Below are 57,671 nucleotides of genomic sequence, written 5' to 3' on the forward strand. Positions count from 1 at the left end.
CAGCGGGTCTCTTGATTCCTTAGATTCAAGCCAACCATAGGCTACTGATAAATTGGAAGTGAATTTGTCACTCCACTCATGCGAAAAACCTAATAAAAGAGAATAAGCAGGTAATGTTTCAAGTTTTCCATCAATGTTGATAACGGCATTGGCATCGCTACCCGCAAAGGCCATGATGTTTTCACCCGAGCCATTACCATAAGAAAAATTCCAGGTAAAGTAATCGCTCTTACCGATGTATTGTCTGCCACCGACAACGAAGTCGTTTTGAAGTGCACTGGCATCGGGTCCTTCGGCTCCACCATCCCAATGCAATTGAGCAAAGCTGGCCCCCATAATCAATAGCCCAGTTTTCCAACTATAGTCGGCTCTAAAAGCCAATAAGGGCAATTGAAGTGATGACTTTCCACCCACCATATCCGGATTCTCAATCCCCAAAAAGTCTAAATTTTCAATACCGGCAGCAACCTTCCAATGTTCGTTAATCTTTTTTTGATAGCGAACGAGCGTTGTACGTCCTCCAAACAAGGCATCTCCGGCAGCAAAGTCAATAAGAGTGACCAAGGACTCCAGATATGATAAAGTCGTCCATGTTTGTCCCACGATAAAATCTCCGGCAACAACGTAGGCATGTCGTAACCTAAGCTGATTTCCGGCAGACCAAAAATCTCCCTCAATGAATAATCGTAAAGGAACTTTACCTGATGTTCGGCGAACATCGAAATTAAAACGGGTTTCTCTGGCCATAAAATTGATATACCCATCGTCTGCGTATTCCGGTGTACCCTTTACAGGGATGGTCGACATGAGAAACTGGGTTTTATCTGTGGTTCCGTTAAAATCATAAAGAATATCTACTTTTAAGTAACCTCCTATTTTCATGCGAAAATCACTTCCAAACATCGGCCACGATCCCTTGAAATCATCGTTAACAAGGTCACTTCCCGTTATTACAGGGTTTGGTTCGCGCATGTCTTCCTTGGGTATGACTAATATTTGATCCCCCAAGGTATCACTTTGGGCTGCTTTTACCTGTTGTAGATGTGTAGAGGATGAATCACTTTCTATTTGGTCGATATACTTTTCCAATTCATTGATCCTTTGCGTATATTCCTTTAACATCTTTATTTCGGCCTTTATGGAATCCAGATCCTGGGCATGAAGCTGGCCTTTGCTCGCAACAAGAATGAATAAAATGATGAGGAGTTTAATTTTTTTTATTAACATAAGATTACATCAGTTTTAAATGGTTGTTGATTAAATTCTAATGAGCATCTAAGGATGGGCTCATCTTTTTGAAAAATACATCCAGAGATGATTTAACTATTTTAAGATTGATTTGGATCAAACAACCGTGGTTCAATTTCTATTTCATCGATTTTCCCTTTTTCTTGAACAGGGAAACGAATCGGTTTGCCTGGAAAAACTTTTAATACTTCAGAGTCTTTTACTACAATCACCCCATTTACCAAGACATAAGGAATACCGGTTGATCGTATAGCTCCCATTCCTGGTTCATAGGTAGTGTTCTCTGTAACCGTTTCAGGATTGAAAATGACAATATCCGCAACCATCCCTTTTTGCATACGTCCTTTTGTTTTAAAATGAGGGATACCGTCAAAATTTGTCTCTGGGTCCATGACGCCACCGTTCAAGATGACCATGTCAAATTCCTGATTGGAATCTGCCCCTTTTTCGGTTGTTGTTTCATTACAGCTACTGAAAATAAGCGCCGAAATAAAGAGTGTTTTTTCATTTTATTATAGTTCGATTAATTAGTATTCTTTTTTATTAAGCGCTTTTCCCGCTCCGGAATCGTCATCTAAATGTATCTCTAAAAGCTCTGGATTTAAACCAATGGTGTGTTCATTCAACCATTTATTTTGATCAATGGGGACAAACCTTCCTTTTGATTCTATCGGGAAACGAATTTCTTGTCCGGCCTTTACAGGAAGTACTTCATTGTTTTTTACTACGGTAACGCCATTCACAATAACATAAGGAATACCGGTAGTAGGGGTGCCATGCTCGCCTACTTTAAAAGTGGAATTTTCTTTTATCGTGTTTGGGTTAAAAATGGTAATATCCGCCACTTTCCCTATTTGAATTCTACCGCGTTGCTTCATCGCTTCAAGACCAGAATCGCCTAAGTGTTTCGCTACCCAATAACTGGCTTGGGAAATCGTAAACATCAATGGTATGCCTTGTTCACGTCCTAATCTAAAACAAGTGCCATGAGAACCTGAAGTGCGAGGATGTCCACGGTATTCAGACCAATCCGCATCCCATGGCAGCAATTTGCCGTCAGCACCTACACCTGCCATCGCATCACTTGCAATGGTCATGTGCGGAATTGCCAACCAATTATTCATCCATTCTTTTCGATATGGAAATTCAACTACAACCGATCTCCCCGGTTCTTTTTTCATCAATGCGGCATAAGTTTCGTTGGTAAGGTAGGCATCATCAATGGGGTCATAAATCGTTTCTTCGTATTTGTAACCGCGTTTCTCTACCCATTCAGAAGGTCTTAAGAAAGCAGCAGCGATCGCTGTTGATCCGGCAGCATAAGGATAGTATTCAGACCACATATTCAACCCTTTATCTCTGGCCATTTGTAATTTTTCTTCAATTTCCCACCAGCCATAATCATTGTTATGCGCCATTAATAATGGAGCACCCAATAACATCGCATTGGTAAACATCTCGTCAAAAGCGATAGGTGCTTCAGTAGGAGTTTCTGATAAAAGATGATACCTCGTATGAACAGAGGTAAGACGTCCGTAATTCGCACCAACCCTTTGCCCTTCAAAAAGCTCATAACTGCTTATTCCATTGGCCATATAGGCAATAGGTGCAGCAACACCTATGGCCCCTTGACGCAGATCTTCATCCATTAAAGCCATCACTTTATTCATTTCCTCCACGGTGGATTTCGTATCTGCCCAACCTTGAACACCATCTGTTAACGCTTTCGCAGCATACGTAGGAATAGTTGAGTAATCGACCGGCCCATTGAGTTCAGCATCAGGATCATGAACAGCCATTCTATTAAATAACAAGCTGGCAGATGTACCATAGTTGACTTGCCAACCCGATTTTGCTCTGTCACCGTACCAAGCCTTTACATTATATGAGCCGGCTTCCAGATCCATACCTGTTGTTACGCCATCCCTGAGTGCCATCTTGCTTGCAAAGACATCCGTTGCATGGTAGTGTGTATCAATAAATCCTGGAGCTACCACATGCCCTGTAGCATCGATCGTTTCCTTTCCTTTTATTTTTTCCTTGGTGATGACGACGATTAGACCATCTTTGATGCCGACATTAGCTACATCATCAAACATCGTTTCCGGATCTATCACTCGACCATGTAATATGACGATATCATATTCCGGTGTTGATTGAGCTATTTCTTTTTTCTTTTCTTGAGCATCTGCAATTGCAATGCTGAATGCAATAAATAATAAGCTTAGAATTTTTTTCATGTTGTTTGTTTGGTTTCAATAAATAATACTGATTGATAATCAACTACTCGAAGCTATTTAAAGTCTACTGCAGCAAATAAATGGAGTAATATGGAAGGTGAGATTTTTTCTTTTCATCTTTTGATTATTGTTTGCTTGTTAAAATGTGTACTGATAAAATTTCGTACCGGATATCGTTTAGAGCATTAAGTAATCCGAGTAATGCCGATTGGTCCGGGAAATATCCAATAAGATTTATTACATCTTCTTCACTTTCCTGACGTATCTGCATATCGTCAACAATATGCAGGAGGGTAGCGTTGATTTTACCCTTTAATAAAATGTGGTAAATCGCTTCTTTTTGATAGCTAAAACTCTTCTGAATTTCATAGCAAGGACTCTTTTGAAAAGATGTTTGATCATTTGACATGACTAAATTTATAAACACTAAATCGACTAAGGTCTACGACTTTAGTCACAAAAAAGTAAGATTATTAGAGTGATATAGCTCTATCCATTATTTTCTTCAGCATAGAAGTGCGATTAGAGACCTTGAGTTTTTTGTATATATTGGTTAAATGACTCTTTACTGTTCCGATAGAAATATGGAGTTGATCAGCGATTTCTTTATTTCTATGACCATTGGCGATGAGTTTAACTAATTCTAACTCACGCAGCGTTAATTCCGGGGCATCAGATTCATCTTTTGAGACTGATTTCGGAGTTGATAAATTCAGTCCTAATCGGACTAAAATACGTTGTGATTTTGTAGATAATTCCAATTGACGGAATAGGGCCGGCATAACCTGAAATGCTTCTAAAACAGCCCTTTTTAGCCCTTTCTCCTCAGCAAGTAATATTGCTTTTTCCAATGATGTTTGCGTCTGCTTTTGTTTGCCGAGCCGGAGCAGTGCCATCGCCTTAAGAAGTTCGATATCGATGTCGTGATACCTGTTGTTGACTTCATCTAGAAAAGACTCTACCTCTGAAAGAACATGAAGTGCCTCCTCGACTTGTAAAATTGAACCATGGCTGATGATGATCCTTATTTTGGTAAGTTCAGGTACATCGATCAAAAACATATATGATGCAGCGCTTTGTTTTACCCAATTCGTTTCTGCCCAAGCTAGTTTCTCTTTACCTTTTCCATTGAGTAAAGCAACTCTTGCCTTAGCAGATTGATAATAAATTTGAAACCTGCTATCCTTTAGTTTACCAATCTTTTCTTTCATTTCTTTTAGAAGCATTTTAGAAGCGTTTTCGTTTCCCTCAAGTGTTCTAAAAAGAATTAAGCCGGCCAGCGTATCAAAATACACCCTATAATTAAATACTCCTTGAAACGCTTTGGCTTCAATTAAGGAATGTATAACTTCATACTCATTGAAAAATTGAAAGGCAACATTGCCTTGAAAATAAGAACCCCATCCTTTCGCATAGAGTAAATCAGAATCTTGAACAAGAAAAAGCAACTTTTTTGAGTCATTAATTGCTAATTCTAAATTTCCAGAAAGTAAGTGAATAAGCACTTTACCGTGTATGGAGCGCACATGCATTTTTGAGGAAGGCTCAAATTTTTCTTGAATGGCCTCAAGTGTCCTCAATGCCAATTCAGTTAAGCCAAGCATATGTCTGCTAGTTGCCAATATTAATTCCCTGCGTCCGCCAAACATGTAAGTTTCATCATGGCACAAGGCTTTAGATCGTTCGAGCGATTCTACTGCTTTTTTGGGGTCAGGTTTGAAATAGGTAAGGAAGTACCCTAGATGAAACAGATAAAGGGAAATGTTCTCGTCACTTAAATTTTCTAAGCCGATTGATTCTAGCGTTTTTAGGATGGAAGAAATTTCCTCTATGTTCCAAGTTTCCTCGCAAATCAGTAATTCCGTGAGTAATATATCAACATTGGCTTTTCGAATTTGCCACGGAATATCGCTGTACCATCGTTGCACAACCCACCATTTTCCTTCATCTAGAAAAGGTGTTCTATGTTCACTAATCAAAGCGAAAACCAAGTCAAAATTTCCTGCCTTTATCGCATATTGAATGGCTTCATCGACCAGGCCTTTCCCTGAATACCATGAGCAAATATGAAGGTATAGTGGTTTAATAAGGTCCGGTTCTGTTCTTTTTAATTGCTGCTTAAGAATATCTCCTATCAAATGGTGGAATCTGTTCCAGTTTCCTTCATTTGTAGTTTGAATGAGAAAAAAATTCAATTCTTTTAGTTTGGAGAGGAAAACATCACCCTCACATGAATCGGGAAAGGCGAAACTACAAATGAAATTAATGAGCTCAGCATTAAATTGATCGCAATGCGCAATAAGTTGCATTTGTCTAAAAAAGCCCGAATCAAGGCCTACGCTAATTAAAGACATAATACGATCAAGGTCATTGATTAAAAATTTCGAACCTGAATTTTCGTCTTTTAAAACCGAAAAATCACTTGCCAATAGTATCATTCTAATTACAAGAATCCAACCCTCCGTTTTAGTGCTAAGTTCTTTGATTTTTTCCTCACTAAATTCTACACGCTGTTCTAGGGCAATGAGCTGCGCGATTTCATCTTCATCAAATTTGAGCGTTCGCATCCGAAATTCAATCATTTTTTGATAGAGTCGGAGTTCTTTAAATTGAAAAGGGGGGTCCCATCGAGTAATAATTATGATCTGTAGATTAACTAAGTTTTCTCTTAATAAGGTCTCAACCAATTGATGAATATCCGGGTTATGGATCAAATAATAGTCATCAAAAATCAAGCTCGTTTGTTTCTGAAACTCGTTAACGATATTTATAATGCTATTAATAATTCCTTCCCAAGAAAGAAAATGAAGTTCCTTTTCGAGTTCTTTTAATTTTTCTATTTCGACAGACTCTGAACGCTTAAGCATTTCGATGAAATAAGAAATGAAAGTTGCCGAGTCATTCATGCTCTTATCTATAGATAGCCAAGCATAATTATTTTGGCAATGCTCAAGCCATTGACTCACAACAATACTCTTCCCATAGCCGGCAGGAGCTGAGAGCAATATAAATGGCAAGTGACTGTGCTTTTCCAACTTCTCCAAAAGTCTCTTCCTTTTGAGAAGATCTTTTGTGATTACTTGTCGATTTAGTTTAGTGTTGAGCATTAAAATATTAATGTAATATCAAATTAATAATATTTGCTTTAGTAATTCATTAATTCAAAGTTAATTAACTAAAAAAATACCAATTTAAGGATCCTAACTTATAGGTTTTGGATCTTGATCTTATTCGCTCCTAATTCAAACATTAATTGATATAAACCAAAGAAAGTCCGGTTCATATAAATAAAATGGCGGGAGCCTCTGTTGTCATAAATTTTGCGAACTTATTTCATAGGTTAAAATTAAGATTATTTCTTAACTTTCTGTGATGACTAAGTTAGCATGCCTACACCGTGTTATTTACATAAAAAAACTGCGAAGCTAGCTTCGCAGTTTTTTGATTGAATTTGCCATATAAATCTGTATACCTGTTTTAGGATGACTTACTTACAAAGTATTCTTATATACTTTTCCATCTTTCATGATAAGATCAAGATTGTTTTCAGGATCGTGAAATAGTGTAAGGTCTTTTGTTGGGTCACCTTTTACAAGGAGTATGTCAGCCAAAGCACCTTTTTCAATGACGCCTAATTTTCCAGGGTACGGATTGCGTGGGCCACTAAAATAAAGTACTTCAGCGTTTCCTGAAGTAGCTTGTTTCAGGATTTCTGGAGCTGTCCACCATGGCAACCGATTACTTAACTCAAAAGATTGTGCCTTTTTTTGCTCGGCATTATCAACATAGTCAGTACCAATGGTGATTTTAGCATTGTATTTTTTTGCCAGTTTAAATAAGTTGTCTATTCCATCTTTAGCTTTATCATGTTTCATTTTGCTTTCTTCACTCCAGTTGTCAGGTGCATCTGAAAAATATACTCCAGTTTGTGTACTTAAGAAAGCGCCTTTTTCAACAAGTAACTTCATGGTTTCTTCTGTCATTAAATTTGCATGTTCAATAGACATTGCACCAGCTTCTAATGCTAAACGAACCCCTTTGTCATTATACGAATGCACGGCTAAATAAGTATTCCATCTTTTTGCTTCATCAGCAGCAGCTTTTATTTCATCAAAAGAAAATTCGCCAATATCTAAAGGGTCATACATGCCGCTAACGGCACCACTTGTGAACATTTTTATAAAAGCTGAACCCTTTCGCATTTGAAGTCTAGCAGCACTTAATACTTCCGGTACACCATCCGCAATCACTGTAATGCCGTTAAATTCTCCATCGTAATAAACTGGACCTCCTAATTGACGTGGTCTTTGCGCTTGTGGTCTTAGATCTGCATGCCCACCGGTCATACAAATTCCTGCTCCAGCAGCCCAAATACGTGGTCCAATAGCATGTCCTTGATCAATGGCTAATTTTATTCCCAATACTTCTCCTCCTGTATCTCTTACAGAAGTAAACCCTCGCATCAATGTGTTTTTTGCCTCAGCTAAAGCGATAGCCGCCAAATAATCTGGCTGTTGATAAAACATACTGATGAAATTCATATTTAACGACAAGTGTACATGGGCGTCAATAAGACCCGGCATCAGCGTTCTTCCTCCTCCGTCAATAATGCTTACATTATCGGTTTGCATCACCATTAAAGGTTCTTTAGAAATTTGTTTGATCAAGTTTCCTTCCACCAAAACATCTGCTTTGATCAGTTTATCAGATGTTCCATCAAAAACTTTTACGTTAGTAAAAAGTGTAATCTGTTTAGGTTTTTCTTGGGCAAATACCATTAAGCTGAACAAGCAAAGTATTACCAATAATAATTGTTTGTTGAATTTCATAGTTGATTAATTTTAAAGTTAGTATTCTAATTTTTAGAATTTGATTTAACAATAAGAATTTAGTTTAAACTGTTAAGTTCGATATTATTTTAATATAAATAAATGTCAAAATATAATTTATACCGCAACTGACCTTAACGGATTCTCTTCCCGCATTGGTCCCTGGCTTGTCTTATTTACTTTTTCTTGTAGTCCAAGATTTTTTCTGCCGACATTGCATATCCCACATTTATTTCGGATGTACCATCTACCAAATACAGCAATTTCGTTAAACTTTTTGTTTGCAGCGTACCTTCCACCCACACCGGAGCAAAGGAGGCATTCATTTCGAAGCCTTTGTCAAATTTTATATAAACCATTTGATTTAGTGGTGGTGGCGGTGTGTGGATGCAGGCCCCTACCCAGGGCACCAAAAGAAATTCAACTCCATTTTTTCCTTCAAAGTCCAGCGGCAATAAATAACCTAACATTCTAATGTTTAATCCGTTTAATGAGTCGACTACTGCTTCCCCACTCTTTTTCCGAAGCTCCGTAATGGCTGTATGCTGGACAAGCATGCCCTCAATATCAACTCCTTCAGCGGTGAGTTTTTTTTCTTTTTCTTCAAGTGTTTTCAGACTTTCAGCGCCCACACTTCCCGGTTTTCTTTCTTGAAGCATCCGCATTCTCACGATATATCTTAAATCATCAATTTGATCCTCCGTCAATTCTTCAAAAGGATCATCAATTTTAACTTCACCCGGAACTAGATCATCCCATGTAATTACTTTAACCTCCTGGGCAAAAATGCCGGTATAAACGTTTAAAAACAGAAAAGTGAAAATTAAATTACGCATATTTTTTTATTAAGTTTTTTATTGTGGAAGCAAATCACATTTTAACTGTCATTCCATCCAAAAGTGAGTATTTATATATTTTATAACCGGGAATTATCCCAATTAATATTCCCAAAATTATGACCGTTCCGATAATGTAAATTTCCTGTAATGATATCCCAGAGGGATTTAAATAAATGCCGTACTGTGTTTCGAGGTTGGGTTTAGCTATCTGCAACAAGAGAAAAACAAAAGCTATACCCAGCGCTATTCCCCACATGGTAATTACAATAGATTCGATGGAAATTAAACCGAATATTTTTAACGGGCTGGCACCAACCGAACGTAGAATTGCCATTTCGCGCCTTCTTTCGTTAATGCCGGTGAGCAATGCCACAAGCATACCTATTAATCCGGCAATGGCGACAAAACCAGAGACTATCAGCAGTGCTGTTTCAATTTTTCCCATCATGTTCCAAAGTCTTTGCAAGGCAATCCCCGGCATAACTGCAGTTAAGGGCTCACGCTTATTTGTATTGATTTGGCGCTGTATGGTTAATACGTCCGTTCTGTTTTTTAATCCCACCAAAAAAGCAGTAATGTATTCGGGTTTTAGATTCAGGTCCTCTACCTCTTCAGCCGAAAAGTTCATGTATTTGTCTGGCATTCCATCTACCCAGTCAATATGAATGGCTTCGATTCCTTCCAGGCTCACATGAATAGTTTGGTCAACAGGTGTACCGGTGCGTTGCAGGATGCCTGTTACGTGAAATGGTTTGTCGCCATGGTCGCGAAATGCAATATCTCCAGAACCGTGGTTGATTACAATTTCATCACCGATTTTATATGCATGAGCGGCTGCAACATCTGCCCCCAGAACGGCATCAAAAGTTTCATGAAACGCCTTACCATCCTGAAATTGCAAATGCTGTTTATTGGCAAATTTATAATGTTTGAAATAATCTTCATTAGTACCAATTACGCTAAATCCATCATGCGAATCGCCCAGTGAAATCGGAATCGTCCAGGCTATTAATTGATTGGCAGCTATATCTTCGTAGCTATGCCAGCTAATATTGTTCGAAGCCATTCCGATATGAAATACAGTTGACAAAAGAAGTTGCTCGTCTCCCGTGCGCGCGCCAACAACCAAATCGGTGCCCGAAATGGTATTGGAGAAACTATTTTCAAGGCCAATCCTTATCCGTTCAACACCCAATAAAAGAGTGATACTGATAGCGATAGAAAATATGGTAAGCGCCACCGTAAACTTACGGTTCAACAGACTTTTTAACGCGAGCTTTAAGATAAACATACTACGGCCTCCTTTCCTTTTTTCTCAACAATCGGCACATCATCCGTAAAATCACGGATGGAAATACTTTGTTGGAATTTTTGATGGATGCGACTGTCGTGACTTACATACAACAACGTGCTGTTGTTTTTTTTGCACTCCTCTAAAAGCAGGTCGAGGAAGCGCATGGCGTTGTTTTCATCAAGTGCTGAAGTGGGTTCATCGGCCAGTATAATTTCGGGCGAACCAATTAAAGCCCGGGCTGCCGCCACCCGCTGTTGTTGCCCAACACTCAGTTCGGTCACTTTTTTTTCGTGAATCTCTTTTTGCTGAAGGCCTAATTCAGACAGTAAACGGATGGCTTCTTCCTTTGGACTTATTCCTTTTGCCCGAATTTTATTCTTTTTGACTTCAGAAAAATGTATAGGAAGAAGTACATTCTCGATCACCGAAAGATAGGGGATGAGATTAAACATCTGGAAAATAACACCCATGTGATTTGCCCTGATGGCATCGCGTTTTGAAGATGACACATCATCCAAATTTTCGCCTAATATTTTAATTTCACCACTGCTAAGGGGCAAAACACCGGCTATTAAATTCAAAATTGTGGTTTTTCCACTTCCGCTGTCACCTTTAATTAAAAGATGTTCACTTTTCAAAACTTCAAGTTCCGGAATTATAATAAAAGGAACCTTTGATTTGTCCCAATTAAACTTTAAGTTCTGTATTTGTATGATAGAATTATTCATGATGACTATAGAATTCAAAGGAATTGTTTTAATAAAATCCTTTTTCAAAAATTGAGGAGATAACATAACAACTCCTATTTCGAAACCCGCCCCAGGACTGCCATCTAGACAGCCTCCGTAAGTAATAGCTGGAATAATGTAGCTATTGGGTTCCCAACGTAATCCTACTTTGTATTCCGGTTTCGAATTGGCCTTGCCCTTGGTTCGAGAAGCTTCTGACTCATTTATTATTTTAAATTCGTTCGATCATTAATTTCCATTTGGTACATCACTTTATTTACAGGCACTGGTTAGGGCTGCCATTAAAATAGCTGAATTCCGAATTGAAAACGGTTATTAATAAATTTTCCCCCGTTGAAATTTTCCTTGGCTGAGTATATCCATTCCACACCAATATTTACATATTTATTAAACCTGTAAAAAGTATTAATAAAAGTGTAGGTGCTTGATTTTATATGTGGATTAGGATTATTGGGAATTTTATCAGCCATAAACATTCCATATGCGAAATTACTCCTAAATTTTTCATTCCATTCATGGCGGTATGCACCAAAACCACCATATTCGGTTTGCAATTCAGTTCTAGTTCCATCGAAATATCCGGCATAACTATCCGCTCCCAATAGATAATTAGAGGCTCCTGAGCCGTACAGGCCTGAAAGTGTAAGCTTGTTAGCATCATTTGGGTTAACGATGAGCGTTGCGTTGCTTAAATAACCAGTTGCAAGATTTTCAGAATCATCTGTTTCATCAGCAAAAGACATGGGGCGAATCATTCCCATGATGCTAAAATGAAATATAGATGAAGGGTCAATGCTCAGTGATGCAATAAAATCAGGATATTTATTCAACGGAATCATATTAACTCCTTTCAGATCTGAATTTCTGGGTTCCTCCAGAGAAACCGACAATGCAAGTGTTTTCGAGAGTGGGGTGCTAAACCGAATTTGTCCATGGCGTACAAAGGGGAGTCCACTTATTGTAGGTTCAACCAAACCTTCAGGAATTGCCTCCAAATCCATTACGAGACTCCAGTACTGCCCCATTAACAGTTTTTGACCCTTTTTATTAGTCAGTTGTAAATAAGCATGTCGCAAATTAAATCCCGATTCTCCCGTGAAGTTCATCTCGACATAACCTCGCATATGTATATCCTTTACGGTAAACCTTCCGTCAAAATATAAGCGCGATGCTTTGGCGCCCATATAGGTCTGACCTTTATAAATATTTTCAGTAGAGAATGTGCCGGGAAGAAGGATTTCGTTTTTTACATTATATCTGGTATCGTATAATGCAACGGCCTTAATAAATCCTCCAATGGCCAGAGAAACATCTGTGCCGGGGAGTCTAATGGCACCCGGGAATTCACCTTTTCTAATAGCCGCTTCGTTTAAATCTCCAATGTTATCGCGTATTGGTGTAATGGTATCAAGCTTTTGCGCATTTAGATTTGCAAAAGCAAACAAACAGGCGAGCAAGGCAGTTAATCGGAAGATGAGGCTGCCAGCCTTTGTTATTATTAATGAAGACTGAGTATGTCCTCCCTGTGTTAGAGGGATTGACATATTCAGTCTTCTTTTATTCCAGATCGATTTCATTCTTTAGAACGACTTAATTATAAAGTATTCTTATATACTTTTCCATCTTTCATGACAAGCTTCATTCCTGGGATATCATCACCAGCACGTCCAGGTGCATCAAACCATTTTTCATTCGCGCCAATAAGTGTTAAGTCTTCTAATGGATTTCCGTCTACAATAAGAAGATCTGCATAGGCTCCGGCTTTTACTACGCCTAAACTTCCTTCAAAATACGGGTCTAGAACTTCTCCTGTAAGTTTTACTATTTCACCATTTACAGAAGTCAGCGATTTTAATGTATATAAATTACCAAAAAGCTGTCCACTTAAATAAATGGAATAGTCAGCTTGCGTTATGCCGTTGTTAAGATCGCCAATCGCATCAGTATTGAACCCCATTTTTGGTCGATATTTCTTTACATTTTCAACAAAGTCTTTAGTCGCAATTTTCGCAGACTCATATTTTTTCTTAGACATTGGACTTGTGCGTATATAATCCAGTTGATCAATGAGAGGAGAGTAAGAAGTCATGTTTGTGGTCATATATGCTCCCTTTTCTACCAATTTTTTGGCAACATCTTCATCAAACGCTAAGCAATGCTCTATGGTCTTTACGCCATTATCTAAGCACCTCATAATTGCTGTCTTGGAGTAGGCATGAGACTGTACATAAGAGCCATAAGCCTCTGCTACTTCAACAGCAGCTTTTATGTCTTCTGCAGAGAACGCATTTAATTGCCAAGGGTCAAATTGTGAAGCAATTCCTCCACTAGACATAATTTTAATTTGAGTTGCTCCTTGCATATAGTTTTGGCGAGCTGCTGTTCTAATCGCTTCCGGACTATCAGCTGTATAACTCATGCCATTGCGAGCGGCTGAAGAATGGCCCCCAAAAAAAGTTTCGTTAGGCGTTGTATAATTTCTAAAATCTGCGTGAGAACCGGTTGGGCCAATTATAGCACCAGAGGGATAAATTCTTGGGCCATTTACTAAACCTGCATCTATACATTTCTTTAGCCCAGAACCCATTCCTCCTGCATCTCTCCAGGTAGTAAATCCTGACATTAAAGCAGCTTCAGCTTTTACTGCTCCTCTAATCGCTAATTCATCATAACCTTTATTATTTTCAATATCCGCCAGAGTGGAGCCATTCAAGTATAAATGGCCGTGCCCCTCAATTAAACCAGGCATTACGGTACCACCTTTACCGTCTATGACAGTTGCACCTGCAGGTGCTTTAATTCCATTTTTAACCTCTTTAATTAAGTTGTTTTCAATTAATACATCTGCTTTTACAAGCTTATCACTTGTTCCATCCCAAACATTTACATTGGTGATTAATTTGTAATTGGGTGCTTTTTTTTCTTGTGCAAATACATTAGTATTCAAAAATACTAATGCTACAATAAGACACAGTGTCGTGTACATTCTTTTCATAATAAATTGTTTTTTTTGGTTAAAGTTAAAATAGTGAATGATTTCATTGTTTTTTGTTTATTAATTAGTTTTATAAAATTATTGTATGGTGAATTATAGCTTAATTTTTTACAATAGTAATTCTAGTTTCTTTAAATATTAATTCGTGCACGTGCTCCAAAAATGGTTGTAAAGTTGTCGTTGGTATTTAATGCCGGATTTAGTATGAATTGTATATTTGGTGTGAATTCAAAATGATGTGTAACCTGTAATTTGTAGAATATTTCAGATAGGTACTGATCTTTCAAGCCAGGGCCAAATATGTTTTTATTTGGTTGGTTCCAGTTTAATCCTAATCCAAACACGTTTGATCCTGTTATATTATAACCAATACCTGTACTGACTGAGGCTGTAAAAAGACTACCGCCATCATTTGCCCAGCCCCCTCTAAGGAATGGAAATAATTTATGACCTACTTCCCAACTCATAGAGCCTGCAACCCCCCAACCCTTAGGAGTTTTTGCTGACTCGTCTACTTGCCAAAAGGTTACATGTAAGTTTTGTAAAATAGGCATTTGGGAATTCGTTGTAAAACCAACTTCAAAAGTTTTGAGGGTTTCAAATTTAGTGAAGAAAGTATCAAATCCTTTATAAAATTCTGTGGCACTACCATTAACATCAATTAAACCTCCTATCACATAAATATTTTCAGTTAACCATGCGCTAACCATAAAACCCAATGAACCATCAGGGTATAAACCACCGAAAGTATTGGTACCTGTTGCAAATGACAGGTTGTTAAAACTACTCCAAGGGCTAGCCATTGCAAATATGTCAGCCCAGTCAGTCACATCCACAAATCCCGCGTAAGCAATAATATTAGCCTTAGCAAATGTTTGTCTCCAATATAGATTACCAACACGCCACCCGTCATCATTATAAACAGATTGCACAAGACCAATATAACCTACTCCTTCCGGCCCCCATTCACGTAATGGTAGGTCGGTGTATTTATGTCTGTTTTCAACTTTAAATACTAAACCGCCCTCATTTGGAGTACCTCTACCAACTAAATTATACTTACCATAAATACGAAGCACACCACTAGCACTAACATTATCTCCAATGGCTTTGGTAGCTCCCATTATTTGGGAGTTATAATCAGCATTCATAATAAAACCAGTTTTATTATAAAACCTTTTTTTCGCTTGGTCTAAACTGTCTAACCCGGCCCCTATATAAAACAATCCTTTTGAGGTGTTGTCTTGTTTCATCTGCTGACTTACAGAGTTTGGACCTGAAAGATCTCTTATCAGAATAGTGTCTTTCTTTATATCTTGCCCATAGACAGAATAACTAAGTACAACTGCAGAAAACAATAATACTAAACCTATTTTTTCGCTTTTCATACTTTTAAATTTATTTTATAATATTTTCATACATTTTCCTTTAAAAATTTTTACATTTTTAAAAAGGATTTGTTTAATAGCTTTTGCCTCTTGAGCCGATACATTTTTGCCAAACAAAATAGGATTTATAAAAAGAGTTCTATAGTTTTCATTGAATATTAGTTGATTTTATGAATTTTTATTTATGTATTTGAAAGAATTTCATATCGAATTTCGTTCAAACTGATCAATAACCCAACTAACGAAGATTGGTCTGCAGGCAACCGACAAGTGTGATAATTTTTTTATCAGTTTCCTGTTTTAACTGCATATTGTCGATGAAATTGATGAGTGCAGTATTTGATTTCCCCAGTCAATCTAATTTGATAGATATATTAATTCTGGATGTCATATATATCACTCTAAGTCAATTGGTTGTTGATTTTGTAAATATAGTGGGATAATTGAAAAGACGAATACTACTTAAGTAGTAATAAAGGAGTACTACAGAATAAAGATATCCTCATTTAAAATTTTATTGACCATGGTGGTACGATTTGGGACATCGAGTTTACGGTAAATATTATACAGATGTTTCTTAACGGTTAAGATAGAGATATTAAGTTGATCAGCAACTTCTTTATTCCTCAGACCTCTCGAAATAAGTCTTATAATTTCCTGCTCACGCATTGACAATTCTAAAGAATTTACAACAGCTCCATTTGTTGACCTTTGAGCTGTAAAATCGATGTTTATGGAGTTTAAAATGCGATAGGGAGTTGTGTGCTCCAGAATACTAAATAAAGTGGGCATCACCAAAGCAGCTTCTAAAACAGGCCTGGCCATCTCCTTTTTATCTGCGATGAAAAGTGCTTTCTCTAACCATTTGGCAGCGATTTTTTTTCTCCTTAAACGCATGAATCCCATCGCCTTGAGAAGGAAAACATCTATCAGCTGATAGTGGTTATGAACACTTTCCAACAGGGCTTCCACCTCATTTAAAACAGAAATCACTTCCTCAACCTGGACCCGTGAACTATGACTTACCAAGATTCTTAACTTTGTCATTTCAGGTACATCGATCAAGAATAAATACGAAGAAGGATGTTGCTTCACCCAATCGGTTTTAGCCCAGCTCAGCTCTTTGTCTCCTTGCCCTTGATGCCAGTTGACTCTTGCTTGTACTGAGTGGTAGTAGTTTTGGAACTTTGTGTCTTTTAGTTTTGTTGCCGCCATGTTCATTTGCGATAAATATGACTCAGCAGCCTTTTCGTCTCCTTTAAGAGAGCTGAAGATAATTAACCCTGCCAGGGTATCAAAATACACCCTCAAATTAATCATATCCTCAAATGATAGAGCTCCTTTTAATAGGCGCATAACCTCATATTCATGGTAAGATTGAAAGGCAACATTGCCTTGAAAATACAAACTCCAAGCTTTTGGTAATAGTAAATCGGAATCGCGAACAAGAAACTGTAATTTTTTTGCTTCATTATTTACTGATTCCAAATTGCCGGAAAGTAAGTGAACAAACGCTTTTCCTTGTGTAGCGCGTATGTATTTATTTGAGGAAGGCTCGGATTTTTCTCTCATCTCCTCAAGCGACCTCAATGCCATTTCGGTTTGACCCAGCATTTGTCTGCTGCAGGCCAAGATCAAATCCCTGCGTGAGCCAAACATAAAATTGTCATCATGGCACAATGCAATTGATCGTTGGAGCGATTCTACCGCTTTTTTGGGCTCAGGTTTGACAAACGTGAAAAAGTACCCTAAATGAAACAGATACTGGGAGATGTTCTCATCGCTTGAATTTTCAATACCGATTGTTTTTAAAGTTTCGAGAATGGAAAAAAAATCTTCGATGTTCCAGGTTTCTTCGCAAACTAATAATTCTGTGAGCAATATATCAACATTGGTGTTTCGAATTTGCCTTGGAATTTTATAAAGCCAGCGTTGAACAACCCACCATTGGCCCTTATCCAATACGCTTGCCCTATGCTTTATGATCGCCTCGCACGCCAATGCATAATTCTCTGCTTTCATTGCGTAGCGTATTGCTTTATCAACAAAACCTTGAGTTGAGAACCATTTACTGATGTGGATGTAAAGCGCTATCATAAGATTGGGCTCATTTTTTCTCAGATCCCGCGTTAGAATTTGCCCAACCAAATGGTGGAATCTATACCAGCTTCCTTCACTTTCAGTAGGAATAATGAAAAAATCTAAATCCTTTAATTTAGCTAGGAAAATATCTGACTTGCATGAGTCAGGAAAAGCAAAAGCACAAATTGAGTCGATCAACGCTGCATTAAATTGTTCACAGAGTGCACAAAGTTGTATTTGCCTTAAAAAGTTTGGCTCAAAATTTTCGCTGATATGAGATATCAATCGGTCGAGATCTTTTGTCAGAATCCCTGTACTTTCCTCTTTTGTACCTATTTCCGAAATAGATTTTGCCATGATGATCATTTTAATGGCGAGGATCCAACCTTCAGTTTTGCTTGAAAGCTCCTTGATTTCGACAGCGCTGAACCTACTGTCTTTCTCAATGGCAAGAAGTTCGGCAATCTCATGTTCTTTAAATCTGAGGTCTCGCATCCTGATTTCCATTAATTTATGGTATAGCCCTAGTTCCCTTAACAAAAAGGGAGGATCGAAACGGGTAATGATGATCATCTGCAGATGATTCATATTTTCACTGATCAGGGCTTCCATGAGTGCATGTATTTCCGGGTTTGTGATCAAATGGTAGTCGTCTAGAATTAAAGAAGTTTGTAACTCAAGTTGATTGAGTGTATTGATCACAGTATCGATAATCGCCTGCCATGATAAAAAAGTATAATCTTGCTCTATTTTTTTTAGTTTTTGTAGATCTAAAGCTTCAAATTTCTTGAGCATTTCGACGAAATACGAAATAAATGTCTGTGAATCATTCATACTTTCCTCCAGAGAAAGCCAGGCATATTGTTTCGGATGGTTTTCAAGCCATTGACTTACAAGGACACTTTTACCGAAACCAGCCGGTGCTGAGACCAAAATAAAGGGTAAAAAACTTTTCTCCGTAAATTTTTGGATCAAATGAGGTCTTGGCAACAGCTCCTGCGAAATTTTTGGTCGATTTAGTTTGGTATATAACACTTGTTTTAGATCTTTTTAGAAAGATGAAAAATAATTGGAAATTTACTAAAAATTTAAATAGGGCTTTGAACTGTGTTTAAAAGCAATGTGTACCTGTCTACCACGTACTTAGCAGGTATATAAATGTACTTGTATAGAAAATTATGCGCGCGGGCGATCAACAATTATTCAAAATAAAACCTGGAGGCTGCATTAAAATTGTATAACCAGATATTTCGGGCCATTTAATCTTTTCCATAACATCAGTCAATTTATTATTAAAAAATGGAAAGGAGTAAATACTTGAACAATGTCAAATTAAATTTTGACCTCATTTTTCTTCTGTAGTCAATCCCGAATTAATTTGAGGGAATAGCTTTTTCAAGCTTCATTATAATAGCCAATTTTCTGTATTAATTGCCGATAAAGAGCTAAATTTATAGGGATATAGCTCTAATCCCTTAAACAATTAAACAAACAGACATCCTAAAATTTATCTGTTTTAAGATCAATCATGATAAAAAAGAAGACTTTTGGAACTTTTGCAGGCGTGTTTACGCCGACAACCTTGACAATCTTAGGGGTGATCATGTATATCAGACAACCCTGGGTAGTGGGTAATGCCGGAGTATTTGGCGCTTTGGCAATTGTTTTATTGTCTGTGGCCATCACTTTTACAACGGCCCTCAGTTTGTCTTCGATTACAACGAATGTAAGAATCGGGAGTGGCGGAGCGTTTAGTCTTATAGCGCAATCCCTTGGATTAGAAATTGGAGGGGCAATAGGCGTTCCTTTCTATTTTGCACAGGCCATTGCCGTTGCCATGTATATCTTTGGGTTTAGAGAGGGATTACAGACACTTGTACCAGGGGTTGATCCTTTTTTTCTCGATATATGTATTTTTTCTGTGGTGATGACCATTGCCTTTATCAGCACAAGTTTTGCATTTAAGATACAGTATGTGATTTTGGGCGTCATCGTTTTATCCTTGGGATCCATTTACGGAGCCCTCTTTGTCAACGATTTAAATTTCAATATTGAATGGTTTGGTATATACCCTGGATCTGTTGAAAATAATTTTAGCGGTTCTTCCTTCTGGAAAGTTTTTGCGGTTTTTTTTCCTGCAGTTACCGGGGTAATGGCTGGGGCGAACATGTCAGGAGACTTGACCAATCCTAGAAAAAGTATTCCGGTGGGTACGCTGTCATCGGTCATCATTACCACCATGATTTATGTCAGCCTGATATTTGTGGCTGCCATCATAGCTACCCCAAATGAGCTGGCAAGTAATTATAATATTTTTATAGACAAATCCTTGTACGGGCCAATTGTTCTCGCTGGTTTACTCGGAGCTACGCTATCGTCTGCCTTGGGTTCATTTGTTGGAGCACCTCGAATATTGTTGGCATTAGGTGAAAAAAATATTTTACCAAAAAGTCAAATGCTCGCTAAACTTTCTAAAAAAGGGGAGCCGGTAAATTCAATGCTAATTACCGCGATAATTGTAATGATTGGGATTTCACTTCGCGATTTGAATACAATAGCACCCATTCTTACCATGTTTTTTATGATGACCTATGCGATGGTAAATGTAGTAGCACTTGTTGAACAATCATTGGGACTACCTAGTTATAGACCAACCTTGAAAATACCGATTATCGTACCTGCCATTGGTGCTTTGGGCTCTATCGCGATCATGTTCGTCATGAATGTTATCGTCGCTATTTTTTCCTTGGCATTTATTATTCTTTTTTATTTGTACTTGGTCAAAATGAACATTAAATCGGCAGCCGGAGATTCCAGAAGCGGTTTGTTTACGGCTTTGGCAGAGTGGGCGACAAAAAAGACAAATAGCCTGCGCCAGGAAAAGGAAGTAAGGTCTTGGAGACCGGATCTGCTGATGCCCGTAAAAATGCCAAAAGAGTTGAGAAGTTCCTTTAAATTGATTCATTCCATCATTTATCCGAAAGGTTCAATTAAAATTTTAGCCATCCGCAATGAAAATGAAATCGAGCAAAGAAACCTTGAAATCTTTTTTAAAAATGCCGTAAATAAATTTAAAGAAAGTGAGCTATCCGTCTCCTATACAGTGATCGATAATGCAGATTTTAATACGACGGTCAATGTGAGTATGCAATCCTTAAATGCAGCGTTTTTTAAACCAAACATTATTTTTGTAAGTATCGATACCCTTAGCTCCAATTTGGCATATTACAACCAGCTCATATGGGATGCCAGAAAGAATAATTTTGGATTGATCGCTTATATCCCATTTTCTACGGCGAGCTTGGCCATAGAAAAAAGTATCAATTTGTGGATGACAAATATACCTGCAGATTGGAAGAAAACATTCAGTATAAAAAACAATGACCTCGCTACGCTGGTTTCTCTTTTGATAAGGCGAAATTGGAAAGGAACAATAGATGTTCATTTATTGAACAATGATTCTGATATATGTTTTTCTGATAAGGATATTGACGATTTGCGGACCATGGTTAGATTTCCGAAGAGTACCACAATTTCTATTAATCGAGGGGATTTACTAAAAAATGTAAATGAAGAGCGAAACACGGATGTGAATATTTTTAGTATTGAGCCGGACATGTCTGTGGAAGAAATGGTCGATATTGTAAATCAATCCAGAATATCAGCCATTTTTTGTGCCGATTCTGAATTTGAAAATGCCCTGGTATAGAAGGAAGATCTGAATTCATTTCTTTATAAATATTCTGTTATTTTTACTGGATAATTAGTTTTTTACCCAATTTGCGCTAACCATCGTCTTTAGAAAATATGACTAGGAAAAAATCAACACAAATCATTAGACTTTTATTGCTTTTTGGAACAATTGTTTCTTTGTACTTTGTACCATGGCCCATATTAAAAGCTAGGCTAACACCCTTACCCAATTCAGTTCAGGAACAAGTAAATAAAGCTACAGATTATGGTTTTGAAGGGATCATCGTATACATAGATAAAAAAGGGGTAGGACCAACATATTTTACTGCGGGCTTCCACAACAGTGAAAAGAAAAGTCCTGCCAATCCTAATTCATTATTCAAAATTGCAAGTATCGACAAACTTTATACCGCAGTTGCCATATCTAAATTAGTCAATGCCGGCCATTTGTCTTTGGATAAAACACTTGATGATTATTTTCCTGAACTCGCAGGCAGAATAGAAAATTCTGATAAAATAACACTGAGAATGTTGGTCATGCACAGAAGCGGCATTCCCAATTTTACAGACACACCTGATTATTGGAACGATCCGGCTAAGAATGAACAAGAGGCACTTGATAAAATTCTTGATATGCCCGCTAAATTCGACCCGGATGATAAGTATGAATATTCCAATACCAATTATTTATTGATTTCAAAACTCATCGAAAGGGTTACAGGCGGAAGTAAATTTAATTACATCAAGGGAAATATTTTAGATCCAATCGGACTTAAAAACACCTTTGCTTCCATTCATGATGTCGATATAAACAATGTAATGAGCGGTTATTATGTAGGTGTAAAAGAGGATATCAAAACAGCAGACTATGGATCTATGCTGGCAACCGCAGAGGATGTAGGCATTTTTTTGAGGGCATTGAATGAGGGTTCCTTGTTTGAAGGGGAGGAACAGAAGATCTATTCTTCTATTTACGTGTATGACCATACGGGATTGATCCCAGGTTACCAAAGCATAGCCAAATACCATAAAGACATAGATGCCGTTGTCATTCAGTTTACAAACACCACTGATTTTAATGGATATAACTGGAGTTTGTCAGAAATCATGTACAATCGAATAGTAAAAATGATCAGTAATAAGACATAGCGAAAAATCTGTTTTCTTGAAAAACAGGGAGGTTCAATTTCAACCTTTTTAGCAGTTCTCAATATTATTTTATTTGCCACAAAATCATTCGAACTGACGCACAAAAGAATTTGATTTAAAATGCACAACGTTTTGCTTACTTCTATCGCATACCTATTTCAGAGAGAACACATCGAACATACCCTTAATTTTAGTGAGCGAATGAATACTTATAGCAGCGAAAACTCTATGCGTTAAAAATGAAGCAACAAAAACTACCATACGATTATATCATAGCCGGATCGGGATGTGCAGGCCTGAGCCTCTTATACAGAATACTAAAAGACCCTGTTTTAAGTGCCAAAAACATCTTAGTGCTCGATAAGAGCGATAAGAATGCAAACGACAGAACCTGGTGTTTTTGGGAAAAGGGAAGGGGAGTGTTTGAACCGGTTGTTTCCCACGAATGGAAAATTCTGGAATTTTTGACAACTGATTTTGAGAGGCAATACAAGTTGAAAAATTACAGTTATAAAATGATTCAAGGAATTGATTTTTATGACTACGTTTTGTCTTTCGCTCAAAATTTTAAAAATGTATCGTTTAAACAAGAAAATATTCTAAATATCCAGGGGCAATCCGATACCGCTTTTGTCGCGACTGAAAAAGCCAAATATGTAGCGGAATATGTTTTTAATTCTACCGGCTTGTTTAACCCGGAGATCAATACAAAAAATTCGCTTTTACAGCATTTTGAAGGCTGGGTGATAAAAACGGAAAGACCTGTTTTTGATGATAAGACCGGAACTTTGATGGACTTTAGGCTTAGCCAAGAAAATGGGATTACTTTTATGTACATACTTCCGACATCTTCTTCGGAGGCCCTTGTAGAATATACTTTATTCAGTGAAAAATTACTCGATAAAGCAATGTACAAAGCAGCCTTGGAAAACTATATCAAAGCATATCTCAAGATTGAAAAGTATGAAATCATGCATAAAGAATTTGGCGTTATACCCATGTCATTGGCAAAGTTTTCAAGAAACCCTGATGCAAGTCATAGGATCGTAAATATGGGCACCGCCGGAGGTTTTACCAAAGCGAGCAGTGGGTATACCTTTCAATTTATTCAAAAACACACTGACCTTATTTTAAAAAATTTGCGAGAAGGGTACCCGCCAAACCCAAAGGCAACTTTTCGAGAGGCTATGTTTGATTGGTATGACCGAACCATGTTGGAAGTAATTATTTCAGGAAGCATGGAAGGGAGGGAAATTTTCTCTACCCTATTCAAGAAATGTTCGATAGAAAATATTCTCGCCTTTTTAGGAAATGAAAGTACTTTGGTTGAGGAGATAAAAATCATGAAAAGTTTACCGATCAAACCATTTCTTGTGGCCGGATATAAGCAACTCTTTCATGATTAGCATGATGGATTCAAGACATCCAAACCTTGCGATTTTTGATAATATGTCGGGTCTAAATCAAGAATAAGAATGTACTTATAGCGCTGGTTATCTATTGATTGCATTCAAAATTCAGTTGAAATGATTAATTTAGTCGAAAATCAAAGTCCATTTCAAGCGATTAAACAGATGGTACTTTTAGGAAATAATTTCGACTAACTTAATACCACGTCAAATGAGAACTTTTAAGAATTACTTGTTAAAAAGAAATACTTTTAGCATTGCACTAATGACTTTAACAGCCTTATTTTTCTGTCAATCTTGTAAAAGTGAGAAAAAGGAAAAGCAAATTGAAACTGCTGTTTCAGAACCAAAAAATGTGATAGAAATTATAACGGAAAAAATGGATTTTCAGATGGTGGATACGATTCCTTCGGGCTGGAATACCTTTCGCTATAAAAACGTATCGCCTCAAACACATTTTTTCCTTGTGGATAAATATCCGGAAGGGAAGACCTCAGAGGATGCAGAAAATGCAGTAGCTCCGGTATTTGATAGTGCTATGAAATTAATTATGGAAGGGAAATCTGAAGAAGGTTTTGCTGAATTTGCAAAACTACCGGAGTGGTTCAGTGAAGTGGTTTTCGTTGGAGGTTCGGGCCTACTATCGCCCAATCAAGTGGCAGAAACAACGCTTCATTTAAAACCCGGAAAATATATACTTGAGTGTTATGTCAAAATGAGCAATGGGATATTCCACACTTCCATGGGAATGACAAAGGATATCGTTGTAACGGAAGCAGATTCGGGTAATAAAGAACCGACTTCGGATATTGATATCGTTGTTTCGAGTACCGATGGAATTGTTTTTGATGAGGCTATTCGGGCTGGAGAGCACACCTTTTCTGTGTACTACAAAGATCAAATTGTACATGAAAATTTTGTCGGTCACGACATTAATCTTGTGAAGCTGGATGAAAATGCTAATCTTGAAGAATTAGAAAGTTGGATGAATTGGGCAGATCCCAAGGGCTTAATTGAACCTGCACCAAAAGCTTTCACTTTTTTGGGGGGTGTAAATGATATGCCGGCGGGAAATAAAGGCTATTTCACTGCGACATTGATACCTGGTAGGTATGCATTGATATCCGAGGTGCCAAATACCATGAAGAAAAACTTACTGAAAACATTTGAAGTACTTGAATAGCATGATAAACCCCTTGTAAGGTTCAAAAAAAATGAATGATCTGCAATGCGCAGGCAATGAACCCTCATATGAACCTTTTTAAGGCGAGAATGGTATAGCTTCTTCAGACCAAATAAATGACAAATAATAATGAAGATTTTTAGGCAACTACGTCATCATCTCCTTTCATTCGACAAAACAGGAAAACCTTTTTTGTCTCCGGGGAGGTATCTTAAATATGCCATTGGAGAAATTGTGTTGGTTGTTATTGGAATTTTGATCGCCTTGCAGATAAATAACTGGAACGAATCGAGAAAAGATAAAATTCTGGAGATGAAGATATTGAATGAAATCAATACCAATCTCAAAAGTACAATCGCATCTTTAAATAGAACAATTGAATTAGAGGAAACATATGTAGATTACAATTTTTTGATACTCGATTATATTGATCATCAAAAGCAATATGACCAAAAACTTGATGAAGCTTTTGGGATGTATTTTTGGACGGTTTCCTCACATCCCGTTTCGGCAGGATACGATTACCTTAAAACAAGAGGACTTGAGTTAATAGCCAACGATAGTTTAAGAATCGAAATTAGTTTGATTTTTGAGAATGAACTGCCTGTCATACAATCAGAAAATGAAAAATGGGCAAATAATTTGCAGCAGAATGTGTCATACCCTTATCACGTTGAGCATTTTATCAAGTATTATGACGATAGCAACACGGAAGGCATTGAGTATGCTAAACCAATGGATTATGACTCTTTAATGAAAGATCCTAAATTTAAAAGTATCAATACGGAGATCATTTCCAACCGAAAATGGAACATCAGTACACTAAAAAATATCATTATAAAAATCCAACAATTAATGCGGAAGATTGAGGAAGAGATCACAACATGAGGATGATGTTTGTTTAAAATGAATCACGCAATGATCTGTATAAGGATAATAGATATAACTTTAAAACCTTTTCAGAGGGGGCAGTTGATTTCAAGTTTGTTTATGGCAACATGGTGCTTATGGGTTTAAACTAAAATCGTATGATGACTTATATTCTTAAAAACAAAAACCTGGAAATTCATATTGATCATCCTTTGGAAAATTACAATTTTTCACGATTTGATTGGACGGGTAAAATTGTGGAAGTCAAGTTTCAAGGCATTTCATTGTCTAGTGTCGAAAGAACCGATTGTCAAAATGAGCATGATTTTGGAAAAGGATATTATAATGAATTTGGAATTGATACAGCCTTGGGTTTTGATGAGACAGACATAGGGGGATGGTATCACAAAATAGGCGTGGGCTTGTTAAAAAAAGTAGATGCGCACTACCAGTTTCACAAGTATTACGAGGTCGATCCGGCCGAATTTGAAATGATTACCCGATCGAATAAGGTTGTAATGAGTTGCACATCAAAAGCAGTTCATGGATATGCATATGTTTTAAAAAAGGAAATTGAATTACTTGATAGTAGTTTTACAGTAAATTATTTTTTGCAAAATACAGGTGAAAAAGAGATTGTAACAACGGAATACATGCACAACTTTATGGCCATCAATAAAGATTTAATAGGGACAAATTACCTGTTAAAATTTCCATTTCAATTAAAACCTGAGTTTTTTGGAGAAATGGTTAACCCTGAAGGAAAAGTTGAATTGGGCGAAAATGAAATTAAATTTAAAAGTACCCCCAACGAACAATTCTTTTATGGTAACCTAACTGGAGGGAAAAATGTAAAAGCAAAATGGGAACTGATCAACCTGGAAAGTAAGATTGGTATCAGCGAAACCGGAAATTTTCAGACAAATAAGATCAATCTTTGGGGATGGAGGCATGTGATTAGTCCGGAGTTGTTTTTTAACATAGCTATCCAACCGGGAGAATCAACCCAATGGTCTAGAACTTTTAACATGTACAAAGTAAATTGAAATGAGAACCGCAATGACATAGCTTGGCTCATTTATTCTGAGTATGCGGGGTAAATCATTTTTTTACAGGCTTTTGGCGAATTTTTCTTTTGTGCAACTGCATTCTATCTTCCCTTATTTAAATTTAAAATTCATTATTTTAGTGCTGATATAGGCCGTCTTAGGTCATTTATAACTTCCATACTCATGAAAAGAAAATTAAAAAGGATTGCCATATTTTTTTAATGCTGATTTCAATCATTGCTCAAGACTCAAGAAACAAGGCTTCCGAAGACATTGATCCAATGATGGGCAATTGGAAAATTGATTTAAGACCAACGCCTGAATCAGATGGATATGATCAATCCTTCCATATGAAAATGATAGGTGAATATACTTTTACCGGAACTTTTTAAAGTAGTGAAATAAAGGATGCCTTGATCAATAAGAATTGGGATAAAATTTACTTTGCTTTTTCAACATCTGATCAGAGTAATGAATATTATCATGCCGGATATTTAGAAAATGATAAGCTTTTCGGAATAATAGATTGTCCAAATCGAAACCTTGCTGCTCCCTGGACAGGAATAAAAGAATAAAATGAATTTGAGGCAATGGACATTATTAATTATGTTGAAATCGATTGATCTGAGTTTGAGATTGTCAAAAAGGAAGACTGAAAAGATCATGTAATTTAAATTGGTACACAACGAATCATAACCAAAACCCTTGTGCTTTACCCCGAGTACTCGGGGCAAATCGCTAACCAATGATATGATCGAGCCGAGATTTATATAGTAAATTTAATGTCCGATGGACATTTAGGCGAGATCCCCGCTTGCGGACAATCTAAATGCTTAAATTAGATTTATGATAAAGTTTTTTAGAAAAATTAGATACGACCTTATGGAAAAAAAACCGCCTGCCGGAAGGGCAGGTAAAACTGGAAAGCCTGCCTGGCAGGTAGGCAGGTACTTGAAATATGCTATTGGAGAAATTGTACTTGTGGTTATTGGAATTCTTATTGCCCTTCAGATTAATAATTGGAATGAAACCAGGAAGGATCATATTGCCGAATCAAATATTCTTCAAGATATCCAGGGGTCTATTTCAACAGACATTCAACAATTAAATTTGCGAATTGAATTGGCTAAAAATGATGTTCAAAGTGCGAATATCATTCTGAAACATTTAGAAAAAAATCTTCCATACAATGACTCTCTCAATAAACACTTTGTAATTATAACATCAACGGCGGGTAAAGCTTTCACCCCACAGATTTCAGCATATAAGGTGTTAGAATCTAAAGGCATTGATCTAATAAGTAATAACCAATTGAAAAAAGATATATTAAACCTGTATAATATTGACTATAATATGCTGGTTTATGAATACGAGAATTTTCATAAAAATATCCACGATTATGGTAGACCAATTGCCAGATCTCTGTTTAATACTACTAGTAATAATTCAGACCAATTGCCGGAATTACAACCAGTTGATTATAAGTCTTTAAGGTCTAACGTTGAACTAATTAACACATTAAAAATAATTATCAGCAACGACAGAAGAATCCATGAGATGTTAATAGACCTCATTGATAAATGTCAAGAAATACAAAATGTAATAGATGCTGAATTGAAAAAATAACAAAAGCCTACCAGCCACAGGCAGGCAAAAAACTTTCAGCTCCCGTGCTAAATGAAATTCGACGAAGTCAAATCGAAGATTCAGCGTAGCTAAATCAAATTCAGCATAGCTAAATCGCAGTTTCGACGAAGTGAATCTTTCCTGGGGAACCCAACCGATCTACTTAACCCTATATAGTGTCAAAAAATTACAAGTTCCCTGTGATCGAACTTATAAATGCTTATTTTCGTTCACTGTCAAGTGTTGTACCTCACGATGACCAACCTGAAAAGAATATAAAATTCTTTTACCACCGAACTCAGGTTAGTGGTATGGTGAGACTTTTTGCTTGAGAGATCAAACCATGAGAAGAAAAAAATTTTCTGAAATTAGAAGTGATGGAATATCTTAAACAAATCGGACAACTTAATCCTGTTTATGTGTTTTGGTCATCACTGGGCCTCTTTGTGATCATCTTCTTTCGGTATCTCATCTTCTCCTGGGTATACCATCTTTTTTTCCATCGTTGGCTCAGGGACAAGTTTCGGCATCGATTTTTAAGTATTTCAAAATTGAAAAGCAAACAAATTAAAAAGGAGATCTATAGTTCTGCAATGAGTGCCGCCATCTTTACTATCCTTGGGATGGGAGTAATCATCTTGTGGCAGCGCGGACACACAGCAATTTATACCAACTTTGACACCTATCCTATCTGGTATTTGGTCTTGAGTGTAATACTGGTGCTGATCATCCAGGATACCCTTTATTACTGGCTTCATCGTTGGATGCACTTACCTAGATTTTACAGATGGATACACAGGGCACATCACATGAGTTTACAAACTTCAGCCTTTACCTCATTTTCCTTCCATCCTTTTGAATCTTTATTGCAAGCCATAGTCTTACCTGTATTGGTCTTGTGGTTGCCTTTACACATTGGGGTCATACTGGCGATCCTGCTGTTTATGACCATTGCATCAACCATTAACCATGGGGGAGTGGAAATTTATTCCGCCAAATGGGCGCATAATAGCTCAGCAAAATGGTTAATCGGAGCGGCGCATCACGACGACCATCACAAAAAATTCAACTATAACTATGGGCTCTATTTCACCTTCTGGGATACTTGGATGAATACGGAGACCCCTGATTTTAAGGAGCGTTTTGAGAAATTGACTACAAAACATAAATCTGTCTAAATATGGTCAACACTGTAACCTCCTCCGCTCCCGCGCAAGTGTATCAAGTGGTTTTAAGCACATCTTCTATTTTTTAAAAAAGATCAAATAAACTTTTTTACCTCTATGATATATTTGTAAATCAATATTTTAGTGAGGATAGAACACTTTGTGCTCAATTAAAATAATTCGTTTTCAATTCTACATTTTGGCAAATGATTGTATATTTGATAGTATCAAATGATAGTATCATAAATGAACCCACCATATGAAATAACATCATCAATTTTAAAACTTATAACTTCAATTTCTGAAAAAATAGGAGAAGTAAATGCTAATTTATTAAATAGACCTTCGCCTAAATTGAGAAAACAAAATAGAATAAAAACCATTCATTCCTCATTGAAAATTGAGGGAAATACACTCACGGAAGAACAAATCACAGCACTACTTGAAAAGAAAAGAGTAATTGGACCAAAAAAGGACGTTATCGAAGTTCTAAATGCAATTAAAATTTATGAGAACTTAGAAGATTACGATCCTACGAATGAAAAATCGTTTTTAAAAGCACACCTAAATTTAATGGAAGGTCTAATTGAAAACGCTGGAAAATATAGAAATCAAGGCGTAGGAATTGTAACAGGTTCAAAAGTAGAACATTTAGCACCACCTTTTGAAAATGTCCCTTATCTAATGAAAGACCTTTTTAGGTATTTGCAAAAATCGGATGAAATTGAATTAATTAAAAGTTGTGTTTTTCATTATGAAATGGAGTTTATACATCCATTTTTAGATGGAAACGGAAGAATGGGTCGATTATGGCAAACTTTAGTATTAATGGAAAAATATCCAATATTTGAATTTTTACCTTTCGAGACTTTAATTAGCAACGACCAAGAGAAATATTACAACGCATTGGCAGAAAGTGATAAATCAGGACAATCCACAAAGTTCATTGAATATATGCTTAATGTAATTGATATTTCGATAAGCGAATTATTGGACTTTAACAATCGAACATTGACCGAAAAAGATAGACTGGAGTATTTTATCTCTTTGAACAACACCGAATTTACAAGAAAAGATTATATGGACATTTTTAAGGATATTTCCTCTGCAACAGCTAGCAGAGATTTAAAAAAGGGAGTAGAATTAAAACTGTTTGAAAAATTAGGAGAAAAAAACAGAACCATTTATCGGAAAAAATAACTGGGCACAACATCGGCTTTAGCAAATGCGAACTGATCGCTAATATTTGAAGATATTGCAAACAAATAAATTTAAGGTAGGCGAACAAGAAAGCGGTTTCAAAATCTCGTACTTGCCATAACCAAGACCGTTTTGTATCATAACAAATAACACTCAAACGAGATGAAAATAACTTCATTAACTTCTGTTTTTTTTGCATTAGTAATAACGATCACCTTTTCGTGCAATGAAAAACAGGATAAGACGAAAGACGTATTAGTAGTAGTGGCTCATACAGATGATGAAACAGGATTTGGGTCTGTATTAGCAAAATTTTCGCGACTAGGTTATAAAGTTCATTTGGTAATTAGTGTTGATGGTCGTTATAGTACAAATTTGGAAAACAAAAATCCGGACTCATTAGCCCTGGCCAATAAAAATCAAGCCATTTGTTCTTGTGAAAAACTAGGAATTTCAGAACCTATTTTTTGTGATTTGATTAGCCTTGATAGAAAACACGGACAGAAAGATGGAGTTCGAGCAGCCATTGAATCAGGTGTACAATTGAGAGAAAAACTTAAAGAAACTATTCTTCAAATTCAACCTGACTTAATTATCACTTATGGACCCGATGGAGAATATGGGCATCCTGAACATATTATTGTTGGTAGTATTATAACAGAATTGTTGTTGAGAGAGAAATGGGTTGATAAATATCCTTTGTATTATTTTGGATGGCCTAAAACCCTTGAGCAAAATAATGATGGATGGATAAGGTATGCTGATGACCAATATTTTAATGTAATTATAAACTATACAGACGAAGACGAACAAAAAGCAATGGAATCTTTGAATTGTTATGAGCGTATGCCAATAAATGAACGAGAAGAAATTATTGAAAATGAAAAGAATAGAAAGAATGAAATGTATTTTAGAAAGTTTGTGGTAGCTAAAGGTCAAAAACAAGATTTTTTTAGTACTGAATAATCGGAAAAGGACGACCGTACAACACATGTATAAGCTATGGCTTGGTCAGTCTTCACTAAGAAAATCCTGCGGATTTTTCCGAAACAAATCATGGCAGAGACCGTTATGCTTCAGCTTGAATATCTAATAGATTGACTAAAATAATTTAAAATGACAAACACAAAAGAAAATGTAGTTTGGATAACAGGGGCTTCGTCTGGTATTGGCAAAGCTATGGCCTTTGAGTGGGTAAGATTGGGATATAAAGTGGTGCTATCTGCCAGACGCATAGAATTATTAGATGAGATTGCTCTTGAGATAGAGAATGCGGGTGGTGAAGCATTGGTAGTTCCGGTTGATATTATGGAAGAAAAGTCAATAGAAAATGCTGTTCAAAACATAATAGACAATTGGGAGCGTTTAGATATTGCTATAGCCAATGCCGGTTTTGGTGTTTTTGGAAGTATAGATAAGTTGAATGCAAAAGATTGGAATAGGCAATTACAAGGTAACGTCACCGGATTAGCATTGACGGTAAAATACGCCCTGCCACATTTAAAGCAAAACCAAGGTCGAATAGGTTTGGTGGGTAGTGTTGGAGCTTATCTTCCCAATCCTAATGTCGGAGCCTATGGCGCCTCAAAGGCTGCTGTACACTCAATTGGTCTGACCTTGCAGGTTGAATTAAAGGGCACTGGAGTGAGTTGTACGACCATTCATCCTGGATTTGTGGTGTCCGAGATTGCCAGGATTGATAATGAAGGCGTGTGGCATCCTGAACGGCCAGACCCACGTCCGGCAAATTTAATGTGGCCTACGGATAAAGCTGCGAAAGTTATGGCGAAGGCTATAATTAAGCGGAAAAGAAATTATATTTTCACAAACCACGGGAGAGTTTTTGTTTGGTTACAAAATTGGTTTCCTGGCTTGCTGAGAACGATTGTTTCAAAAGGTGCAAAGCCAAAATAAAAAAGAATAAGAACCTCCGCTCCCGTGCAAAATCAAATTCGACGAAGTCAAATCGCAAGATTCGACGAAGTCAAATCGAAGATTCAGCGCAGCTAAATGAAATTCAAGCGCAGCTAAATGAAATTCAAGCGCAGCTAATGTATTGCGTGGTTTTAAACATATCAACTATAAAAAAAAGATATTAGACTTTTTTACCTCTATGATGTTCTAGTAAATAACTAATTTAGTCAGGATATTACACGCTATGCCTTATTAAAAATAACGGATTGTTTAACCATTTATAGGATGAAGTATTATGGCAAATAAGAAAACCGTTCTTGCAATTATTACACTGATAATACTTATTTTCAATATTAATTTAGTTAATGCGCAACTTGATACAAAATACCCCAACTACAAGGAACTTGAGTACAAAGGATTGAAATATGGTTTTTATAAACCTATAGATTACGATACGAACAAATCCTATCCGCTTGTAATGGTTCTTAATGGTTTTACTGATACAATCCCCCATGATTTAGTTTATTACAAAGAGACATTTCAAAAAAATAATCCATGTTTCGTTTTGACACCAATTTGCCACGGAAATCCATTTGAAGGTGGTGGATGGTATGATCTATTTAATGACACCTTGCTAAGGGATGGTAAATTGGCAATCGAAATTCTTGAAAATACAGTACACAACTTTAACATTGATACCAATCGACTTTACATTCATGGAGGTTCGATGGGAGGGCATGGTACGTTTGGAATTTTGTCAAAATTTCCTGAAACATTTGCAGCGGCCTACATTATTTGCGGAGGGGCCAAAGTAGAAATTGCTAAAAAGTTAATCAATATTCCATTATGGATTTTTCACGGTGAGCTGGATGATGTGGTTCCGATACATCTGTCAAGGAATATTTATAATGAAATAATTAAGCAAGGAGGGAGTAAGGTACGATATACCGTTTACCAAGGTGTAAAACATAACAGCTGGGAAAATGCATCGGAAGAAAAAACATTGGAGACATGGTTGTTTAAACAGGAGAAAGGCAAAAATGACGAAATACCACATACAACTGAAGGTTTGACTGTCGAAAAACATCAATCGGACTATATAGGAAATAATAATATACTAAAATGGGAATTACCTCTTAAACAGTCCAACCAAGGCAATGACATCTGGTATTATATAATTTTGAGAAATAATGAAGTATTGGTTGAAGTAGATGGGAATATAAACCATTACATAGACCCGGTGATTTTGGATAATGAATCTTATAGCTATAAATTAATTGCCGTTAATTATTATTTCAAAAAGTCAAAACCTACAAAATCAGTTGGAATCAAAAAATAACAAGGTGTAGCATTTTGTATAAGTAATGGCAGGCATCAAGGTAGGTAACCCGCTCAAACTGCGTAGTGGTTTGACAAAAAAGTGCCACAAAATCTACAACTATTCATACAATTTACCGTTGGTAGCCATTAAAAAAATAAAAATATGTCCTGCTCCCGTGCAAGTGTATCAAGTGGTTTTAAACACATCAACTATAAAAAAAAGATATTAAACTTTTTTACCTCTATGATATATTTGTAAATAACTATTTTAGTCGGGATATCACACTTAAGCACCAATTTATAAAATGAGTCGAACAAACATATTCTTATCAACGATAGCTTTAATAGGACTTTTTAGCTGCAATTCAATCAAAAAAGAAAAGGAAGTTCCCCGGGAGATTTCATTAGATTCGTTATATCTGGAGTATTTCAATGAACAGCTTGGCTTTGACCCGGTTGGAGCTACCAGATTAGGCTATAATGAATACAACCATTTGTTTGCTAATAATATCAGTGAGCCGTATTTATTAGAAAAAGCAAATTCTTATCGAGAATGGGAAGCTCGTCTAAAGTTGCTCGACACCTCAAATCTTGACTCAAATGATAAGAATGAAATAGCAATTTTAAAATACCTTATTAAGATCGAACAGGAAGGGCTGAAATTAGGGATTCAACCAGGCACCATTTTTACCTATCATCCGCTACATTCCTATCATAGAAGTACGCATCACGAATTTGTGAAACTTGCCAAAGGAAATGGCGCACAACCATTTAATTCAAAACAAGACTACGATGATTTTTTAAAACGCTTAAAAAGTTTTAAGGAATGGTTGGTGACGGCCCAAGAAATTCAGGAAGAAGCGGTGAATACAGATCGAACGTTACCTGAAAAGATTGTGAAAGTAATGATTCCACAATTTGACGATTGGACCAGTGAAGATCCAAAGATTAATCCTTTTTACTTTTCGTTAGCTGTAATGCCGAATGCTATAACAAATCAGGACAGCATAGAAATTGTTCAAAAATATAATGGATTCATCAAATCAGAATTAATTCCGCAGTTTAAATTCATGCAGTCTTATTTAGAGGATGTGTATTTGCCAAAATCGAAAACAGAAGATGGAATCTATGCCATATCTGGTGGAAATGAAATCTATGCATATTTGGTAAAATATTGGTCGACCACAGATATTACGCCCCAAGAGGTTTATGAAATAGGCTTGCAAGAAGTTGCTCGAATTCGCAAAGAAATGGACTCTATCAAGGATGCCACAGAGTTTAACGGGTCTTTAAGTGAATTTTTTCAATTTGTAAATACGGATCAACAATTTTTTCCTTTTACCACAAAACAAGAAATCATCGCGAAACATTATGAGACCCTGGAAAAGATTCAACCCTTACTTGGTTTGAACTTCGGTGTAAAGCCCAAAACACCTTTTGAGGTTAGGCCTGTTCCAGAAGATTTGGCCAACGCAGCAACCTCCAACTACGATAGTCCATCCATGGATGGTACAAGACCTGGAATTTTCTATGAAGCCATTCCCGATGTACGGAAGTTTAACAATATAGCGATGGAAATGATGTTTCTTCATGAAGCTATCCCTGGACATCATTTTCAAATCGCCTTAAACCTTGAATCAGACGAAATACCTTTATATAGGAAAATTGCTGACTTCGGAGCCTTTACGGAAGGATGGGGTCTTTATTGTGAAAGCTTGGGCAAAGAACTTGGTCTTTATAAAGACCCTTACCAATATCTGGGTAGGTTACAAGGAGAAATGCTTCGTGCAGCAAGATTAGTGGTTGATCCTGGGCTGCACTATAAAGGTTGGACAAGAGAACAGGCCATTCAATATTTTTTAGATAATATGCCTATTTCCGAGCAAAGTGCTACAGTTCATATAGAAAGGTACATGGTTCGCCCGGGACAGGCAATTTCATATAAAATTGGAGAACTTAAGATAAAAGAACTTAGAAAAAGAGCCGAACAACAACTGGGTAATAAATTTATCTTAAAAGACTTTCACGATTTAATCCTAACAGGAGGCAATGTTCCTTTAAGCATACTAGAAGATAAAGTTGATGAGTGGATTAAAAAAACTGGTGCTAACATCGAATAAAAAAATAGCGATTGTAAGGCTTAAATGAAAGCTAAATAAAGACCTAAAGGTCAGTGATAAACTGAATAGTTCGTCTTAACACGCGCTACTTTTCAAATACAAGACCCTTAGACGTCATACTGAAAAACGAAACTCATAATAAAACGGGATAGCCGAAAACCGACCAAAGTAGGCATGAAACAAAATGAAAATATGAAAAAACTAAGCGACCGACGAACTTTAATGACTCTACTTTTCGTATTAGCTGTAGGTTTCCAAAGTTGTGAAAAAAAACAAAAGGTGGAAACGAAAGAAGTGAACAAGGAAGTGATTGTTGAATCCGGGAAACCTGAATATTTCCTATTACGGCCTGATGTAGAAAAAGCTTACGGATATTCTCATGCTGTAAAAATTGGAAATAGCATTAAAATCTCTGGAGCGGTGAGTATGGATGGCGAGGGGAATCCAACTGCAGTGGGAGATATAGAACAGCAGATGAAAAACTGTTACGCTGATCTGGAAAAAATATTAAAGCACTATGGTTGCACATTTGACGATGTTGTAAAAGAAGATATTTTTACAACTGATATGGCACAAATGCTTGAAAAATCAGCTTACCGAGCTGAAATTTATAAAAACGGATTTCCTACGGGTTCCTGGCTTGAAGTAAAGGGATTAGCATTACCTGAATTTATGGTTGAAATCGAACTAGAGGCACATAAATCTGAATAGAAGCCCCCGCTCCCGCACGATGCTAAAGTGTGGTTTTAAGCATATCAACTATTGAAAATAGGGTTAAATAAACTTCTTAATGTCTAGTTGTGATGCAAATAAATAATTATTTCAGTGCTGATATAACGCGTTTTAAGTAATTAAATAAAATGAGAAAGATTTTATTCATCTTACACTTTTTTTTATGCTTGAATTGCATTTGTCAAGTTCAGCTAAGTGATTCTCTTTTAAAAGAGGACTTCGACATATTAAAAAATATGGTTTGTGAAGTTTCCCCAAATCTAAATTCTAAAGAAAGGGAAACACTGTACAATTATCTGAATGAGCGGAGTTTAGAACTTGCCGGAAAAACGATGAGTGCGATTGAGTTTTTCAAATTTTTAATGGACACAAAAGCAAACACAAAATTAGATGAACATGGCACGATATCACTCCCCAGCGATATCATGAAAGAAATGCTCGATGATAAAAGCGTTCTTTTCCCATTTCCAGTTATGATAATTGACGATAAACTAATTGTAAACCATGAGAGGGCTCAAATTCCATATGGATCTGTTATTACTGAAATCAACGGGATGCCAGTTGTAGCCATAATCGACAGTATGCTTAAAGAAAAATCAACATATGGGTTACGACGCTTGGAGATCTCCTTTGATGTATTTTTTCTTGTAAAATATGGAGCTCCCGAATCATTTAAAGTCACTTATGAATTACCAAATTCTGGCGAAACCCAATTTATTGAATTAGACCCTATCGATATTAAGACTAGAGAAAACTTTTATGGCACTACCATATATCCAATAAATCCTTGGCAATTAAAAAATCTAATAAACACGGATTATTTTAAAGACTCCGATGCATATTATATCCAATTAAATTCGTTTGATTGGAATGAAAATGTTACTAATGTATATGATGCTTTTGATAAAAAGTTTTCGGACATATTCAAAACTATAAAAAAACAGAAATCAAAGAATTTAATCATAGACTTAAGGTATAATGGAGGGGGCAACATCTTGATTCCAGCCTTATTCTATTCTTATATTGCACAAAATGATTTTTATGAAGAAATACATTTTAGTGTCCCGGATTTTGATTTGCCGTATAAAAATTACATTAAAAAGATTGGTGACAGAGAGGTAAATCAAGACCAAGTGGATGAGTTTATAATAAATTTTCAAAAACCTTTTACTAAAAGTAATGGCTATTATGAATTCAATTACGTTAATAATGAACTGCGCAAGCCTAAAAAAAATAACTTTAATGGAAATGTTTATTTAATCATTGGCGGAAGAAATATTTCTGGAGCCTCATATTTTACAGCGATCTTTAAAAATTATAACAGAGGACGCATGGTAGGGGAACAAATTGGAGGTTCACATCACGAAATAACAGCTGGAAAACAAATTGAATATGAATTGCCAAATACTAAGATTAGGGTTTCATTGCCAATTGGCGTTATTAAATTCTCTCAAGAATTGGAAAACAATATTCCTGAACAGAAAATAAATCCTGATATTTTGGTGTCAGAAAAGATAAAATACCAATACTTTCTAAAAAAAGAAGATTGGGACCTACAAGAGGTTTTTCTCTTAATTAAGCAATTCAATTAATTTCTAAAACCTTAGCTCTACAAAATTACAAATGAATATCTTGTAATTCATCCCGAGTATACATAACAAACCGATAACACAATAATTAAATGGAATTTAAACGAAATACTTTGCTTTATTTTCTTGTGGCATTTCTAATTTTAGGCTGTAAGAACAATGACAAAAACAAACCCGACCAAGCATCTAAAATTGTTGAAGCTTATATTTTAGTTAAGGATTGGCCTAAATTACCCGATAATTTCATCTTGGGAAGTCCCACTGGATTAGGACTTGATAGCAAAGGAAATATAATTGCCTTTCACCGGTCCGGTAGAGTTTGGGAAACAAATCCCATTTCGCATCTTCCGCTTATTACAGAAAATACTATATCAACAATAGATTCAAAAACTGGCGAAATTTTAAATGCTTGGGGAAATGATTTGTTTATCATGCCACACGGACTAGAAGTTGATCAACACGATAATATTTGGGTTACAGATTGTGGACTTCACCAGGTTTTTAAATTTGATGCTGATGGAAATTTATTGTTGACATTGGGCGAAGCAAAAGTTCCAGGCAATGATGCAGGTCATTTTAATCTCCCAACAGATGTAGCTGTTTCTGCCGATGGTTCTTTTTATGTAAGCGATGGATATGGGAACAGTCGGGTAGTTAAATTTTCAAAGGATGGAACATACCTATTTGAGTGGGGCAAATTTGGAAATAAGGAAGGAGAATTTAATATTCCACACGGAATAGATTTGGATAAGAACGGAAATGTTTATGTAGCAGATCGTGAAAACAATAGAATTCAAAAATTTGACGGTGAAGGAAATTTTAATGCTGTTTGGCATAACGAAATAACAGAACAACTCTATTCAGTAATGATCGATAATAAGAGAAACCATGTGTTTGGAATAGATTATATGACCGTAAATGATACGGTAGTAAAAGGCTCAGACATTTTTAGATTTGATTTGGAACTAAATCTTCAATTGCAATTCGGAAGAACAGGATTTTACGATGGTCCAATCTCGAGATATCACGATATACAAATTGATAATGAAGGAAATATATATGTCGGAGATATTTTAGGTAACCAGATTCAAAAATTCAGATTAAAGACCAGCAAGTAAAAAGCCGGTAAAATAGCGACGCAGGAAGTTGCTTTATTGAGTTAGGACGAGGAAAATTCTTTCGTTTGATTTAAAAAACATATAAAGAAAATTCCCGTTTACCTTTAATTTACCAAAGAGTCTCACTTCAAGAAGTCTCAAAGAACAGGGGTTAAACTTTTTCTTTCTCTATCACTCATAAAAATCCAGACTTAAAACTTAAAAAATAAGTCTATAGTTTAAGTATAGATGAAGTATGGATAGTGTATGGATAAAGTATGGATAGTGTATGAAAACCAATCATAAAAATTCAAAAAGCGCAAACAATTGTTTATCAATCATTTACGCTTTTTTGAAGTGGAGCTAACGGTAGTGACAAGCCACTTTTCGGACCTTTTTAAGCTTGATCAAAAACGTCTGTATACGTATTAAATAAAGGGTTTGTATCTTCTATAAAATCTAAATAAATCTATCCAAATCCATCAAAAAATAAAAATTATGGGGATATTATGGGGTTGATTTTATACCTTTGTTTTAGGGGGTTTGTAGACCGGTTTGTACCAGAACCCTCCCCAAGGTTATGGCAACACTCAATTACATCGTAAAAGGCAAGAAATACTATTCCAATATTCTAGTCCGATTTAAAGACGGTACGAGAAATGATCTCACTGCATCAACAGAAATAAAAGTCGATCCTAAAAAATGGAGCAGTACTCGTCAACGGATAAAACAAATCGCCGGCGACACTTCAAAAGATGAAATCAATGTACAACTAGGTAAACTGGAAGAATTCATTTTGAACCAGTTTAATAACGACCATATGAAAGGGGTCTTTATCGATACCAATTGGCTTAAAAAGAAAATTGCCAAGTTTTTTAATCGTCCCATCGATGATTTAGCCATTGACCAGATCTATTTTGTTCCCTATGTACAAGGGTTTATTAAAATAGCCCCCACACGACTGGTGAAAGGGAAAAATCAGCCCGTGTCCCAAGGAACAATCAAAAAATATAAAAGTACACTGGTCAAGCTTCAGGATTATGAGCGAAAATACAAAACGAAAATTCGATTCACAGATCTCGATCTTCACTTCTACGACAAATTTGTGAATATGCTGAGTGTTGAACAAAAAATCAATATGGGTACGGTTGGGCATTATATCAAAACCGTCAAAACCATGGCGCGTGAGGCCAAACTTTTAGGTCTTCCGGTCCATGAACATATCAACCATCCGAAATTTTTTGGCCCCACTTCTCAAGCTTTGAGTATTTACTTAAAAGATGACGAGATCAATACCATCTTCAGTCACAACTTCAAACTGAACGAAAGACTAGACAATGCCCGCGATCTTTTTATCATTGGTCTCAGAACAGGTTTGCGGATCTCCGATTTTCTTCGCTTGAAAGAAACAAATATAAAAGAGGGTTTTATCGAAATTGAAACTCAGAAAACCGGTCAAACAGTAGTTATCCCTATGCACCCCCAGGTCAAAGAAATTCTGGAAAAGAGAAATGGTTTTCCCGAGAGTATCTCTGATCAAAAATTCAATTTGTACATCAAAGAAGTCTGTCAAGAAGCCAAATTAAATGCCATGACAGAGGGAAGTAAGATCAACCCAAAAACGAATCGGAAAGAAAAAGGGATTTATCCCAAATATGAGCTGGTCACTTCTCACATCTGCCGAAGAAGTTTTGCCAGTAATCTGTATGGAAAATTGCCCAACCTGGTCATCATGGGCATAACAGGTCACCAAACTGAAGCACAATTCCTGAAATACATCAAGATCACTCCCAAAGAAAATGCAAAAAAATTACAGGAATTCTGGCAAAAGCAATTGGAAGAAAATCAGGTTGAAAAGCTGAATATGAAAGTTGTAAAATAACCTGATCATCACTTGTCCTCATGATCTCATTGTTTTTTTGTCAAGCTAAAGACATACTTTTTATTAAATTAGTCAGTTTATATACTGACAAATAATTTGTTCATGTCATACTATAGACTTACTTTTACTTGTTAAATGTCAGCTTATACCCTTACATTATGAACCAGAACAAACTTCAACGTGAACAACTAGACCGCAAGTTGAAAGCCTTCGAAAAAGCGGTGCTCATTACGCCTCCGCCCACCGGTTGGCTCAAAGCGATCCGTGTTTCTTTGGGGATGTCCCTTCAACAGCTCGCCAATAAATTGTCCATCACCAAACAAAGTGTGCAAGACATTGAAAAACGAGAAAAAGAAGGATCCATTACTTTGAGAACACTCAAAGACGCGGCCAATGCATTAGACATGAAACTCGTTTATGCCTTAGTGCCCAAAGACGGCTCCCTTGATGATCTGATCAACAGAAAAGCCAAGGAATTAGCTGCCAACATCGTTGCCAGAACCTCGAATACCATGAAATTGGAAGACCAGGAAAACTCAGAAAAACGCATAATAAAGGCAATCGAAGAGCGTACTGCTGACATCAAAAATGAAATGCCTAAAACGCTATGGGATTAAACCTGGATTACATCGACGGACAAACACCTATCGATGAGGATGAAAAAGAAGGCCTGCGCATCGAAACCATTTCCACCAAAGGCGAACTCGATGAATTTGAACAACTCAATATCGAAGAAGCCATGCAATGGATGGTTGGGAAAAAGTTTGTCCCATCTACCATCTTTACTGAAAAATTCATTTGCGACATCCACCGACGTATGTTTGGAAAAGTATGGACATGGGCAGGTAAATTCAGAGATACCAACAAGAACCTGGGAGTTGATAAACACTTGATTCCTGTCCAACTAAAAATGCTTTGTGATGATACCTTGTATTGGATAGACCACACATCCTATCCTCCCGATGAAATCGCTATCCGCTTTAAACACCGCTTAGTTAGTATTCACTGTTTTCCCAATGGAAATGGAAGACATAGCCGACTAATGGCGGATATCATCATTGAAAAATTATTTAATAAAACTGTATTTTCATGGGGCACAAAAGACCTGTCACAATCCGGACAAGCAAGAGCCCTCTATCTCAAAGCCGTCAAACAGGCTGATTTGGGAAATTATATCCCGCTGATAGAATTCGCCCGTTCCTGATCCTTTTTATTCAAAAACAAATCGCCAAAGAAAATGCAAAAAAATTGCAGGAATTTTGGCAAAAACAACAAGAACAGAATAATTTTGAGCAACTTAACATGAAAATTGTTAAATAATTCTTTTTTATTTTAATCGTTTTGTGTTTATTTTGTTATGTCGGAATACGACAAACCTCCTCTGTTTTTTTATGAATTAATTTTTTGCAGTAATGACGCAATATTCTATGTCTTTTATTGCCAAAATACATCATCTTTTTGAGCTGTGTTTGGAGGTAAGTGAATTGGAATATAATTCCAATAAAAAAATTGAAAAAGAATTAAAAAAACCTCATTTCAGTATGGCAGAACTCAATGAATTAAACACCGGGTTCGAAAAACAACTGGAAAAATTAAAGTCCGATTTTAACCTTCTTCTATTCTATGTTTTCAAAGAGAGTAGAAATGAAAATTTCTACTTTACCGATTGTCCTTTTCAGGTATATCAGAACTTTTACAAAAAAAGAAAACGACATTTTCTGAGGTATAATTTCGACGCCCGGGAAAAAGATTTTATCTGTTTGGAATTGTCCAAATTTGAAAATCCTAATTTCAAAAAAGGACTTTCTTTCGCCTACAAAGATCTCAATGAATACATGCTCAATTTCAAACAAACAAAGATCAATTTTAATGCGTTGAGAAGACAGGCAAATAAATTTGAACCCATCATAAGCTTCAATAAAAAATTCTTACGACTCAATTATGCAAGATTATTCTGTCCTACAGAAGCATGGACGTTTACCCTTCAGCGAAAAATGGAGTTTTTAACCCAAAAATTAGCCTGTCTTGAAGAGCTTCAGATCAAACCTGAAACAATAAGTGAAACACCTTCAAACTTATTTACCACCAACCAAAGTGTATTGTTGTTAGATCAACTCGGTGTTTTTGCGAGTCCGTATTTCGAAAACATTGCCAAAAGCAAACAGGCTGAAATCCTGAGCAGATTATTGGGAAAGAATGCTAAAAACATCAAAAGCGCCATCGAAAAACTGGACAAATCTGCTTTTGATGTCGGACAAGGTTTTACGCGTGATATGGCTAAAATACAAGCTGTTTTCAACCAATTGGAGTACCCTGTGGAGTAAGGTTTGTAGCCGCTCCAATACATCTGTTTTGAACTGATCGAAATACATTCGCATTGTTAAACTTTTAAATCAAAAAAGATGTCAGAAAACACAGTTACACAAGTCCACAACATCTCTCCTTTAGAACTGAAAGAATATATTCTCGAGGATTTCCGTGAAGAATTAAAACTGCTTGCCAAAAATTTTCAACCGGTCAAACCAACCGAATACATTACCCGACAGGAAGCGAGAAAACTCCTAAAAGTTTCTTTGGCTACTTTGTCTGAATGGAACAAAAAAGGCATCATCAAACCTTATCGCCTGGGGAACCTAATTCGCTACAAACGCGCTGAACTCGACCAGGCGCTGATCAAAATTAACCACTAATTATTTTTCCGAAAATCCTCATTGAATTGGGGGGGATTCATGAGGATTTTCACTTTTTCTTTTTCTATGGAAAACATCAATTATATCAAACACCTCAACGGGGTTTTCTACCTTTTCAGCAAAGATGCCCGACTTAATCCAAGTCATATCAGTATGTACATCGCACTTTTTAGACTCTGGAATATCAACCGCTTTCCAAAAGTCTTTTTTATCCATCGCGCGGAGGTCATGCAACTCTCCAGAATTGGATCTCAAACCACCTATCACAAATGTATCCGAGAATTGGATTTTTGGTCTTATCTCAAATACCTTCCCTCGCACAACCATTTCCATGGAAGCAGGGTCAAAATGTTCAATTTTGAAGAAGTGGAAAATTTTGGAAATGATCCCGACATGGCTCAAAATTGGACAAGTGATGAACATGAGGCAGACTTGATGCATGCCAAAAATCGGACAAGAGCCGAACAAGAGCTGGTATCTTTAATAAACAAGAATAAACAGATTAAACAGTATAAAACAGAGGAAACAGCCATTCCAAAAAATGAAGAAGAAGTCATCACTTTTTTTAAAAAAGAAAACCGGCCCGACATCGAAGCCAAAAAATTTTTTCATTACTACAAAGGCATCGATTGGATGATCGGGAAAGCCAAAATTACCAACTGGAAGGCCACGGCAAAAACCTGGATGCTCCGCTCCTCAGAAAATGAAACCAAAAAACAGCTTGGACAAAAATTGGATAACCTCCACACCAGCAAAAAGAAAAACTTTAACGATCCGCTTTGACAATGAATTTACCTGTTCATATACTCACAGAAGGTGCACAGACCTTTCAGCTGGCAAAACTCAAAGAGAATCGCCTTACCTATGATTTCGACCAAATATGGGCTTATTTTGAGTGCAAAGGAAAATTGTTGTTCCATGAAAACTTTAAACTCCACAAAACCGACAAAGACCTGCTGCTCAAACTCTGCGCTTATTTTCTGAATGACCATCAACTTTGTAAACAATTCAACATAGATCCAAACAAAGGAATCCTCCTTACCGGACCTGTGGGTTGTGGAAAGACCAGCTTTATGAAATTACTTTCCACCATCACACCCAAAAAGAAAACTTTCGACCTCATCCCTGCCAGAAATATCACCTTTGAATTTTCTAACCAGGGCTTTTCTGTCATCGAAAAATATGGCAATTACAAAAGCCTTTGTTTTGACGACCTCGGTGTTGAACCCAACGGCAGACATTTTGGTGCAGAATGCAATGTGATGGGCGAAGTTCTTCTATCCCGCTACGATCTTTTTGTCAACCACAAAGTAAAAACCCATGCCACCACCAACCTCAACGCCCAGGAACTCGAAAATCGCTATGGCAATAGGGTGAGATCGAGAATGAGGGAAATGATGAACCTCATCCCATTTGGATCATCTAGCAGCGACAAGAGAAAATGATTATATCATACGAAAGAAGATTTACATGATTAACACTTTAGTTTGGGCTCAGTTTGAACAAGGGAAAAGTAAATTCTAAATATTTGTAAGTTGTTTTCTGCTGGATGGAGCCTTCAAATTTACTTGACAAAAACTTTACAAGTTGTAATTCGTCTAATCTTCAAAGCTTTTAAGAAGTACAAATCTTTAATTTAGCTTTTGAAAAAGATTTAAAAGGTCATTAAAAAATAGAAAAAATGTTTAAAAATATTCCGTTTTATTCTCTCTTTAGGGTTTGCCCTAATCTTTTATCTTTAATCGCGATATTTCTGCTTATATCCTGTCATCAGGAGAAAAAATCTATTACAGAAAATGGTTGGGAATTTCAGTCTGGAAATATTATTGATGATTTTGAGAACGACTCCATCAGTAAAGTCGTCAAACCCATTAGTGCACGGGTAAAGTTAATCCCAGTCCAATCTGAAAGAGGCAATCAAGGAATTCAAATATTTTTTAAGGCGGATGAAAAGTTTTCAGGAATTAATCTTGAACCTGACAAACCTTGGAATTTAGAGCCAAATAAAAATTATTGCCTTGTCTTTGATGCAAAAAGCGATACTGATGAATCTGCCTTTATCACAGTAGAAGTGTTTAATCATCTTGGACAGAAAACTACAAGAATTGGAAGTATCTATCCTAAAGATTTTAACACCTATTATTTTGAGATTACTACCCAAACGGAAGATGTTGAAAGTGGATTAAGAGATACCCCAAAAGCATGGAAAACTGATGCCATACATTTAAAGGTAAGCGGCTTGCTAAATAAAACCGATTTTACACAGATAAGTAAAATCAGTATCCTAAGATCACAAGGTTTAAAAGATAAAACAGTAACCATAGACAATATTAGATTTATTGAAAGCCCAGAACGTGATCCACATTTTTTAAAGGGAATTGTAGATAAATATGGTCAAAATGCAAAAGAGGATTTCCCGATCAAAGTAAGCTCAGATGATGAGTTAAAAGCATTGGCGGATCAAGAATTAAAATCTCTGGCAGAATATACCTTAATGCCAGATCGAAGTAGGTTTGGTGGTTGGAAGGACGGCCCAAAATTAAAGGCGACCGGTTACTTTAGGAAAGAAAAAATTAATGGAAAATGGGCATTGATTGACCCTGAAGGTTATCTGTTTTTCTCGATTGGCTTGGCCAATGTTCGGATGGCAAACTCTACAACCTATACTGGAATTGACTATACTGATGAAAAATTGAAGTACAGAGACCCTGAAGATGTTACCCCAGAGGATTCAAAGGGGATAGTTGAGGTTCCATTAGAGATTATGAAAACTGGGTACGTGATAAACAAATTACGTAATGATATGTTCCTTGATTTGCCAGCTTATAATGATCCATTGGCAAATCATTACAGTTATCGTAAAGAATCACATATAGGACCAATTGAGCATGGACAAACTTATAGTTTTTACCGTGCCAACTTAGAAAGAAGATATGGTGAAGAGTATCCTAATTCATTTTTTGATAAATGGTTAGAAGTTACAGAAAATAGATTTAGAAATTGGGGATTTACATCCTTCGGAAATTGGATTGATCCAGCATTTTACCATAGGAACAATTTACCATTTTTTGCAAATGGATGGATAATAGGTGAATATCAAAAAGTATATTCAGGAGCAGATTATTGGGGACCAATGCCAGATCCTTTCGACCCAGAATTTGAACGGCGAGCAAAAAAATCTATTAAAGTAGTTTCGGAAGAAGTGCAAAACAATCCTTGGTGTATTGGTGTATTTATTGATAATGAAAGAAGTTGGGGTAGAGAAGGGTCAGTTGTCGATCATTATGGACTGGTATTAGATGGCTTGTCAAAAGATAATTCAAGTTATCTAAAACAAGAATACATGAAAATTCTAAAAACAAAGTATAGCAGTATAACTAACCTGAACAATGCATGGAAAAGTGAATTCTCTTCATGGAATGAACTTCAAAAGGGCGTTGATTATAAAAAACATACAGAGTTTAGTGATGAAATGGTAGCCGATTTTTCTGTTCTATTAGAAACCTTTGCCACTAAATACTTTCAAGTTGTTCATGATGCTTTAGAACAAGAAATGCCAAATCATATGTATTTAGGCTGTAGATTTGCGGTTTGGGGAGTTACACCAGAAGTGCGGAAATCGGCTGCCAAGTATGTAGATGTCTTTAGCTATAATTATTACAAAGAAGGAATCGGAAAAAAATATTGGCAATTTTTAGAAGAAGTTGATATGCCAACACTAATTGGTGAGTATCATATTGGTGCATCTGATTCTGGTTTATTTCATTCGGGTTTGGTACACGCCATGAATCAGGAGGATAGAGCCAACATGTGGGCGGATTATGCATATTCTGTGATAGACAATCCATACCTTGTTGGAGCTCATTGGTTTCAATATCTTGATTCCCCAATAACCGGACGTGCACATGACGGGGAAAACTACAATGTTGGTTTTGTATCTAATACCGACATACCCTACCCAGAAATGATTAAAAAGGCAAAAGAAATTAATTCAGGTTTATATACAAGACGATTCGGCAAATAAAAGAAATTGTATGTTTTATAAGTTCTAAGTCGAATGGTATAAATATTAAATGGAAAAAATGTGCTGGATAAAAATCCAAAAATGGAACAAAACTTTGAGGTATGTTATAGCGACGCTCTTTTTTTTATCAGTTTTAATGTCTTGTAAAAAAAATGAGTCTCAATTACAAACAGATCCGTTCTGGAATGATTTTAATAAAATTGAATTACTGAATTTTGAGGAGGATCTTACTTCTACATCCATTACTTCTATAAATGCAAAAGTGGAAGCAATTAATGATATTGGAGTAACTCATGGGGAAAGTGCTTTGAAAATAGTATTTAAATCTGACGAAAAACAAACAGGTATTAAAATTGAGCCCAAAACACCAATTGATGCTAGTAAACTTAAAGATTTTTGCCTAGTTTTTGATGCTACAAATCCGGGTGATTTCTCCACTCATCTTTATGTAGAAATAACCAACCATGAGGGTAAAACACGCACTAGGTCAGTATCTGTACCTGTAAATACTACAAAAACTTATTTTTTCGAATTAGAGGGAAAATACCTAAGGACTGACACTAATTTAAGAGATAACCCAAAACCATGGAATATTCCTTCCGTTCAAATGAAAATGAGAGGACGCATTGAACCTATAGATTTTTCAAAAATAACTTCCATTACTTTTTATACCAAGAATACACTGCATAATAAAGAAGTTGTACTTGATAATGTTTTGTTAGTTGAAACTCCTGAAATCAGCAACAATTATCTAGTTGGAATTATCGACAAATACGGCCAAAATGCAAAATTTAATTTTGAGGGAAAAATAACTTCTGATAACCAATTAAAAGCCATGGCACAGGCTGAATTGAAACAACTTGAAGAAGAAGGGCCAATGGGAGGACGAAGCACATTCGGGGGTTGGTTAAATGGCCCTAAATTAAATGCAACAGGTTATTTTAGGACGGAAAAAGTTGATAATAAATGGGCTTTGATAGACCCAAAAGGTTATTTGTTCTTCTCTATTGGAATAGCTAATGTGCGCATGGCAAATACAACCACTTTTACAGGTGTCGATTTTAAAAATGAAAAAATACGCAGTCTCGACCCTGAAGAAGTAACTCCAGAAGATTCAAAAGGGATGGTGAAACTAGGAAAGGAAATTACTAATACATCTTACATTGCATATCCAGAACGCAATAAGATGTTTTTGGAATTACCCACTTATGATGATCCTTTAGCAAATCATTATAGTTATCGACGAAAACAACACTTTGGTCCTTTTGCACATGGAGAAACATTCAGCTTTTACCAAGCCAATCTCGAAAGACGCTATGGCGAAACTAAAGAAGGAGAACATCTAAAGAAATGGGTTGATGTAACCTTGAAACGTTTTTTAAACTGGGGGTTTACTTCTTTTGGTAATTGGGCTGGTTATGAGTTTTACCACGAAAATAGGATGCCCTATTTTGCAGACGGTTGGATTATTGGCGATTATAAAACTGTGCGTTCCGGATATGATTTTTGGGGTGAAATGCCAGATGTATTTGACCCTGAATTTACCGAAAGAACAAAACTAACTATTAATAAGATAGCTGAAGAAGTAAAAAATAACCCTTATTGTATTGGCGTATTTGTTGATAATGAAAAAAGTTGGGGAGTGCCAGGTACAGTCAAAGGGCAATATGGTATTGTATTAGATGCTTTAAGTATGCCAGCAATTGAAAGCCCACTCAAAAAAGAATTTACTAGACTATTAAAGGCAAAATACCAAGATATTAAAGTACTGAATGAAGTTTGGGAAACAAATATTATAAATTGGTCTTCATTAGAAAGTGGTCTAAATCTAAAAGAACAAGAAGCCTATACTGATTCTATGGTTACTGATTTTTCAATGCTTTTAGAGGTTTATGCCACTAAATATTTTGAGGTGGTTCATGATGTTTTGGAAGAAATAATGCCCAATCATATGTATATGGGATGTCGATTTGCACCATGGGGTATGGGTAAAGAAGTTCTTAGAGCTGCTAAAAAATATGTTGATGTTATGAGCTATAACTACTATGAAGAAGGAATAGGAAAAAAGTATTGGTCCTTTTTAGAAGAAATAGATAAACCGAGTATTATTGGGGAATTTCATATAGGTACCGCGGTATCAGGATTGTTTCACCCTGGAGTTATACACGCTGCAGATCATAATGATAGAGCAAGAATGTACAAAGAATATCTCAACTCTGTAATAGATAATCCTTATTTCGTTGGTGCACACTGGTTTCAATACATTGACTCTCCTGTTTCAGGAAGAGCACATGACGGTGAAAACTATAACGTTGGTTTTGTTACAAATACCGATGTCCCTTATCCAAGTATGGTTAAGGCAGCTAAAGAAATAAATTCTGAATTGTATGCAAGAAGATTTAATAGCCCTATATCAAATAACAAATAATGAGAATACTGAAGTCATTTTTACTAATTACTTGCCTCTTTATGAGCAAGTTTGCAATGTCACAAGATGAAAGTATTATACGATTGCCAGAAAATATTCAGCCTCAAGATCGAATTGCATTTGCAATGTATACCGTACACGAAAATACGCTAAAGCTAACGGCTCAATTTCATCCAATTAAAAATTTTACTCCTTTTGAAGCTTCTTTAGAAATTGAAGAAAATGGACAATGGGTAGAAAAAGCGCAAGCAGAAATTATCTATCCTGGATACACTGCGCCATTTAGAATAGAAAACTGGGATGATACCAAAGAAAAGAGGTATCGAGTAGCTTATAATAATGAAGCGTATTATGTAGGTACCATCAAAAAAAACCCAATAGACAAAGATGAGTTTGTATTAGTTGCCCTAACATGTAATTCTATGTATCCTGAACATGGGGGTGATTTGCCAAAAGATGATATTGTAAGCAACATTTTGAAGTTAGACCCAGATTTAATTTTTTTTTCTGGAGATCAAGTATATGAACATAGTGAACATTATTTAGCATGGTTAAAATTTGGAAGAGAATTTTCCGAAGTATTTAGAAGTACTCCTGTCGTAATAACGCCAGACGATCATGATATCGGTCAAGGAAATTATTGGGGAGAAAATGGAAAAAAAGCAGATTCTAGAAGAGGAATTTCAGGAGGTTATTATATGCCTTTAGAATATATTAAAGAGGTAGAAAGAGCTCAAACTAGTCACCTTCCAGATCCTTATGACGATACACCAATTGAACGTGGTATTGGAGTATATTACACTGATTTGAAATGGGGGGGCATCAGCTTTGCGATTATTGAAGATAGAAAATTTAAAACAGGCTTAACTCAACTTGCAAAAGCGCATCCAGATGTATTTCCAGAAGGACCTTATGAGGCAATCTTCGACCCAAAAGTAGATACCCGACGATTTGATATGGAAGGAGCTAAATTGCTTGGAGATAGACAATTAAAATTTTTAGAAGAATGGACTACTGATTGGGAAAATGCAGAAATGAAAACAGTATTATCTCAAACAGCATTAGCTATGGTAGATAATTATACAGGCAAGTACGATAAGGAACTATTTGCTGACTTTGACTCAAATGGATGGCCTCAAACGGGAAGAAATAAGGCTTTAACAGTGATAAGAAAAAGTTTTTCGCCTACAATTACCGGAGATACACATTTAGGTGCTGTTACTAAAATGGGAATTGATACATGGGGAGATGCTGGTTATAATTTTACAACCCCAGCAATTGCAAATTATTGGTTACGTTGGTGGCAACCAAAAACACCAGGTAAAAACAGAGATAAAAATTCACCAACCTACACAGGCGAATTTTTAGATGGTTTCCATAACAAAATAACTGTTAAAGCAGTTGCAAACCCAACATTGCCAGAAATTAAAGAAGGTGGCTATTTATCTACTAGAGCTGCAGGTTTTGGAGTTGTTCGTTATAATAAACCAAATAGAAAAATCACATTCGAAGCATGGCCAAGAAATGTAGATATTCACGATCCAAACGCTAAACAATATCCTGGATGGCCAATAACTATAAAGCAGGAGGATAATTATATAATTAATGATGGATACGAATTACCAAAACTTCAGATTTCAAAAGATGACCAAGTTGTAACTGTGGCTGATCAATATACAGGAAATGTTGTTTCATCTATTAGGATTAATGGTAATCAATATCAACCAAAGGTTTTAAATAAAGGTGAATATAAAATTATTATTGGAGAAGGTGATAGCAAAAAGTCTATTGAGCATATAGGTGCACAAAAAAGAAATAAAAAAATAATTACAATCCATTTAGATAATTAGAAAAAATTATTGTTAAAATAATTGGTATCATGAACAAAGTAATTTCATTAAAACAAAAAAATCGCGTAGGATATATCGTAATGAATAAGCCCAAAGCCAATAGTTATGATATTGACTTCATGAAATTAATGGCTCAAACGATCGATAAGGCTATCGAAGACGATAAAATTAAAGTGATAGCAATTAAAAGTAAACTAGATAAGTTTTTTTGCACAGGAGCAGATGTAAAGGTCTTTCGACAAAATACAATGGAAGAAAACAAGCAAATGGTAAAGTACGCTAATTTGGTTGCAGAAAGGCTATTTAACTCTCCTAAAATTACAGTGGCCTTACTTAATGGCCATACTTTAGGAGGAGGATTGGAATTGGCTTTGGCTTGTGATATAAGGTTATCAAGTGATGCAGAATACTTAATAGGTATGTCTGAAGTAAAATTAGGCTTAATGCCTGGAAATGGCGGTACACAGCGATTAATTAGACGAATAAATTTAAGTAGAGCATTGGAATTTTTACTAAGTGGAGACGCAATAACCTCAGACCAAGCATTTGATATAGGTTTAGTAAATCAATTTTATCCAGAACAAGAATTTAAAGCATTAGCTACAGCGTATTTAGAAAAATTAGCATCTGGACCAGCACTTGCTATGGCAGCAATAAAACAAGCCGTTAGACTCGGAAGCGAAATGTCTTTAAAAGATGGTTTAAGGTTAGAATCCAAATTAGCTAATTCATTGTACGAAACAGAAGATGCTAAAGAAGGTTTTGATGCTTTTTTAGAAAAAAGAAAACCAATTTTTAAATAGTGCATAGCTTAAAATTAACATCATGGTACCAAAAGTTTATAAATGCTACATAAATGGAGAATGGATAGAAAAAAGTTCTGGTGAAAAAATAGATGTAGAAAACCCTGCTAATGGAGAAGTTTTTGCTTCCATATATACAAGTTCGATTGAAGAAACTCAACATGCATTAGAATCTGCCGACAAAGCACAATTCTCATGGCAAATGTTACCTCCAGTTGAGCGTGCTAAATATTTATATGCAATCACTGCAAGACTGAAACAGGAAAAAGAACATTTTGCTAAATTGTTGGTGATGGAACAAGGTAAAACCCTTGTGGAAGCGCGTTATGAGGTAGATGACACCATTAAGTATATTGAATATTCAGCAGAAGCAGGTAGACGTATTCAAAGTGCAATTTTTCCTTCTGATTTGCCAAACGAGCAGTTGAGTATCCACAAAGTACCTTTTGGAGTAACCGTTGGTTTAATGGCATTTAACTATCCTTTAGCACTTATTGGGCGTAAAATAGGACCAGCTTTAATTGCAGGAAATACCATGGTGATAAAACCATCAGAATTAACGCCTGTAACTGCATCAGAATTCTGTAGAATTATCCATGAAGCCGGATTACCAAAAGGCGTTATAAGTATGGTTGTTGGTTATGGTCATGATGTAGGTTCATATCTTGTTTCCAATCCAATTACAAAGCTTATTTCCATGACAGGAAGTACGCGTGCTGGTCAAGCAATTTATAAAGGAGCTTCAGAAAATGTCGCTGGTTTGGTATTGGAATTAGGAGGGAAGGCACCATTTATAGTTCTTGATGATGCTGATATTGATAAAGCAGTAGAAGCTGCTGCTATTTCTCGTTATGCAAATTGCGGGCAAGTTTGTATTTGCAATGAAATGGTTTTTGTAGATAGTAAAATTGCAGTTGAATTTACAGAAAAACTAACCAACAGAGTGAAGCAAATTAGAGTTGGAAACCCAATGACAGATGTAGATATGGGACCAAGTTTAAGCCCAAAAGGTTTAGAACGTATTGATGCTATTGTAAAAGAGAATATAGCTCAAGGAGCAGAGTTAATCATAGGTGGTAAACGGCCAGAAGGTACAGAATTCGAAAAAGGAAACTGGTACGAACCCACCATTCTTGGTAACGTTAAACCTGACCATGCTTCTGTTCAACAGGAAATGTTCGGACCTGTTTTACCAATTGTAAAAATAAATGGTTACGAAGAAGCTAAGGAATTGCTCAACAAACGAGATGATAGTCTTTCTGCCTATTTATATACCAATAATCATAAGTTAATAATGCGTTCTATCCAAGAGTTTCAAATAGGAACGATTTTTATTAACAAGCAAATTGTAGGTTATATTCAAGGATTCCATTCCGGACATAAAAAATCTGGAATCGGAGGTGAAGATGGTATCTATGGAATTGAGCAATATCTTCAAAAACGTACCATTTACATGAATTACGAATAAAAGATGATAAAATTAAAAGGAATCACTTGGAACCATAGTCGTGGTTTCACATCAATAGTTGCTTGCGCACAACGTTTTTCAGAATTAAATCCTGATGTAGATATTGCTTGGGAAAAAAGATCCTTACAAGCCTTTGCAGACGAACCAATAAACGAATTGGCTAAACGATATGATTTTTTAATTATCGATCATCCTTGGACTGGTTTTGCAGCAAGAACAAAAGTTATTTTACCACTAAACGATTTTCTTACAGAATCGTATTTAAGAGACCAAGAACTAAATTCTGTAGGAAAATCTCATATTAGTTATAAATTCAATAATAAGCAATGGGCTTTAGCAATAGATGCTGCAACGCCAGTTGCAGCCAGTAGACCAGATTTGTTAAAAAAACATGGATTAGATTTACCAAAAACCTTCGATGAGTTAATCGAATTATCAAAAACAGGAATGGTTGCTATTCCTGGAATTCCTCAAGATACTTTAATGAGTTTTTACATGATTTGCTCAACTCTTGGAGAAGATGTTTGTTTAACGGAAGAGCGTGTAATTTCAGAAGAAATAGGAATCAAAGCTTTACAATTATTACAAAAGTTGGGGAAGAACATTCGAGAAGAAAGTTACCAGTGGAATCCTATTAAAGTATATGAAGCAATGACCTTAACGGACGATTACTTATATAGTCCTTTTGCTTATGGATATACCAATTATTCCAGAGAAGGTTATGCTCGTAAACGCTTAAAGTTTCATGATATGGTTGTTTTAGGTAACCAAAAACTGATTACTACTTTAGGAGGAACTGGATTGGCAATTTCTGCAAATACTAATCATAAAGATATTGCGGGAAAGTTTGTGGATTATGTTGGTTCAGAAAATACACAAAAAGGTGTTTTTTTTGATAATGGTGGACAACCAGGACATCGAAAAGCATGGTTAAACAAACGTGCAAATGAGCTAACAGACAATTTCTTTACAGATACTTTGCCAGCTTTAGACAGAGCATTTTTAAGACCTCGTTATCATGGTCATATGTATTTTCAAGATAGAGCAGGGGCACCTATAAGAGACTATATGATGAATGGTGGAGATGAACATCAACTTTTAAAGCATTTGAATCAGATTTATCAAAAATCTTTATCAATTTAAATAATGATAAAAAGTAGATTTTTAATTATTGTATTAACATTTATTTCTAGTTTAATAAACACTATTTCTGCGCAATCAAAACCAAATATTATTTTAATTGTTGCAGATGATGCAGGTTATGGAGACTTTGGTTTCCATGGAAGTAAGCAAATGAAAACACCAGAGCTTGATATATTTGCTTCACAAGCAATGCATTTTAAGCAAGCTTATGTTACTGCCGCTGTATGTGGACCATCAAGAGCTGGAATATTAACTGGTAAGTATCAGCAACGATTTGGTTATGAAGAAAATAATGTACCTGGATACATGATTAATTCTTTTTTAGACGGTGATGAAATGGGTTTGCCTTTAAATCAAAAAACTATGGCAAATTACTTAAAAGATCTGGGTTATAAAACAGCTCTAATTGGTAAGTGGCATCAAGGTAATGCAGATAGATATCATCCTACCAAAAGAGGATTCGACCATTTTTATGGCTTTAGAGGTGGAGCTAGAAGTTATTTTGAATTTAATCGCGAAAACCCAAATTCTAGAAAAGAAGATTATTTAGAAAGAGGATTTGGGAATTTTGAAGAAAGCAAAAAATATTTAACGGTAGCTTTTGCAGATGAAGCCATTTCGTATATAAATAAGAACAAAAACAACCCTTTCTTTTTAATGCTTTCTTTTAATGCTGTCCATACACCAATGGAAGCACAAAATGAAGATTTAAAACAATTTCCTAACCTAGAAGGAAAAAGAAAGCAGGTTGCAGCAATGACGCTTGCTTTAGATAGAGCTTGTGGTCGTGTTTTTGATGAATTAGACAAGCTCGACTTGACTGACAATACTTTGGTCATTTTTACTAATGATAATGGCGGACCTTCAGATACAAATGCTTCTAATAATTATCCTTTGAGTGGTACAAAAGCCAATCATCTTGAAGGAGGAATTAGAGTGCCATTTTTAATGCGATTCCCAAAGCAAATTGCTGAAAATTCATCCTATGATTTTCCTGTTAGCACATTAGATTTATTACCAACATTTTATAAGCTTGCAGGAGGAAATGATAAAGATTTAAAAGATATTGATGGAGTCGATTTAATGCCTTTTATTCATAAAAAAACTACAGAAAGACCGCATCAAACTTTATATTGGAAAAAAGAAAATAGAGCTGCAGTTAGAGATGTCGATTGGAAGTTACTGCGTTTTCCTGATAGACCGGCAGAGTTATACAACATCAATGAAGATATTTCTGAAAGCCATAATCTAGCAAACAAATATCCAGAAAAAGTAAAAGACCTTTATAAAAAACTTTTTGATTGGGAACTCACATTAACACGTCCACTGTGGCAACTCAAAAGAGAATATGAAGGTAAGGCTATGGAACGAATGGATAATTATAGAGCGCCAAAAAGAGATTAAATGAATTTACCATTAAAAGACATTATAGTCCTTGAATTTGCTCAATTTATGGCTGGACCCTCTGCTGGATTACGTTTAGCAGATCTAGGAGCCAGAGTCATAAAAATTGAACGACCAAATAGCGGTGAAGCGGGTAGACAAATTGCTTTAAAGAATTTGTTTTTGGATGGCAGTAGTTTGGTATTTCATACAGCAAAT

46 protein-coding genes (2 of these 46 cut by a window edge) are annotated in these 57,671 nt (G+C 36.1%); 33 read left to right on the forward strand and 13 right to left on the reverse strand.

Features of this window, described 5'->3' with window-relative positions; translation table 11 throughout:
- The 13 genes from ACFQ39_RS05875 to ACFQ39_RS05935 all read right to left on the reverse strand — a co-directional run.
- Positions 1-1,227, reverse strand: partial view of a DcaP family trimeric outer membrane transporter gene (locus ACFQ39_RS05875; protein WP_377177060.1) — the 5' portion only. It extends 159 nt beyond the left edge of the window; the window shows 1,227 of its 1,386 coding nt (coding positions 1-1,227); its start codon is at positions 1,225-1,227; its stop codon lies beyond the left edge, outside the window.
- Positions 1,228-1,328: 101 nt separating this feature from the next.
- On the reverse strand, positions 1,329-1,664 hold the full coding sequence (locus ACFQ39_RS05880) for a hypothetical protein (protein ID WP_377177061.1): 336 nt from the start codon (positions 1,662-1,664) through the stop codon (positions 1,329-1,331).
- Between the two features lie 111 nt (positions 1,665-1,775).
- A complete protein-coding gene (locus tag ACFQ39_RS05885; RefSeq protein WP_377177062.1) occupies positions 1,776-3,488 on the reverse strand; it encodes an aminoacylase in 1,713 nt (570 codons plus the stop codon).
- 124 nt (positions 3,489-3,612) lie between these two features.
- Positions 3,613-3,897, reverse strand: coding sequence for a hypothetical protein (locus ACFQ39_RS05890; RefSeq protein WP_377177063.1), 285 nt, complete (start codon positions 3,895-3,897; stop codon positions 3,613-3,615).
- A 64-nt stretch (positions 3,898-3,961) separates the two neighbouring features.
- Entirely contained in the window at positions 3,962-6,595 is a 2,634-nt protein-coding gene (locus tag ACFQ39_RS05895) for a LuxR C-terminal-related transcriptional regulator (protein ID WP_377177064.1), read from the reverse strand.
- 384 nt (positions 6,596-6,979) lie between these two features.
- Entirely contained in the window at positions 6,980-8,317 is a 1,338-nt protein-coding gene (locus ACFQ39_RS05900; RefSeq protein WP_377177065.1) for a metal-dependent hydrolase family protein, read from the reverse strand.
- 176 nt (positions 8,318-8,493) lie between these two features.
- Positions 8,494-9,153, reverse strand: a complete 660-nt coding sequence (locus ACFQ39_RS05905; protein WP_377177066.1) for a DUF3299 domain-containing protein — start codon at positions 9,151-9,153, stop codon at positions 8,494-8,496.
- A gap of 34 nt (positions 9,154-9,187) precedes the next feature.
- Positions 9,188-10,414 carry an ABC transporter permease gene (locus ACFQ39_RS05910; RefSeq protein WP_377177067.1) on the reverse strand — a complete coding sequence of 409 codons (1,227 nt, stop codon included), beginning with the start codon at positions 10,412-10,414 and terminating at the stop codon, positions 9,188-9,190.
- 20 nt (positions 10,415-10,434) lie between these two features.
- Complete coding sequence (locus tag ACFQ39_RS05915; RefSeq protein WP_377177068.1) at positions 10,435-11,244, reverse strand: ABC transporter ATP-binding protein; 810 nt, start codon at positions 11,242-11,244, stop codon at positions 10,435-10,437.
- Positions 11,245-11,480: 236 nt separating this feature from the next.
- On the reverse strand, positions 11,481-12,743 hold the full coding sequence (locus tag ACFQ39_RS05920; protein ID WP_377177069.1) for a DcaP family trimeric outer membrane transporter: 1,263 nt from the start codon (positions 12,741-12,743) through the stop codon (positions 11,481-11,483).
- Between the two features lie 50 nt (positions 12,744-12,793).
- Positions 12,794-14,194, reverse strand: coding sequence for a metal-dependent hydrolase family protein (locus ACFQ39_RS05925; protein ID WP_377177070.1), 1,401 nt, complete (start codon positions 14,192-14,194; stop codon positions 12,794-12,796).
- A gap of 131 nt (positions 14,195-14,325) precedes the next feature.
- Positions 14,326-15,582 (reverse strand): carbohydrate porin, encoded by a 1,257-nt coding sequence (locus ACFQ39_RS05930; RefSeq protein WP_377177071.1) that lies wholly within the window; start codon positions 15,580-15,582, stop codon positions 14,326-14,328.
- Between the two features lie 483 nt (positions 15,583-16,065).
- On the reverse strand, positions 16,066-18,699 hold the full coding sequence (locus ACFQ39_RS05935; protein WP_377177072.1) for a LuxR C-terminal-related transcriptional regulator: 2,634 nt from the start codon (positions 18,697-18,699) through the stop codon (positions 16,066-16,068).
- Positions 18,700-19,192: 493 nt separating this feature from the next.
- Here ACFQ39_RS05935 and ACFQ39_RS05940 point away from each other — a divergent pair, with 493 nt between their 5' ends.
- From ACFQ39_RS05940 to ACFQ39_RS06100, 33 genes are all read left to right on the forward strand, one after another.
- On the forward strand, positions 19,193-21,373 hold the full coding sequence (locus tag ACFQ39_RS05940; protein ID WP_377177073.1) for an amino acid permease: 2,181 nt from the start codon (positions 19,193-19,195) through the stop codon (positions 21,371-21,373).
- A 98-nt stretch (positions 21,374-21,471) separates the two neighbouring features.
- Entirely contained in the window at positions 21,472-22,506 is a 1,035-nt protein-coding gene (locus ACFQ39_RS05945) for a serine hydrolase domain-containing protein (protein WP_377177074.1), read from the forward strand.
- A 239-nt stretch (positions 22,507-22,745) separates the two neighbouring features.
- Positions 22,746-23,912: a lycopene cyclase family protein gene (locus tag ACFQ39_RS05950; protein WP_377177075.1), complete on the forward strand. Its 1,167-nt coding sequence runs from the start codon at positions 22,746-22,748 to the stop codon at positions 23,910-23,912.
- 214 nt (positions 23,913-24,126) lie between these two features.
- A complete protein-coding gene (locus ACFQ39_RS05955) occupies positions 24,127-25,098 on the forward strand; it encodes a hypothetical protein (protein ID WP_377177076.1) in 972 nt (323 codons plus the stop codon).
- Between the two features lie 129 nt (positions 25,099-25,227).
- Positions 25,228-25,986: a DUF6090 family protein gene (locus ACFQ39_RS05960; protein ID WP_377177077.1), complete on the forward strand. Its 759-nt coding sequence runs from the start codon at positions 25,228-25,230 to the stop codon at positions 25,984-25,986.
- A gap of 140 nt (positions 25,987-26,126) precedes the next feature.
- Positions 26,127-27,014, forward strand: a complete 888-nt coding sequence (locus ACFQ39_RS05965; RefSeq protein ID WP_377177078.1) for a hypothetical protein — start codon at positions 26,127-26,129, stop codon at positions 27,012-27,014.
- Positions 27,015-27,238: 224 nt separating this feature from the next.
- Complete coding sequence (locus ACFQ39_RS05970; protein WP_377177079.1) at positions 27,239-27,409, forward strand: hypothetical protein; 171 nt, start codon at positions 27,239-27,241, stop codon at positions 27,407-27,409.
- A 21-nt stretch (positions 27,410-27,430) separates the two neighbouring features.
- Complete coding sequence (locus tag ACFQ39_RS05975; protein WP_377177080.1) at positions 27,431-27,592, forward strand: hypothetical protein; 162 nt, start codon at positions 27,431-27,433, stop codon at positions 27,590-27,592.
- A 307-nt stretch (positions 27,593-27,899) separates the two neighbouring features.
- The gene (locus ACFQ39_RS05980) at positions 27,900-28,643 is read left to right on the forward strand and encodes a DUF6090 family protein (protein ID WP_377177081.1); all 744 of its coding nucleotides are present in this window, start codon (positions 27,900-27,902) and stop codon (positions 28,641-28,643) included.
- A gap of 638 nt (positions 28,644-29,281) precedes the next feature.
- Positions 29,282-29,821: a sterol desaturase family protein gene (locus tag ACFQ39_RS05985; RefSeq protein WP_377177082.1), complete on the forward strand. Its 540-nt coding sequence runs from the start codon at positions 29,282-29,284 to the stop codon at positions 29,819-29,821.
- A 234-nt stretch (positions 29,822-30,055) separates the two neighbouring features.
- Positions 30,056-31,009, forward strand: coding sequence for a Fic family protein (locus tag ACFQ39_RS05990; RefSeq protein WP_377177083.1), 954 nt, complete (start codon positions 30,056-30,058; stop codon positions 31,007-31,009).
- A gap of 162 nt (positions 31,010-31,171) precedes the next feature.
- Positions 31,172-31,975, forward strand: coding sequence for a PIG-L deacetylase family protein (locus ACFQ39_RS05995; protein WP_377177084.1), 804 nt, complete (start codon positions 31,172-31,174; stop codon positions 31,973-31,975).
- A gap of 150 nt (positions 31,976-32,125) precedes the next feature.
- Positions 32,126-32,923 carry an SDR family NAD(P)-dependent oxidoreductase gene (locus tag ACFQ39_RS06000; RefSeq protein ID WP_377177085.1) on the forward strand — a complete coding sequence of 266 codons (798 nt, stop codon included), beginning with the start codon at positions 32,126-32,128 and terminating at the stop codon, positions 32,921-32,923.
- A gap of 295 nt (positions 32,924-33,218) precedes the next feature.
- Complete coding sequence (locus ACFQ39_RS06005; protein WP_377177086.1) at positions 33,219-34,262, forward strand: carboxylesterase family protein; 1,044 nt, start codon at positions 33,219-33,221, stop codon at positions 34,260-34,262.
- Positions 34,263-34,548: 286 nt separating this feature from the next.
- The gene (locus ACFQ39_RS06010; protein ID WP_377177087.1) at positions 34,549-36,363 is read left to right on the forward strand and encodes a DUF885 domain-containing protein; all 1,815 of its coding nucleotides are present in this window, start codon (positions 34,549-34,551) and stop codon (positions 36,361-36,363) included.
- Between the two features lie 192 nt (positions 36,364-36,555).
- Positions 36,556-37,074, forward strand: coding sequence for a RidA family protein (locus ACFQ39_RS06015; protein ID WP_377177088.1), 519 nt, complete (start codon positions 36,556-36,558; stop codon positions 37,072-37,074).
- 257 nt (positions 37,075-37,331) lie between these two features.
- Positions 37,332-38,687 (forward strand): S41 family peptidase, encoded by a 1,356-nt coding sequence (locus tag ACFQ39_RS06020; protein ID WP_377177089.1) that lies wholly within the window; start codon positions 37,332-37,334, stop codon positions 38,685-38,687.
- 89 nt (positions 38,688-38,776) lie between these two features.
- Positions 38,777-39,802, forward strand: coding sequence for a peptidyl-alpha-hydroxyglycine alpha-amidating lyase family protein (locus ACFQ39_RS06025; RefSeq protein ID WP_377177090.1), 1,026 nt, complete (start codon positions 38,777-38,779; stop codon positions 39,800-39,802).
- 559 nt (positions 39,803-40,361) lie between these two features.
- Entirely contained in the window at positions 40,362-41,663 is a 1,302-nt protein-coding gene (locus ACFQ39_RS06030; protein ID WP_377177091.1) for a tyrosine-type recombinase/integrase, read from the forward strand.
- Between the two features lie 200 nt (positions 41,664-41,863).
- Positions 41,864-42,280, forward strand: a complete 417-nt coding sequence (locus ACFQ39_RS06035; protein ID WP_377177092.1) for a mobile mystery protein A — start codon at positions 41,864-41,866, stop codon at positions 42,278-42,280.
- On the forward strand, positions 42,271-42,867 hold the full coding sequence (locus ACFQ39_RS06040) for a mobile mystery protein B (RefSeq protein ID WP_377177093.1): 597 nt from the start codon (positions 42,271-42,273) through the stop codon (positions 42,865-42,867). Before ACFQ39_RS06035 ends, ACFQ39_RS06040 begins: the two co-directional genes overlap by 10 nt.
- Positions 42,868-43,075: 208 nt before the next feature.
- Positions 43,076-43,987, forward strand: coding sequence for a hypothetical protein (locus ACFQ39_RS06045; RefSeq protein WP_377177094.1), 912 nt, complete (start codon positions 43,076-43,078; stop codon positions 43,985-43,987).
- A gap of 78 nt (positions 43,988-44,065) precedes the next feature.
- Positions 44,066-44,353 carry a helix-turn-helix domain-containing protein gene (locus ACFQ39_RS06050; protein ID WP_377177095.1) on the forward strand — a complete coding sequence of 96 codons (288 nt, stop codon included), beginning with the start codon at positions 44,066-44,068 and terminating at the stop codon, positions 44,351-44,353.
- Between the two features lie 39 nt (positions 44,354-44,392).
- On the forward strand, positions 44,393-45,136 hold the full coding sequence (locus ACFQ39_RS06055) for a hypothetical protein (RefSeq protein ID WP_377177096.1): 744 nt from the start codon (positions 44,393-44,395) through the stop codon (positions 45,134-45,136).
- A gap of 2 nt (positions 45,137-45,138) precedes the next feature.
- On the forward strand, positions 45,139-45,798 hold the full coding sequence (locus ACFQ39_RS06060) for an ATPase (protein ID WP_377177097.1): 660 nt from the start codon (positions 45,139-45,141) through the stop codon (positions 45,796-45,798).
- Positions 45,799-46,034: 236 nt separating this feature from the next.
- Entirely contained in the window at positions 46,035-48,377 is a 2,343-nt protein-coding gene (locus tag ACFQ39_RS06065; protein WP_377177098.1) for an agarase, read from the forward strand.
- Between the two features lie 58 nt (positions 48,378-48,435).
- Positions 48,436-50,805, forward strand: coding sequence for a beta-agarase (locus ACFQ39_RS06070; protein ID WP_377177099.1), 2,370 nt, complete (start codon positions 48,436-48,438; stop codon positions 50,803-50,805).
- A 41-nt stretch (positions 50,806-50,846) separates the two neighbouring features.
- The gene (locus tag ACFQ39_RS06075) at positions 50,847-52,655 is read left to right on the forward strand and encodes a hypothetical protein (protein WP_377177100.1); all 1,809 of its coding nucleotides are present in this window, start codon (positions 50,847-50,849) and stop codon (positions 52,653-52,655) included.
- A gap of 29 nt (positions 52,656-52,684) precedes the next feature.
- On the forward strand, positions 52,685-53,458 hold the full coding sequence (locus ACFQ39_RS06080; protein ID WP_377177101.1) for an enoyl-CoA hydratase/isomerase family protein: 774 nt from the start codon (positions 52,685-52,687) through the stop codon (positions 53,456-53,458).
- A gap of 22 nt (positions 53,459-53,480) precedes the next feature.
- Positions 53,481-54,926, forward strand: coding sequence for an aldehyde dehydrogenase family protein (locus tag ACFQ39_RS06085; RefSeq protein WP_377177102.1), 1,446 nt, complete (start codon positions 53,481-53,483; stop codon positions 54,924-54,926).
- 3 nt (positions 54,927-54,929) lie between these two features.
- Positions 54,930-56,069, forward strand: a complete 1,140-nt coding sequence (locus ACFQ39_RS06090) for an ABC transporter substrate-binding protein (protein WP_377177103.1) — start codon at positions 54,930-54,932, stop codon at positions 56,067-56,069.
- 3 nt (positions 56,070-56,072) lie between these two features.
- Positions 56,073-57,473: a sulfatase-like hydrolase/transferase gene (locus tag ACFQ39_RS06095; RefSeq protein WP_377177104.1), complete on the forward strand. Its 1,401-nt coding sequence runs from the start codon at positions 56,073-56,075 to the stop codon at positions 57,471-57,473.
- On the forward strand, positions 57,474-57,671 hold the beginning of the coding sequence (locus ACFQ39_RS06100) for a CaiB/BaiF CoA transferase family protein (RefSeq protein ID WP_377177105.1). Its footprint extends 948 nt past the window's final position; the window shows 198 of its 1,146 coding nt (coding positions 1-198); the start codon lies at positions 57,474-57,476; the stop codon falls past the right edge of the window.

The organism is Namhaeicola litoreus (genome assembly GCF_042679565.1).
Taxonomy (GTDB): Bacteria; Bacteroidota; Bacteroidia; order Flavobacteriales; family Flavobacteriaceae; genus Namhaeicola; species Namhaeicola litoreus.

Excerpts from the sequence above, each read along its gene's own strand:
- ACFQ39_RS06010 (WP_377177087.1), top strand. The coding sequence starts at position 34,549 with ATGAGTCGAACAAACATATTCTTATCAACGATAGCTTTAATAGGACTT.
- ACFQ39_RS06000 (WP_377177085.1), top strand. The coding sequence starts at position 32,126 with ATGACAAACACAAAAGAAAATGTAGTTTGGATAACAGGGGCTTCGTCT.
- ACFQ39_RS06095 (WP_377177104.1), top strand. The coding sequence starts at position 56,073 with ATGATAAAAAGTAGATTTTTAATTATTGTATTAACATTTATTTCTAGT.
- ACFQ39_RS06080 (WP_377177101.1), top strand. The coding sequence starts at position 52,685 with ATGAACAAAGTAATTTCATTAAAACAAAAAAATCGCGTAGGATATATC.
- ACFQ39_RS05885 (WP_377177062.1), bottom strand. The coding sequence starts at position 3,488 with ATGAAAAAAATTCTAAGCTTATTATTTATTGCATTCAGCATTGCAATT.
- ACFQ39_RS05915 (WP_377177068.1), bottom strand. The coding sequence starts at position 11,244 with ATGTTATCTCCTCAATTTTTGAAAAAGGATTTTATTAAAACAATTCCT.
- ACFQ39_RS06065 (WP_377177098.1), top strand. The coding sequence starts at position 46,035 with ATGTTTAAAAATATTCCGTTTTATTCTCTCTTTAGGGTTTGCCCTAAT.
- ACFQ39_RS06015 (WP_377177088.1), top strand. The coding sequence starts at position 36,556 with ATGAAAAAACTAAGCGACCGACGAACTTTAATGACTCTACTTTTCGTA.
- ACFQ39_RS06040 (WP_377177093.1), top strand. The coding sequence starts at position 42,271 with ATGGGATTAAACCTGGATTACATCGACGGACAAACACCTATCGATGAG.
- ACFQ39_RS05880 (WP_377177061.1), bottom strand. The coding sequence starts at position 1,664 with ATGGTCATCTTGAACGGTGGCGTCATGGACCCAGAGACAAATTTTGAC.
- ACFQ39_RS05890 (WP_377177063.1), bottom strand. The coding sequence starts at position 3,897 with ATGTCAAATGATCAAACATCTTTTCAAAAGAGTCCTTGCTATGAAATT.
- ACFQ39_RS05925 (WP_377177070.1), bottom strand. The coding sequence starts at position 14,194 with ATGAAAAGAATGTACACGACACTGTGTCTTATTGTAGCATTAGTATTT.
- ACFQ39_RS05920 (WP_377177069.1), bottom strand. The coding sequence starts at position 12,743 with ATGTCAATCCCTCTAACACAGGGAGGACATACTCAGTCTTCATTAATA.
- ACFQ39_RS06050 (WP_377177095.1), top strand. The coding sequence starts at position 44,066 with ATGTCAGAAAACACAGTTACACAAGTCCACAACATCTCTCCTTTAGAA.
- ACFQ39_RS05960 (WP_377177077.1), top strand. The coding sequence starts at position 25,228 with ATGAAGATTTTTAGGCAACTACGTCATCATCTCCTTTCATTCGACAAA.
- ACFQ39_RS05945 (WP_377177074.1), top strand. The coding sequence starts at position 21,472 with ATGACTAGGAAAAAATCAACACAAATCATTAGACTTTTATTGCTTTTT.
- ACFQ39_RS06060 (WP_377177097.1), top strand. The coding sequence starts at position 45,139 with ATGAATTTACCTGTTCATATACTCACAGAAGGTGCACAGACCTTTCAG.
- ACFQ39_RS05940 (WP_377177073.1), top strand. The coding sequence starts at position 19,193 with ATGATAAAAAAGAAGACTTTTGGAACTTTTGCAGGCGTGTTTACGCCG.
- ACFQ39_RS05970 (WP_377177079.1), top strand. The coding sequence starts at position 27,239 with ATGCTGATTTCAATCATTGCTCAAGACTCAAGAAACAAGGCTTCCGAA.
- ACFQ39_RS06075 (WP_377177100.1), top strand. The coding sequence starts at position 50,847 with ATGAGCAAGTTTGCAATGTCACAAGATGAAAGTATTATACGATTGCCA.
- ACFQ39_RS06070 (WP_377177099.1), top strand. The coding sequence starts at position 48,436 with ATGTGCTGGATAAAAATCCAAAAATGGAACAAAACTTTGAGGTATGTT.
- ACFQ39_RS06005 (WP_377177086.1), top strand. The coding sequence starts at position 33,219 with ATGGCAAATAAGAAAACCGTTCTTGCAATTATTACACTGATAATACTT.
- ACFQ39_RS06090 (WP_377177103.1), top strand. The coding sequence starts at position 54,930 with ATGATAAAATTAAAAGGAATCACTTGGAACCATAGTCGTGGTTTCACA.
- ACFQ39_RS06055 (WP_377177096.1), top strand. The coding sequence starts at position 44,393 with ATGAGGATTTTCACTTTTTCTTTTTCTATGGAAAACATCAATTATATC.
- ACFQ39_RS05995 (WP_377177084.1), top strand. The coding sequence starts at position 31,172 with ATGAAAATAACTTCATTAACTTCTGTTTTTTTTGCATTAGTAATAACG.
- ACFQ39_RS05905 (WP_377177066.1), bottom strand. The coding sequence starts at position 9,153 with ATGCGTAATTTAATTTTCACTTTTCTGTTTTTAAACGTTTATACCGGC.
- ACFQ39_RS05965 (WP_377177078.1), top strand. The coding sequence starts at position 26,127 with ATGATGACTTATATTCTTAAAAACAAAAACCTGGAAATTCATATTGAT.
- ACFQ39_RS06045 (WP_377177094.1), top strand. The coding sequence starts at position 43,076 with ATGACGCAATATTCTATGTCTTTTATTGCCAAAATACATCATCTTTTT.
- ACFQ39_RS05980 (WP_377177081.1), top strand. The coding sequence starts at position 27,900 with ATGGAAAAAAAACCGCCTGCCGGAAGGGCAGGTAAAACTGGAAAGCCT.
- ACFQ39_RS05955 (WP_377177076.1), top strand. The coding sequence starts at position 24,127 with ATGAGAACTTTTAAGAATTACTTGTTAAAAAGAAATACTTTTAGCATT.
- ACFQ39_RS05990 (WP_377177083.1), top strand. The coding sequence starts at position 30,056 with ATGAACCCACCATATGAAATAACATCATCAATTTTAAAACTTATAACT.
- ACFQ39_RS06085 (WP_377177102.1), top strand. The coding sequence starts at position 53,481 with ATGGTACCAAAAGTTTATAAATGCTACATAAATGGAGAATGGATAGAA.
- ACFQ39_RS05950 (WP_377177075.1), top strand. The coding sequence starts at position 22,746 with ATGAAGCAACAAAAACTACCATACGATTATATCATAGCCGGATCGGGA.
- ACFQ39_RS05930 (WP_377177071.1), bottom strand. The coding sequence starts at position 15,582 with ATGAAAAGCGAAAAAATAGGTTTAGTATTATTGTTTTCTGCAGTTGTA.
- ACFQ39_RS06020 (WP_377177089.1), top strand. The coding sequence starts at position 37,332 with ATGGTTTGTGAAGTTTCCCCAAATCTAAATTCTAAAGAAAGGGAAACA.
- ACFQ39_RS06025 (WP_377177090.1), top strand. The coding sequence starts at position 38,777 with ATGGAATTTAAACGAAATACTTTGCTTTATTTTCTTGTGGCATTTCTA.
- ACFQ39_RS05895 (WP_377177064.1), bottom strand. The coding sequence starts at position 6,595 with ATGCTCAACACTAAACTAAATCGACAAGTAATCACAAAAGATCTTCTC.
- ACFQ39_RS05900 (WP_377177065.1), bottom strand. The coding sequence starts at position 8,317 with ATGAAATTCAACAAACAATTATTATTGGTAATACTTTGCTTGTTCAGC.
- ACFQ39_RS06030 (WP_377177091.1), top strand. The coding sequence starts at position 40,362 with ATGGCAACACTCAATTACATCGTAAAAGGCAAGAAATACTATTCCAAT.